The 56,291-nt window shown below is 51.1% G+C and carries 61 protein-coding genes (1 of these 61 only partly in view); 29 read left to right on the plus strand and 32 right to left on the minus strand.

The window, feature by feature from the left end:
- The 4 genes from NR177_RS14935 to NR177_RS14950 all read left to right on the plus strand — a co-directional run.
- Nucleotides 1-165 carry the end of an amino acid ABC transporter substrate-binding protein gene (locus tag NR177_RS14935; protein WP_063878755.1) on the plus strand. 732 nt of this gene lie to the left of the window's left edge, so the window shows 165 of its 897 coding nt (coding positions 733-897); its start codon lies off the left edge, out of view; its stop codon occupies nt 163-165.
- Between the two features lie 153 nt (nt 166-318).
- Nucleotides 319-1,059 carry an amino acid ABC transporter permease gene (locus tag NR177_RS14940; RefSeq protein ID WP_063878754.1) on the plus strand — a complete coding sequence of 247 codons (741 nt, stop codon included), beginning with the start codon at nt 319-321 and terminating at the stop codon, nt 1,057-1,059.
- On the plus strand, nt 1,059-1,736 hold the full coding sequence (gene gltK, locus NR177_RS14945; protein ID WP_172897840.1) for a glutamate/aspartate ABC transporter permease GltK: 678 nt from the start codon (nt 1,059-1,061) through the stop codon (nt 1,734-1,736). Before NR177_RS14940 ends, gltK begins: the two co-directional genes overlap by 1 nt.
- Nucleotides 1,737-2,462, plus strand: a complete 726-nt coding sequence (locus tag NR177_RS14950) for an amino acid ABC transporter ATP-binding protein (RefSeq protein ID WP_063878752.1) — start codon at nt 1,737-1,739, stop codon at nt 2,460-2,462.
- Between the two features lie 33 nt (nt 2,463-2,495).
- Here the strand turns inward: NR177_RS14950 and NR177_RS14955 are convergent, their stop codons facing one another.
- Nucleotides 2,496-2,978 carry a zinc ribbon-containing protein gene (locus NR177_RS14955; RefSeq protein WP_063878751.1) on the minus strand — a complete coding sequence of 161 codons (483 nt, stop codon included), beginning with the start codon at nt 2,976-2,978 and terminating at the stop codon, nt 2,496-2,498.
- Between the two features lie 223 nt (nt 2,979-3,201).
- On the opposite strand from NR177_RS14955, the gene leuS reads away from it, so the two are divergent.
- The 13 genes from leuS (at nt 3,202) to lipA (ending at nt 16,892) form a co-directional block, all read left to right on the plus strand.
- On the plus strand, nt 3,202-5,784 hold the full coding sequence (gene leuS, locus NR177_RS14960; protein WP_256853152.1) for a leucine--tRNA ligase: 2,583 nt from the start codon (nt 3,202-3,204) through the stop codon (nt 5,782-5,784).
- Nucleotides 5,785-5,798: 14 nt separating this feature from the next.
- On the plus strand, nt 5,799-6,398 hold the full coding sequence (gene lptE, locus NR177_RS14965; protein WP_256853153.1) for an LPS assembly lipoprotein LptE: 600 nt from the start codon (nt 5,799-5,801) through the stop codon (nt 6,396-6,398).
- Nucleotides 6,395-7,426, plus strand: coding sequence for a DNA polymerase III subunit delta (gene holA / locus NR177_RS14970; protein ID WP_063878748.1), 1,032 nt, complete (start codon nt 6,395-6,397; stop codon nt 7,424-7,426). Before lptE ends, holA begins: the two co-directional genes overlap by 4 nt.
- Nucleotides 7,419-8,060 carry a nicotinate-nucleotide adenylyltransferase gene (gene nadD / locus NR177_RS14975; RefSeq protein ID WP_063878747.1) on the plus strand — a complete coding sequence of 214 codons (642 nt, stop codon included), beginning with the start codon at nt 7,419-7,421 and terminating at the stop codon, nt 8,058-8,060. The genes holA and nadD overlap by 8 nt, the downstream gene beginning before the upstream one ends.
- A gap of 90 nt (nt 8,061-8,150) precedes the next feature.
- On the plus strand, nt 8,151-8,468 hold the full coding sequence (rsfS, locus tag NR177_RS14980) for a ribosome silencing factor (protein WP_063878746.1): 318 nt from the start codon (nt 8,151-8,153) through the stop codon (nt 8,466-8,468).
- A gap of 3 nt (nt 8,469-8,471) precedes the next feature.
- Nucleotides 8,472-8,942, plus strand: coding sequence for a 23S rRNA (pseudouridine(1915)-N(3))-methyltransferase RlmH (rlmH, locus tag NR177_RS14985; RefSeq protein WP_006118409.1), 471 nt, complete (start codon nt 8,472-8,474; stop codon nt 8,940-8,942).
- A 34-nt stretch (nt 8,943-8,976) separates the two neighbouring features.
- Nucleotides 8,977-10,881, plus strand: coding sequence for a peptidoglycan DD-transpeptidase MrdA (gene mrdA / locus NR177_RS14990; RefSeq protein WP_063878745.1), 1,905 nt, complete (start codon nt 8,977-8,979; stop codon nt 10,879-10,881).
- An 8-nt stretch (nt 10,882-10,889) separates the two neighbouring features.
- Nucleotides 10,890-12,002, plus strand: coding sequence for a peptidoglycan glycosyltransferase MrdB (gene mrdB, locus NR177_RS14995; RefSeq protein WP_063881129.1), 1,113 nt, complete (start codon nt 10,890-10,892; stop codon nt 12,000-12,002).
- A 10-nt stretch (nt 12,003-12,012) separates the two neighbouring features.
- Nucleotides 12,013-13,200, plus strand: coding sequence for an endolytic peptidoglycan transglycosylase RlpA (gene rlpA / locus NR177_RS15000; protein ID WP_256853154.1), 1,188 nt, complete (start codon nt 12,013-12,015; stop codon nt 13,198-13,200).
- A gap of 131 nt (nt 13,201-13,331) precedes the next feature.
- Nucleotides 13,332-14,543, plus strand: coding sequence for a D-alanyl-D-alanine carboxypeptidase DacA (gene dacA / locus NR177_RS15005; RefSeq protein WP_063878743.1), 1,212 nt, complete (start codon nt 13,332-13,334; stop codon nt 14,541-14,543).
- A gap of 100 nt (nt 14,544-14,643) precedes the next feature.
- A complete protein-coding gene (ybeD, locus tag NR177_RS15010; RefSeq protein ID WP_006118404.1) occupies nt 14,644-14,907 on the plus strand; it encodes a DUF493 family protein YbeD in 264 nt (87 codons plus the stop codon).
- Between the two features lie 191 nt (nt 14,908-15,098).
- Entirely contained in the window at nt 15,099-15,752 is a 654-nt protein-coding gene (gene lipB, locus NR177_RS15015) for a lipoyl(octanoyl) transferase LipB (RefSeq protein WP_218995641.1), read from the plus strand.
- A gap of 174 nt (nt 15,753-15,926) precedes the next feature.
- Nucleotides 15,927-16,892 (plus strand): lipoyl synthase, encoded by a 966-nt coding sequence (gene lipA, locus NR177_RS15020; RefSeq protein WP_063878741.1) that lies wholly within the window; start codon nt 15,927-15,929, stop codon nt 16,890-16,892.
- Between the two features lie 112 nt (nt 16,893-17,004).
- Here the strand turns inward: lipA and tatE are convergent, their stop codons facing one another.
- From tatE to pagP, 5 genes are all read right to left on the minus strand, one after another.
- Nucleotides 17,005-17,208 (minus strand): twin-arginine translocase subunit TatE, encoded by a 204-nt coding sequence (gene tatE, locus NR177_RS15025; RefSeq protein WP_063878740.1) that lies wholly within the window; start codon nt 17,206-17,208, stop codon nt 17,005-17,007.
- A 106-nt stretch (nt 17,209-17,314) separates the two neighbouring features.
- Nucleotides 17,315-18,145, minus strand: a complete 831-nt coding sequence (locus tag NR177_RS15030) for a deaminated glutathione amidase (RefSeq protein ID WP_256853155.1) — start codon at nt 18,143-18,145, stop codon at nt 17,315-17,317.
- Nucleotides 18,146-18,190: 45 nt separating this feature from the next.
- Nucleotides 18,191-18,622, minus strand: coding sequence for a GNAT family N-acetyltransferase (locus NR177_RS15035; protein ID WP_063878738.1), 432 nt, complete (start codon nt 18,620-18,622; stop codon nt 18,191-18,193).
- A 352-nt stretch (nt 18,623-18,974) separates the two neighbouring features.
- The gene (cspE, locus tag NR177_RS15040) at nt 18,975-19,184 is read right to left on the minus strand and encodes a transcription antiterminator/RNA stability regulator CspE (protein ID WP_006118399.1); all 210 of its coding nucleotides are present in this window, start codon (nt 19,182-19,184) and stop codon (nt 18,975-18,977) included.
- 150 nt (nt 19,185-19,334) lie between these two features.
- Nucleotides 19,335-19,907: a lipid IV(A) palmitoyltransferase PagP gene (pagP, locus tag NR177_RS15045; protein ID WP_338156913.1), complete on the minus strand. Its 573-nt coding sequence runs from the start codon at nt 19,905-19,907 to the stop codon at nt 19,335-19,337.
- Nucleotides 19,908-20,780: 873 nt separating this feature from the next.
- On the opposite strand from pagP, the gene NR177_RS15050 reads away from it, so the two are divergent.
- Nucleotides 20,781-21,026 carry a hypothetical protein gene (locus NR177_RS15050; RefSeq protein ID WP_063878736.1) on the plus strand — a complete coding sequence of 82 codons (246 nt, stop codon included), beginning with the start codon at nt 20,781-20,783 and terminating at the stop codon, nt 21,024-21,026.
- Between the two features lie 49 nt (nt 21,027-21,075).
- On the opposite strand, the gene gntT is transcribed toward NR177_RS15050, so the two are convergent.
- Nucleotides 21,076-22,392, minus strand: coding sequence for a gluconate transporter (gene gntT, locus NR177_RS15055; protein WP_063878735.1), 1,317 nt, complete (start codon nt 22,390-22,392; stop codon nt 21,076-21,078).
- A 290-nt stretch (nt 22,393-22,682) separates the two neighbouring features.
- On the opposite strand from gntT, the gene NR177_RS15060 reads away from it, so the two are divergent.
- Nucleotides 22,683-23,831 (plus strand): iron-containing alcohol dehydrogenase, encoded by a 1,149-nt coding sequence (locus NR177_RS15060; protein ID WP_063878734.1) that lies wholly within the window; start codon nt 22,683-22,685, stop codon nt 23,829-23,831.
- A gap of 66 nt (nt 23,832-23,897) precedes the next feature.
- Here the strand turns inward: NR177_RS15060 and NR177_RS15065 are convergent, their stop codons facing one another.
- The 4 genes from NR177_RS15065 to NR177_RS15080 form a co-directional block, all read right to left on the minus strand.
- A complete protein-coding gene (locus NR177_RS15065) occupies nt 23,898-24,728 on the minus strand; it encodes a Cof-type HAD-IIB family hydrolase (RefSeq protein WP_109717155.1) in 831 nt (276 codons plus the stop codon).
- A gap of 106 nt (nt 24,729-24,834) precedes the next feature.
- Nucleotides 24,835-25,293: an RcnB family protein gene (locus NR177_RS15070; RefSeq protein ID WP_109717154.1), complete on the minus strand. Its 459-nt coding sequence runs from the start codon at nt 25,291-25,293 to the stop codon at nt 24,835-24,837.
- 538 nt (nt 25,294-25,831) lie between these two features.
- A complete protein-coding gene (locus NR177_RS15075) occupies nt 25,832-26,926 on the minus strand; it encodes an ABC transporter substrate-binding protein (protein ID WP_096011916.1) in 1,095 nt (364 codons plus the stop codon).
- A 298-nt stretch (nt 26,927-27,224) separates the two neighbouring features.
- On the minus strand, nt 27,225-28,487 hold the full coding sequence (locus NR177_RS15080; RefSeq protein ID WP_256853156.1) for a phosphatase PAP2 family protein: 1,263 nt from the start codon (nt 28,485-28,487) through the stop codon (nt 27,225-27,227).
- A 395-nt stretch (nt 28,488-28,882) separates the two neighbouring features.
- Between NR177_RS15080 and NR177_RS15085 the strand changes: the two genes are divergently transcribed.
- Nucleotides 28,883-30,106, plus strand: a complete 1,224-nt coding sequence (locus NR177_RS15085) for an AI-2E family transporter (protein WP_096011918.1) — start codon at nt 28,883-28,885, stop codon at nt 30,104-30,106.
- A gap of 54 nt (nt 30,107-30,160) precedes the next feature.
- On the opposite strand, the gene NR177_RS15090 is transcribed toward NR177_RS15085, so the two are convergent.
- The 3 genes from NR177_RS15090 to NR177_RS15100 form a co-directional block, all read right to left on the minus strand.
- The gene (locus tag NR177_RS15090; protein ID WP_013024991.1) at nt 30,161-30,478 is read right to left on the minus strand and encodes a hypothetical protein; all 318 of its coding nucleotides are present in this window, start codon (nt 30,476-30,478) and stop codon (nt 30,161-30,163) included.
- 140 nt (nt 30,479-30,618) lie between these two features.
- Entirely contained in the window at nt 30,619-31,056 is a 438-nt protein-coding gene (locus NR177_RS15095; protein ID WP_109717151.1) for a DUF4186 domain-containing protein, read from the minus strand.
- 19 nt (nt 31,057-31,075) lie between these two features.
- The gene (locus tag NR177_RS15100) at nt 31,076-31,345 is read right to left on the minus strand and encodes a cupin domain-containing protein (protein ID WP_256853157.1); all 270 of its coding nucleotides are present in this window, start codon (nt 31,343-31,345) and stop codon (nt 31,076-31,078) included.
- A gap of 180 nt (nt 31,346-31,525) precedes the next feature.
- Here NR177_RS15100 and NR177_RS15105 point away from each other — a divergent pair, with 180 nt between their 5' ends.
- A complete protein-coding gene (locus tag NR177_RS15105) occupies nt 31,526-32,419 on the plus strand; it encodes a lipid kinase (protein WP_256853158.1) in 894 nt (297 codons plus the stop codon).
- On the opposite strand, the gene NR177_RS15110 is transcribed toward NR177_RS15105, so the two are convergent.
- From NR177_RS15110 to NR177_RS15135, 6 genes are all read right to left on the minus strand, one after another.
- A complete protein-coding gene (locus NR177_RS15110) occupies nt 32,416-33,141 on the minus strand; it encodes a YoaK family protein (RefSeq protein ID WP_256853159.1) in 726 nt (241 codons plus the stop codon). The genes NR177_RS15105 and NR177_RS15110 overlap by 4 nt on opposite strands.
- 154 nt (nt 33,142-33,295) lie before the next feature.
- Entirely contained in the window at nt 33,296-34,468 is a 1,173-nt protein-coding gene (locus NR177_RS15115) for a MalY/PatB family protein (protein WP_241567188.1), read from the minus strand.
- Nucleotides 34,458-35,918, minus strand: coding sequence for a Na+/H+ antiporter NhaC (gene nhaC / locus NR177_RS15120; RefSeq protein ID WP_096011923.1), 1,461 nt, complete (start codon nt 35,916-35,918; stop codon nt 34,458-34,460). The genes NR177_RS15115 and nhaC overlap by 11 nt, the downstream gene beginning before the upstream one ends.
- Nucleotides 35,919-36,049: 131 nt before the next feature.
- The gene (locus NR177_RS15125; RefSeq protein WP_256853160.1) at nt 36,050-37,057 is read right to left on the minus strand and encodes a substrate-binding domain-containing protein; all 1,008 of its coding nucleotides are present in this window, start codon (nt 37,055-37,057) and stop codon (nt 36,050-36,052) included.
- Nucleotides 37,058-37,197: 140 nt separating this feature from the next.
- Nucleotides 37,198-38,160: a sugar-binding transcriptional regulator gene (locus NR177_RS15130; protein WP_096011925.1), complete on the minus strand. Its 963-nt coding sequence runs from the start codon at nt 38,158-38,160 to the stop codon at nt 37,198-37,200.
- 35 nt (nt 38,161-38,195) lie between these two features.
- The gene (locus NR177_RS15135) at nt 38,196-38,990 is read right to left on the minus strand and encodes a triose-phosphate isomerase (RefSeq protein WP_256853161.1); all 795 of its coding nucleotides are present in this window, start codon (nt 38,988-38,990) and stop codon (nt 38,196-38,198) included.
- Between the two features lie 227 nt (nt 38,991-39,217).
- On the opposite strand from NR177_RS15135, the gene pdxA reads away from it, so the two are divergent.
- The 7 genes from pdxA (at nt 39,218) to NR177_RS15170 (ending at nt 45,674) form a co-directional block, all read left to right on the plus strand.
- Nucleotides 39,218-40,225, plus strand: a complete 1,008-nt coding sequence (gene pdxA, locus NR177_RS15140) for a 4-hydroxythreonine-4-phosphate dehydrogenase PdxA (RefSeq protein ID WP_096011927.1) — start codon at nt 39,218-39,220, stop codon at nt 40,223-40,225.
- 33 nt (nt 40,226-40,258) lie between these two features.
- Nucleotides 40,259-41,977, plus strand: a complete 1,719-nt coding sequence (locus NR177_RS15145) for a four-carbon acid sugar kinase family protein (RefSeq protein WP_256853162.1) — start codon at nt 40,259-40,261, stop codon at nt 41,975-41,977.
- A gap of 78 nt (nt 41,978-42,055) precedes the next feature.
- Nucleotides 42,056-43,072 carry a 2-keto-3-deoxygluconate permease gene (locus NR177_RS15150; RefSeq protein ID WP_256853163.1) on the plus strand — a complete coding sequence of 339 codons (1,017 nt, stop codon included), beginning with the start codon at nt 42,056-42,058 and terminating at the stop codon, nt 43,070-43,072.
- A 1-nt stretch (nt 43,073) separates the two neighbouring features.
- Nucleotides 43,074-43,433, plus strand: a complete 360-nt coding sequence (locus NR177_RS15155) for a PTS glucitol/sorbitol transporter subunit IIA (RefSeq protein ID WP_256853164.1) — start codon at nt 43,074-43,076, stop codon at nt 43,431-43,433.
- Between the two features lie 40 nt (nt 43,434-43,473).
- Nucleotides 43,474-43,932, plus strand: a complete 459-nt coding sequence (gene rpiB, locus NR177_RS15160) for a ribose 5-phosphate isomerase B (RefSeq protein ID WP_256853165.1) — start codon at nt 43,474-43,476, stop codon at nt 43,930-43,932.
- A gap of 21 nt (nt 43,933-43,953) precedes the next feature.
- Nucleotides 43,954-44,904: a transaldolase gene (gene tal / locus NR177_RS15165; protein WP_256853166.1), complete on the plus strand. Its 951-nt coding sequence runs from the start codon at nt 43,954-43,956 to the stop codon at nt 44,902-44,904.
- Between the two features lie 242 nt (nt 44,905-45,146).
- Nucleotides 45,147-45,674, plus strand: a complete 528-nt coding sequence (locus NR177_RS15170; protein WP_256853167.1) for a hypothetical protein — start codon at nt 45,147-45,149, stop codon at nt 45,672-45,674.
- A gap of 26 nt (nt 45,675-45,700) precedes the next feature.
- On the opposite strand, the gene NR177_RS15175 is transcribed toward NR177_RS15170, so the two are convergent.
- Complete coding sequence (locus NR177_RS15175; protein WP_256853168.1) at nt 45,701-46,855, minus strand: glycosyl hydrolase family 28 protein; 1,155 nt, start codon at nt 46,853-46,855, stop codon at nt 45,701-45,703.
- Nucleotides 46,856-47,128: 273 nt separating this feature from the next.
- On the opposite strand from NR177_RS15175, the gene NR177_RS15180 reads away from it, so the two are divergent.
- Complete coding sequence (locus NR177_RS15180) at nt 47,129-47,797, plus strand: class I SAM-dependent methyltransferase (protein WP_256853169.1); 669 nt, start codon at nt 47,129-47,131, stop codon at nt 47,795-47,797.
- A 73-nt stretch (nt 47,798-47,870) separates the two neighbouring features.
- Here NR177_RS15180 and NR177_RS15185 read toward each other — a convergent pair whose 3' ends face one another.
- The 11 genes from NR177_RS15185 to NR177_RS15235 all read right to left on the minus strand — a co-directional run bounded on the left by NR177_RS15185 (nt 47,871) and on the right by NR177_RS15235 (nt 56,252).
- On the minus strand, nt 47,871-48,518 hold the full coding sequence (locus NR177_RS15185; RefSeq protein WP_256853170.1) for a DUF2268 domain-containing putative Zn-dependent protease: 648 nt from the start codon (nt 48,516-48,518) through the stop codon (nt 47,871-47,873).
- Between the two features lie 194 nt (nt 48,519-48,712).
- Nucleotides 48,713-49,045 carry a DUF6694 family lipoprotein gene (locus tag NR177_RS15190; protein ID WP_256853171.1) on the minus strand — a complete coding sequence of 111 codons (333 nt, stop codon included), beginning with the start codon at nt 49,043-49,045 and terminating at the stop codon, nt 48,713-48,715.
- A gap of 517 nt (nt 49,046-49,562) precedes the next feature.
- Entirely contained in the window at nt 49,563-50,438 is an 876-nt protein-coding gene (locus tag NR177_RS15195; protein WP_241567200.1) for a hypothetical protein, read from the minus strand.
- A 369-nt stretch (nt 50,439-50,807) separates the two neighbouring features.
- Complete coding sequence (locus NR177_RS15200) at nt 50,808-51,380, minus strand: fimbrial protein (RefSeq protein ID WP_241567201.1); 573 nt, start codon at nt 51,378-51,380, stop codon at nt 50,808-50,810.
- A gap of 20 nt (nt 51,381-51,400) precedes the next feature.
- Nucleotides 51,401-51,910 carry a fimbrial protein gene (locus tag NR177_RS15205; RefSeq protein ID WP_145393784.1) on the minus strand — a complete coding sequence of 170 codons (510 nt, stop codon included), beginning with the start codon at nt 51,908-51,910 and terminating at the stop codon, nt 51,401-51,403.
- A gap of 18 nt (nt 51,911-51,928) precedes the next feature.
- Nucleotides 51,929-52,462, minus strand: a complete 534-nt coding sequence (locus NR177_RS15210; RefSeq protein ID WP_256853172.1) for a fimbrial protein — start codon at nt 52,460-52,462, stop codon at nt 51,929-51,931.
- A gap of 8 nt (nt 52,463-52,470) precedes the next feature.
- Nucleotides 52,471-53,268 carry a fimbria/pilus periplasmic chaperone gene (locus tag NR177_RS15215; RefSeq protein WP_145393782.1) on the minus strand — a complete coding sequence of 266 codons (798 nt, stop codon included), beginning with the start codon at nt 53,266-53,268 and terminating at the stop codon, nt 52,471-52,473.
- 384 nt (nt 53,269-53,652) lie between these two features.
- On the minus strand, nt 53,653-54,324 hold the full coding sequence (locus tag NR177_RS15220; RefSeq protein ID WP_256853173.1) for an EAL domain-containing protein: 672 nt from the start codon (nt 54,322-54,324) through the stop codon (nt 53,653-53,655).
- Between the two features lie 27 nt (nt 54,325-54,351).
- Complete coding sequence (locus NR177_RS15225) at nt 54,352-54,894, minus strand: fimbrial protein (RefSeq protein ID WP_145393780.1); 543 nt, start codon at nt 54,892-54,894, stop codon at nt 54,352-54,354.
- On the minus strand, nt 54,894-55,499 hold the full coding sequence (locus NR177_RS15230) for a fimbrial protein (RefSeq protein ID WP_241567204.1): 606 nt from the start codon (nt 55,497-55,499) through the stop codon (nt 54,894-54,896). The genes NR177_RS15225 and NR177_RS15230 overlap by 1 nt, the downstream gene beginning before the upstream one ends.
- A 15-nt stretch (nt 55,500-55,514) precedes the next feature.
- Complete coding sequence (locus NR177_RS15235) at nt 55,515-56,252, minus strand: molecular chaperone (RefSeq protein ID WP_241567319.1); 738 nt, start codon at nt 56,250-56,252, stop codon at nt 55,515-55,517.
- Nucleotides 56,253-56,291 lie beyond the last annotated feature (39 nt).

Here is a 56,291-nt window from a genome sequence, read left to right on the forward strand (position 1 = left end):
GTGGATGACACCATTGCGAAAGCCCAGACCTCAGGCCAGGCAGAAAAATGGTTTGATATCTGGTTTAAGCAGCCTATCCCGCCTAAAAACCTGAACATGAACTTTGAACTGTCTGATGACATGAAAACGCTGTTCAAAACGCCTAATGACAAGGCACTGAATTAACAACGATAACAAGGGCGGCATTGTCGCCCTCTCGATTGCTGAAACTGCGACGTGGACAGACAGCCTGCACGGGTCGTTCCCCCGAATCAGGCGAATTAAGTCGCTCATCAATCTTCAGGGTAGCTCTGCTACCCTTTTTTACCGGAGCTCGTTATGGGTATCGATTGGAACTGGGGCATATTTCTCGAACAGGCCCCGTTCGGTAATACCACCTATCTCGGCTGGTTGTGGTCCGGTTTTCAGGTGACGATAGCCGTCTCCTGCTGTGCCTGGATTATTGCTTTCTGTGTAGGTTCATTTTTTGGCATTCTGCGTACTGTTCCTAATCGCCTGTTATCCACGATAGGAACCTGCTATGTAGAACTGTTTCGTAATATCCCCCTTATCGTTCAGTTCTTCTTTTGGTATCTGGTTGCGCCAGAGCTGGTGGGACAGAATCTCGGTATGTGGTTCAAGTCAGAACTGGACCCTAACCTGCAGTTCTTTATCTCCTCAGTCATCTGTCTGGGCTTGTTCACCGCTGCACGCGTTTGCGAGCAGGTACGTGCCGCCATTCAGTCGCTGCCGCGCGGCCAAAAGAACGCCGGGCTGGCCATGGGGCTGACGCTGCCACAAACCTATCGCTACGTGCTGTTGCCCAATGCTTATCGGGTTATCGTGCCGCCGATGACGTCAGAGATGCTTAACCTGGTTAAAAACTCGGCGATTGCCTCGACGATCGGTCTGGTTGATATGGCGGCACAGGCAGGAAAACTGCTGGACTATTCCGCGCACGCCTATGAATCCTTCACCGCAATTACCCTGGCTTACGTGGCAATTAATCTGGTGATTATGTTGCTGATGGGCCTGGTTGAACGCAAAGTGCGTCTGCCTGGCAACGCGGGAGGCAAATGATGTACGCATTTGACTGGAGTTCTATTCCTCCCAGCCTGCCCTATCTGCTTAGTGGCCTGGTCATCACCTTCAAGATCACCCTAACCGCCGTTGTGTTTGGCATCCTCTGGGGCACGCTGCTGGCGGTAATGCGCCTGTCCACCTTCAAGCCCATCAGCTGGTTTGCCAGGCTGTATGTCAACCTGTTCCGCTCGGTGCCGCTTGTGATGGTGCTGCTGTGGTTCTATCTGGTTGTACCCAGCTTTTTACAGCAGGTGTTGGGGATTTCGCCCAAGACCGATATCCGTCTGATCTCAGCTATGGTGGCATTCTCCCTGTTCGAAGCCGCCTATTACTCTGAAATCATTCGTGCCGGGATTATCAGCATCGCACGGGGGCAGTCCAGCGCTGCGCTGGCGCTGGGAATGACGCAGTGGCAGTCGATGAGACTGATTATTTTACCCCAGGCGTTTCGCGCCATGGTCCCGCTGTTACTGACCCAGGGCATCGTGTTGTTCCAGGATACCTCGCTGGTTTATGTCCTGAGTCTGGCTGACTTCTTCCGCACCGCGTCCACTATTGGCGAACGTGACGGTACCCAAGTAGAAATGATTTTGTTTGCTGGTCTGGTCTACTTTGTGATCAGCCTGAGCGCATCACTGTTGGTCAGCTATCTAAAAAGAAAAAGGACGGTTTAAATGATTAACCTGAAAAACGTTTCCAAGTGGTATGGTCAATTTCAGGTGCTGACCGACTGCTCTACCGAGGTACAAAAAGGTGAAGTGGTGGTGGTATGCGGGCCGTCGGGTTCAGGCAAATCAACCCTGATTAAAACCGTCAATGGTCTGGAGCCGATCCAGCAAGGCAGCATTACGGTGAATGGCACCGAAGTGAACAATAAAAAAACCAACCTGGCGACGCTGCGCAGCAAAGTCGGCATGGTGTTTCAGCACTTCGAGCTGTTCCCTCACCTGAGCATTATCGACAACCTGGTACTGGCACAGGTAAAAGTGCTGAAGCGGGATAAGGCCGCTGCCCGCGATAAAGGTCTGAAGCTTCTGACCCGCGTGGGTTTGTCTGCTCATGCCGACAAGTTTCCCGGACAACTCTCGGGAGGTCAGCAACAGCGCGTGGCGATTGCCCGGGCGCTCTGCATGGACCCCATTGCCATGCTGTTTGATGAACCGACATCGGCGCTCGATCCTGAGATGATCAATGAAGTGCTGGACGTCATGGTGGAACTGGCGCAGGAAGGCATGACCATGATGGTCGTCACCCACGAAATGGGCTTTGCTCGTAAGGTGGCGAACCGGGTCATTTTTATGGACGAAGGCAAAATTATCGAAGACACCAAAAAAGAGGACTTCTTTAATAATCCGCAGTCTGAGCGGGCGAAGGATTTCCTGGCAAAAATTCTGCACTAAAAACCAGGCGGGCACCGTGCCCGCCTGTTTCTGTCAGGGCTCAAATGGCTGGCGATAAAACTGATCGTGATTGCATTCCGGACAGCGTGACAGGGTTTCCGCCGTATAAATCGCGCGAGTAAAGTGACATTTTTCGCACACCAGATTGCCCAGCCCCACCACCTCACCGCTTTGGTAAACGCCGTGATGTTGTAAATCCTGGAAGACTTCGCGCCACTCCAGCTGGCTTTTATCCGTGATGTCTGCCAGCTCTTTCCAGATACTTTCGCGGATCACGCGCATAAAGACCGAATCCGCCACCGGTTCTTCCGCTTCTGCATAGTTACGACCGAACTCGGCTAAATCGCGACGCACCGAGGCCAGTGCCCGATCAACTTCATCTGGTGTCAGATCTGAGTGCGCACGTAAATGACGACGCCGATCTTCCACCAATGTATCCAGATCGCGATCGCCGTGGCGAAGACGTTCGGTTAATACCGCCAACGAATCGTGATACTCCTGTGCCACTTTATTCATTTTATTCTCCTTTTTGCGCTCAGTACCTGTACTAAGTTTAGCTACTTTGTCACATTTGCCCGGTTCACTGGGTAAGGAATGGTAAAAGAGTGAAAACGCTGACGCTTTAGCGATAAATCGCCCCTGCATAAAGTGGGAAGTGTTGTTGATGTGCGGCCTTATGGGTATGCTATGCGGATCGTAAAGTCAGCAAAGTGTCATTTATTAAGGACCACAGGCAGCCATGCAAGAGCAATACCGCCCGGAAGAGATTGAATCCCGCGTTCAGCAGCAGTGGGATGAAGACGAAACGTTTAAAGTGACTGAGCAGGAAGGCAAAGAGAAATATTATTGTCTGTCCATGTTGCCCTATCCTTCTGGCCGCCTCCATATGGGCCACGTTCGTAACTACACCATCGGCGACGTCATCGCGCGTTATCAGCGCATGCTCGGCAAAAACGTGCTGCAGCCTATCGGCTGGGATGCATTCGGTCTGCCTGCGGAAGGCGCGGCGGTAAAAAATAATACCGCACCGGCGCCCTGGACTTATGACAATATCGCCTACATGAAAAACCAGCTTAAACTGCTGGGTTTTGGCTATGACTGGAGCCGCGAGCTCGCCACCTGCCAGCCAGAATATTACCGCTGGGAGCAGTGGTTCTTTACCAAACTCTATGAGAAAGGCCTGGTATACAAAAAAACCTCGGCGGTGAACTGGTGCCCCAATGACCAGACCGTTCTGGCTAACGAACAGGTTATCGATGGCTGCTGCTGGCGCTGTGACACCAAAGTTGAGCGCAAAGAGATTCCGCAGTGGTTTATCAAAATTACGGATTATGCTGAAGAGCTGCTGAACGATCTGGATACGCTGGAAGAGTGGCCTGAGCAGGTCAAAACCATGCAGCGTAACTGGATTGGCCGTTCTGAAGGGGTGGAAATCACCTTTGACGTAGCGGACAGCAACGAAAACGTCACGGTTTATACCACGCGTCCGGACACCTTCTATGGCGCAACCTACGTTGCCGTCGCGGCGGGCCATCCGCTGGCACTGCAGGCTTCCGCAAGCAACCCTGCCCTGGCTGATTTTATTGCCGAATGCCGCAACACCAAAGTGGCTGAAGCTGACATGGCCACCATGGAAAAGAAAGGGATGGCTACCGGGCTGTTTGCTGTGCATCCATTAACGGGTGAGCCTGTTCCTGTCTGGGTCGCTAACTTTGTGCTGATGGAGTACGGCACGGGTGCCGTCATGGCGGTGCCGGCCCATGACCAGCGTGACTGGGAGTTTGCCATTAAATACGATCTGCCGATCAAACCGGTTATCCTTAACCTGGACGGCAGCGAGCCAGATGTCAGCGCTGCCGCGATGACCGATAAAGGCGTGCTGTTTAACTCAGCCGAGTGCAGCGGTCTGGATCACAGCGCCGGGTTCAACGCCATTGCTGATGCGCTGGCCGCGAAAGGCGTTGGCGTGCGCAAAGTTAATTACCGCTTACGCGACTGGGGTGTTTCCCGTCAGCGTTACTGGGGCGCACCGATTCCTATGGTCACGCTGGAAGACGGCACCGTGATGCCAACGCCAGAAGATCAGCTTCCGGTCATCCTGCCTGAAGATGTGGTGATGGACGGCATTACCAGTCCGATTAAAGCCGATCCAGAGTGGGCAAAAACGACCGTAAACGGTCAGCCCGCACTGCGCGAAACGGATACCTTTGACACCTTTATGGAGTCTTCATGGTATTACGCGCGCTACACCTGCGCCGATTATAAAGACGGCATGCTGGACCCGGCGGCGGCGAACTACTGGCTGCCGGTGGATCAGTATGTGGGCGGTATCGAACACGCCATCATGCATCTGATGTATTTCCGTTTCTTCCACAAACTGCTGCGCGATGCCGGCCTGGTGAATTCGAATGAGCCCGCCAAACGTCTGCTGTGTCAGGGGATGGTGTTAGCGGATGCGTTCTATTACGTGGGTGTTAACGGTGAACGTAACTGGGTTTCTCCTGTTGATGTGACTGTCGATCGTGATGAGAAAGGCCGCATCGTGAAAGCAGTAGACACGCAGGGCCGTGACGTGATCTACGCGGGCATGAGCAAAATGTCGAAGTCGAAAAACAACGGCATTGACCCACAGCTGATGGTTGAGCGCTATGGCGCAGATACCGTACGTCTGTTCATGATGTTTGCTTCCCCGGCGGATATGACGCTGGAGTGGCAGGAATCCGGTGTTGAAGGCGCTAACCGCTTCCTGAAACGCGTCTGGAAACTGGCCTACGACCATTCGCAGAAAGGGGCTACCGTTGCCCTGGACGTTGCCAGTCTGAACGATGATCAGAAAGCCTTGCGTCGCGATCTGCACAAAACCATTGCCAAAGTTTCCGACGATATTGGCCGTCGTCAGACCTTCAACACCGCGATTGCGGCCGTGATGGAGCTGATGAATAAGCTGGCGCGTGCGCCGCAGGACAGCGAACAGGATCGTGCCCTGATGCAGGAAGCGTTACTGGCCGTGACGCGTTTACTGTATCCGTTCACACCACATGCCTGCTACGTACTGTGGCAAACGCTGGGTGGTGAAGGCACCATCGACAATGCGGAATGGCCGGTGGCCGATGACGCCGCGATGGTTGAAGATTCTCTGCTGGTCGTCGTTCAGGTTAACGGTAAAGTCCGTGGTAAAATTACCGTACCCGCCGAGGCAACCCAGGAACAGGTTCAGGCGCGTGCGGCTGAGGAACCATTAGTAGCGAAATACCTTGATGGTGTTAGCATTCGTAAAGTCATTTATGTACCGGGCAAACTGCTTAACCTGGTTGTGGGTTAAGTTCAGGAGGAACTGTGCGACATCCGATTATCAGGTTGTTTGTCATGCTGGCGGTGGTCATCACCGCTGGCTGTGGTTTTCATCCGCGCGGCACCACTCAGGTGCCAACCGAACTGAGAACGCTGGTTTTAGACAGTGGTGACCCTTACGGCCCTCTGGCGCGTACCGTACGTCAGCAGTTGCGTCTCAACAACGTGAATATTGTTGAAACTACGCAGAAAAACAGCATGACCGTGCCAACGCTACGTCTTGGCGGAGAAGGACAAAGCCGTAGTACCGCCTCCGTATTTATCAGCGGTACCACAGCTGAGTATCAATTGACGATGACGGTCTCTGCTCAGGTGCTGATCCCGAATAAAGGGATCTACCCTATCAGTGCAACCGTTTACCGCTCGTTCTTTGATAACCCTAACGCGGCACTGGCGAAAGACGCTGAGCAGGACATGATTATTCAGGAGATGCGCCAGCGCGCAGGCGAACAGTTGGTGCGTAAGCTGCTTACTGTTCATGCTGCGCAGATGGAATCTCAGCAAATGTCGTCCAAATCGACGGTTTCCAAACCGGTTCAACCTGCTGCGGAGGTTTCTTCTTCCGCCACGCCAATGCCGCAATGATCAGGATTTACCCGGAACAACTCAGCGCGCAGCTCCGTGAGGGGCTGCGCGCCTGTTATTTATTAACCGGTAATGAACCCTTGCTGTTGCAGGAAAGTGCAGATGCGATTCGTGCCAGCGCCGTGGCGCAGGGTTTTGAAGAGCATCTGAGTTTTACGCTCGATGCGCAAACGGACTGGGACAGCCTGTTTGTTAGCTGTCAGTCAATGAGCCTGTTTGCTCAACGCCAGACGCTGACGTTACAGTTTCCTGAAAATGGACCGAATGCGGCTATCGCGGAGCAACTCATCAAGCTGGCCCCGCTGCTCCACGCCGATATTCTACTGATTTGCCGAATGGCAAAACTCAGCAAAGCGCAGGAAAACAGCGCCTGGTTTAAAACGCTTTCGGCCCATGCCGTGCTGGTCCCCTGCCAGACGCCAGAACAGGCTCAGCTCCCTCGCTGGGTCGCCAGCCGTGCAAAAGCCCTTAAGCTCGACATCGATGATGCTGCCGTCCAGCTACTCTGCTACTGCTATGAAGGTAACCTGCTGGCGTTGTCCCAGGCGCTTGAACGACTGTCACTGCAGTGGCCCGATGGCAAACTAACGCTGCCACGCGTTGAAGCCGCCGTCAGCGATGCCGCTCACTTTACCCCTTATCACTGGGTTGATGCGCTGCTTGGCGGCAAAAGCCGACGCGCACTGCATATTCTGCAGCAGCTTGAAAGAGAAGAGAGCGAAGTCGCGATATTACTGCGCACCCTGCAGCGCGATTTGCTGACCCTGTTGCATCTGCAGCGCCATCAGTCACAACAGCCGCTGCGTACACTCATGGATCAGCAGCGTATCTGGCAGAATCGCCGCAACCTGTTTACCGAGGCACTGCAACGCCTGGATGCAGCGCGATTACAGCAGGCTATTCACTTGTTGATGCAAATCGAGATCACGCTGAAACAGGATTATGGTCAATCGGTCTGGCCACAGTTGCAGACGCTGTCAATGCTGATCGCGAATCGCGCGTTCCCTGCGAGCCTTGCCCATGTCTGACTTACATGCCCTGTTTGGCGGCACCTTCGATCCGGTTCATTTTGGTCATCTCCGCCCGGTAGAAAAACTGGCCGAACAGATTGGCCTGTCCCGGGTTACCCTGCTGCCCAATAATGTGCCACCGCACCGGCCACAGCCCGAAGCCAGCCCGCAACAGCGGGTTGAAATGCTTGAGTGCGCCATAAAAACGTTGCCACTTTTTGACATTGATACGCGAGAATTACAACGTGATACGCCTTCATGGACGGTGGACACCTTAGAAGCGCTGCGGGCCGAACGGGGCGAACAACCGCTGGGCTTTATTATCGGTCAGGACTCCCTGCTGTCGCTGAACAAATGGCACCGCTGGCAGGACCTGCTCAGCCTGTGCCATCTTTTAGTGTGTAAGCGGCCAGGCTATCCGACGGAAATGGCGTCGCCAGACATGCAGCGCTGGCTGGATCGCCACGTCATTCAGGACAGCCAACAGCTCAGGCAACGCCCGGCTGGGGCGATCTGGCTGGCAGAAACCCCGCTGTATGCCATCTCTGCCACCGAGATCAGGCAGCGTCGCCATCAACATCTCGCCTGTGACGATTTACTGCCTGCCTCCGTGATTACCTACATAGACCGCGCCGGCTTATATCGCGACTGATATGGGCGTGATATACTGCGCCGCTAAATTTTTCGGCTGTCTTCCGGGTTTCAGCCAGCCCGCTCTCATCCAGTTTTAAAGGGGAACCTTTTGCAAGGTAAAGCACTCCAAGAATTCGTTGTTGATAAGATTGATGATTTGAAAGGTCAGGACATCGTTACCCTCGACGTACAGGGTAAATCGAGCATCACTGATTTCATGATCATCTGTACCGGTACCTCCACCCGTCACGTGACCTCTATCGCAGAACACGTCGAGCAGGAATCCCGTGCTGCCGGTCTGATGCCACTGGGCGTGGAAGGCAAAACGGCCGCCGACTGGGTCGTTGTGGATCTCGGTGAAGTGATTGTGCACGTGATGCAGGAAGAGAGCCGTCAGTTGTATGAACTGGAAAAGCTCTGGGGTTAAGCGGTGAAATTGCAGCTTGTTGCCGTCGGTACCAAAATGCCTGACTGGGTTCAGACCGGTTTTATGGAATACCTGCGTCGTTTTCCCAAAGACATGCCGTTTGAATTAACGGAAGTGCCTGCGGGTAAACGAGGGAAAAATGCCGACATCAAACGCATTCTGGAAAAGGAAGGCGAAGCGATGCTGGCAGCGACAGGTAAAGGCAACCGCATAGTGACGCTGGATATTCCCGGACAGCCCTGGGAAACCCCGCAGTTGGCGCAACAGCTGGAGCGCTGGAAGCAGGATGGACGTGATGTCAGCCTGCTGATTGGCGGCCCTGAAGGATTAGCGCCAGCCTGTAAAGCGGCGGCGGAACAGAGTTGGTCTCTCTCGGCGTTAACGTTGCCTCATCCGCTGGTGCGCGTGCTGGTTGCAGAGAGCCTTTATCGTGCATGGAGCATTACGACAAATCATCCTTATCATCGTGAATAACCGATAAGCTCACTCCAGACATTACAAGTAGCGGATGAAATTACAAAGCAACGCCTTTCGCGATTACAGCGCCGAACAAAAAGTCTTTGTCCGCAGGGCTTTTATCGCTTTTGTCGGCATCTTACTGCTCTCCTCCGTGCTGGTGGTCAATCTCTATCATCTGCAGATTCTCCGTTTCGACGACTACAGTACCCGGTCAAATGAAAACCGTATAAAGCTGGTACCGGTTGCGCCCAGCCGCGGCATTATCTATGACCGTACCGGTACGCCACTGGCCCTGAACCGCACGATTTATCAGGCCGAACTGGTGCCGGAAAAGGTCGACGATCTCAAGCAAACGCTGCAAAATTTGCGCCCGGTGCTCGACCTCACCGATGACGATATTGAGGCGTTTGAAAAAGAGCGTAAGCGCTCACGTCGCTTTACCTCTATCCCGGTAAAAACCGGCCTTAATGAGGTGCAGGTTGCGCGCTTTGCCGTGAACCAGTACCGCTTCCCCGGCGTAGAAGTCAAAGGCTATCAGCGCCGCTACTATCCCTTTGGGCAAACCCTGACCCACGTTGTGGGCTATGTCTCGAAAATCAACGATCGGGATGTGGCGCGTCTGGATAAAGAAGGGAAATGGCCAAACTATGCGGCTACGCACGATATCGGTAAACTCGGTATCGAAGCCTATTACGAAGACCTGCTTCACGGTAAAACCGGTTATGAAGAGGTTGAGGTAAACAACCGTGGCCGGGTGATCCGTCAGTTGCACGAGCAATCCCCGCAGGCCGGGCGCGATATCTATCTGACCATTGATCTGAAACTACAGCAGTACATTGAAACGCTGTTAGCCGGTAGCCGTGCCGCCGTGGTAGTGAGCGATCCCCGCACCGGGGAAATTCTGGCGATGGTGTCAACGCCCAGCTACGATCCGAACCTGTTCGTTGACGGCATCTCCAGCAAAGACTATCGCGGATTGCTGGAAGATGAGAACCGTCCGCTGTATAACCGCGCCATCCAGGCCGCCTATCCGCCTGCCTCAACGGTTAAACCTTATGTCGCCGTGTCCGCGCTCAGCGCTGGCGTCATCAATCGAAATACCAGCCTGTTCGATCCCGGCTGGTGGCAACTGCCCGGCTCCGAGAAGCGCTATCGTGACTGGAAAAAATGGGGCCACGGTCGTCTGAACGTCACCCGGTCGCTCGAAGAGTCTGCGGATACGTTCTTTTATCAGGTTGCCTATGACATGGGCATCGATCGTCTGTCCGAATGGATGACCAAATTCGGCTATGGATCGCGTACGGGGATTGATTTACCGCAGGAAAGTGCGGGCAATATGCCGACGCGCGACTGGAAGATGCGCCGCTTTAAAAAGCCCTGGTATCAGGGCGATACCATTCCTGTCGGTATCGGTCAGGGCTACTGGACGGCAACACCGCTGCAGATGAATAAAGCGATGATGATTCTCATCAATGACGGGGTTATCAAAGTGCCGCATATGTTGCGCGCTACCCGCGAGGGCCGCACCCTGGTGCCTTACCGTCAGCCCCCTTCCCAACCGATTGGTGACATCCATTCAGGCTATTGGGAAATTGCCAAAGACGGCATGTATGGCGTTGCCAATCGCCCTAACGGTACGGCCCACAAAAGCTTTGCCGATGCGCCTTACAAAATTGCCGCCAAATCAGGTACGGCTCAGGTCTTTGGTCTGAAAGAGAACGAAACCTATAACGCGCATAAAATCGCAGAACGCCTGCGTGACCATAAGCTGATGACCGCATTTGCGCCATATGATAAACCGCGTGTTGCCGTGACGATGATTCTGGAAAACGGTGGGGCCGGACCGGCCGTGGGTACGGTAATGCGTCAGATACTGGATCACATAATGTTAGGTGACAATAATACTGTCCTGCCAGATGCGGCTCCTACACCGCCAGGCTATGAAGGTGAATAATCATGTCGATGAATGACAGCCCGCAGAAGCGGACAATCTGGATGCGCATGCACATTGATCCGCTCTTTATGCTGATTATCCTCGCGCTGCTGACCTTTAGCGCCATTGTTATCTGGAGTGCCAGCGGTCAGGACCCCGGCATGATGGAGCGTAAGCTGGGTCAGATCGCCATGGGATTGGTTATCATGCTGGTGCTGGCACAGGTTCCACCCCGGGTGTACGAAGGCTGGGCCCCCTATTTGTATATTGTCTGTGTCATCCTGCTCGTTGCCGTGGATGCCTTTGGGCAAATCAGTAAAGGCGCCCAGCGTTGGCTGGATTTGGGTTTTGTCCGCTTTCAGCCCTCTGAAATTGCCAAAATCGCAGTTCCCTTGATGGTGGCCCGCTTTATCAACCGCGACGTGTGCCCGCCAACGTTAAAAAACACCGCGATTGCGCTGGTGCTGATCTTTCTTCCTACCCTGTTAGTCGCGGCGCAGCCTGACCTTGGTACCTCTATTCTGGTGGCGGCATCGGGTTTGTTTGTGCTGTTCCTGTCCGGGATGAGCTGGAAACTGATTGGTATCGCCGTACTGCTGGTTGCAGCCTTTATTCCCATTCTGTGGTTCTTCCTGATGCATGATTATCAGCGCGACCGCGTGATGATGCTGCTCGATCCCGAGACCGATCCGCTTGGCGCGGGTTATCACATCATTCAGTCGAAAATTGCCATCGGCTCTGGCGGCTTGCGCGGTAAGGGCTGGTTGCATGGAACCCAGTCACAGCTTGAGTTCTTACCGGAACGCCATACCGACTTTATTTTTGCCGTGCTGGCCGAAGAACTGGGACTGGTAGGCGTACTGGTGCTGCTGGTGCTGTATCTGCTGTTAATTATGCGCGGACTGATTGTGGCTGCCCGTGCACAGACGACCTTTGGCCGCGTGATGGCCGGGGGGTTAATGTTGATTTTATTCGTCTATGTTTTCGTTAACATTGGCATGGTTAGTGGTATCTTACCGGTGGTTGGCGTTCCACTGCCGCTGGTCAGTTACGGCGGATCGGCGCTTATTGTACTTATGGCAGGATTTGGCATCGTCATGTCGATCCACACACACCGAAAAATGTTATCTAAAAGTGTTTAAGAGGTCGCAGATGCGTAAGGACTGGCTTGGCGTTGTATTGGCTTCATTGGTTTTAGCTGCATGTTCTACCCAGGAACCGCAACAACAAAGTGCGCCACCCCAGCCTGCCTATAACGGCCCGGTGGTTGAAATTCCTGGCGTTGAGCCTCGTTATGAGCCGGTCAATCCGTCGACCAATCAGGACTACAGCGTCAACGGTAAAAACTACCGCATCATTAAAAATCCGGCCAACTATAGCGAAGTGGGTCTGGCTACCTGGTACGGTGAAGAAGCGCAGGGTAATCGTACTGCGACGGGGGAAACCTTTGATCCCGATGCCCTGACCGCCGCCCACCCGACGCTTCCTCTGCCAAGCTATGTGCGCGTCACTAACCTGGCAAACGGACGTCAGATTGTCGTGCGCGTTAACGATCGCGGCCCTTATACGCCGGGGCGCATTATCGATCTGTCTCGTGCCGCGGGTGACCGCCTGAACATCTCCAATAATTCCCGCGTGCGCGTTGATTACATCAGCGTCGCGCCAGACGGCACGCTCTCCGGTCCCGGTACCATCGGCACCGTGGTCGCCAAACAGAGCTATGCCCTGCCTTCGCGTCCCGATTTGAACGGCCCGGTCATGAGCAGCCCACCCGTGATGAACGGTGGTGGTAGCCAGCCGATGATGAACGGTAGCAGCCAGCCAGTGATGAGCGGTGGCAGTCAGCAGCAGACAGCGCCGACGACTGAACCCGATGCGCAGGATGTCTCGCCGGTGAGCAATGCCACTCTGCAAAGTCATGATGCCATGGGCGCACCAGTGCAGAGCGGCGGTTTTCTGGGTGCCCCGCAGCCGTTAGCGAGCGGCGTGCTGGAAGGTAGCGAGCCTGCCGCCAGCGCACCTGCTGCTGCGGCTCCGGCAGCCGCAGCACCGATTGCGGCCAGTGCCGCGACCTCTCACCCGGCACCCGCGACTCAGGGCGGATCATCGCTTTCAGGCTATGTGGTTCAGGTCAGTGCCATCAATGATGCTGCACGTGCCCGGCAGTTGCTCGCCAGTCTGCGCCAGCGCTTCGGTGTCCCCGGTGCAGTGGAAAATGCAGGCAATGTCTACCGCGTACAACTTGGTGGTTATAAAACCCGTGCTGAAGCCGTTGCTTTACAGCAACGCCTGAGCAGTGAAGGCCAGAGCGCGGCCTTCGTGACCACAGCAGGCCGTTAACCGACAGAGATGCTCTGATTGGTAACGTCTGCTAACAACCCAGTCATTAAGTCGGATACCTGTAAATCAGGCATTTGTTATGATGAGTGACTTTTTTAAACCCTAAACCCATGGATGTTGTCGTCCCACACATGAACACGCTGAAACCTTCTCGTTTGTTAAAACGCCTGACAGTGGGATCACTGATCGCTTTCTCTCTCAGCCATGTTGCTATCGCTGATGATGTTAATCTCAAGACCATGATTCCGGGCGTACCGGACATTGATGCCGAAGCCTACGTTCTCATCGACTACAACTCGGGAAAAGTGCTGGCAGAGAAAAACGCGGATGCCCGTCGCGACCCAGCAAGCCTGACGAAGATGATGACCAGCTACGTTATCGGTCAGGCAGTGAAAGCCGGAAAGATCCATCAGGACGACATCGTTACTGTGGGTCAGGATGCGTGGGCAACCGGCAATCCGGTGTTCAAGGGTTCATCGTTAATGTTCCTGAAACCAGGCGACCGCGTACCGGTTTCTCAGCTCACCCGTGGCATCGTATTGCAGTCTGGTAACGATGCCTGCGTAGCGATGGCGGACTATGTCGCCGGCAGCCAGGATGCTTTTGTTGGCCTGATGAACAACTACGTCAAAGCGCTGGGTCTGCAAAACACCCATTTCCAGACGGTTCATGGTCTGGATGCGGAAGGACAGTACAGCTCGGCACGTGACATGGCGCTGATCGGCCAGGCGCTGATCCGTGATGTGCCGGAAGAGTACGCGGTTTATAAAGAGAAAGAGTTTACCTTTAACAATATCCGTCAGATGAACCGTAACGGTCTGCTGTGGGATACCAGTTTGACGGTCGATGGCATCAAAACCGGCCATACCGCGGCAGCAGGTTATAACCTGGTCGCCTCGGCGACAGAAGGCCAGATGCGTCTGATCTCAGCCGTGATGGGCGGACATACCTATAAAGGCCGCGAAACCGAAAGTAAAAAGCTGCTGACCTGGGGCTTCCGCTTCTTTGAAACCGTCGCGCCGCTGAAAGCCGGAAAAGAGTTTGCTTCTGAACCGGTATGGTTTGGTAACAGCGATCGCGTACAGTTGGGCGTCGAGAAAGATGCTTACCTGACGATTCCGCGCGGCCGCATGAAAGATCTGAAAGCCAGCTATGTGCTGACCAATACTGAACTGCATGCACCGCTGAAGAAAAATCAGGTGGTAGGCAGTATCAATTTCCAGCTGGATGGCAAAACGATCGATCAGCGTCCTCTGGTGGTGTTGAACGAAGTTTCTGAAGGCGGTTTCTTCAGCCGTATCGTTGACTACATCAAACTGATGTTCCATCACTGGTTCGGTTAAGGGCGCAGGGCGGTTGAAAAACCGCCACCTTGCCCCCATTACAGGTTAATATGATGCTCCCGCTTCGGCGGGAGCCTGTTTTTTATGTACCGGAGTGATTATGAAAACCAAACTGAATGAACTGCTCGAATTCCCTACCCCGTTTACCTACAAAGTGATGGGGCTGGCACAGCCGGAGCTGGTTGATTTGGTGCTTGAGGTAGTGCAACGCCATGCACCCGGCGATTACAGCCCAGAAGTGAAACCCAGCAGCAAAGGTAACTATCACTCGGTCAATGTCACGATCAACGCCACCCATATCGAACAGGTTGAAACCCTGTATGAAGAACTGGGCAAAATCGAAATCGTGCGGATGGTGCTGTAACCTCCTCAAAAAAGGGTAAACGGGTCAGGCTGCGGGTAACGCACTGACCCATTTTTATTGGCTGGCGATATGCCAGCACCGATCCCACCTTAAACCTCTCTGCGCCACGATAACCGCCTCATCGCGAAGGCGTTTAACTTCAGCGCCGCCAGCGTTATACTCAGCCTCTCGCCTTTTAACGGATACTCGTTTTGTCAGCTGACACGCTTCTTATTCGCCAGTTTGGTTTATGTGACTGGCAATCGACCTCAGACGCCATGCACCACTATACCGACCAGCGCAACGCCGAAAGCCGGGATGAAGTCTGGCTGGTTGAACATTACCCGGTATTTACTCAGGGCCAGGCAGGAAAAGCCGAGCACCTGCTGATGCCCGGCGATATTCCGGTGGTACAGAGCGACAGAGGCGGCCAGGTGACCTACCACGGCCCCGGACAACAGGTTATGTACGTACTGATTGATGTTAAACGCCGCAAAACCGGTGTGCGTCAGTTGGTTACCGCCTTAGAGGAAACCGTGATTGCCGTGCTGGCGCGCTTTGGCGTGGCTGCCCGAGCCCGTCCCGATGCGCCTGGCGTCTATGTGGGTGACGAGAAAATCTGCTCGCTGGGACTGCGTATTCGTAAGGGCTGTTCTTTTCACGGACTGGCGTTAAACGTGGCGATGGACTTGTCACCTTTTTTACGTATCAATCCTTGTGGCTATGCCGGAATGAACATGACGCAGTTGCAACACTTTCGACCTGAGGTCACGCTCGCCGATGTCCAGCCGTTGCTGGCGGAGACGTTTGCCCAGCAGTTGGGTTATCAACAGGTCGAATGGCACCCGGTTAAGACCTCGGACTGAGTTAACTGTGAATGCGTATTTACAAATATGTAACTTATCGGCTCTGTCTTTGGCTGCTTCCTGGTCGATGAGATGATATAATTTTTGCACTTTTTTCAAATAAAGTTGAAAGCCGCCTTCTCGGGTTGAGTGAGACAGCTTTCAAATCGCAATCCGACCGGAACCTGCTGATTTATGAGTAAACCAATTCAGATGGAACGCGGCGTCAAATATCGTGACGCAGACAAAATGGCGCTGATCCCGGTGAAAACCGTGGCCGTCGACCGGCAAGAGATTTTACGCAAGCCGGAGTGGATGAAAATCAAACTGCCTGCGGACTCCAGTCGTATTCAGGGCATAAAAGCGGCAATGCGTAAAAACGGACTCCACTCCGTTTGTGAAGAAGCCTCCTGCCCTAACCTTGCCGAATGTTTTAACCACGGTACGGCAACCTTTATGATCCTGGGCGCAATCTGTACCCGTCGCTGCCCGTTCTGCGATGTTGCACACGGTCGTCCTAACGCGCCTGATGCGAACGAGCCGGGTAAACTCGCCCAGACCATCGCCGATATGGCCCTGCGCTATGTCGTTATCACCTCGGTGGATCGTGACGATCTGCGTGATGGCGGCGCGCAGCATTTTGCCGACTGTATCACCGCCATCCGGGAAAAAAGCCCCAGCATTAAAATTGAAACCCTGGTGCCTGACTTCCGTGGTCGTATGGATCGTGCGCTTGAGATTCTGACTGCAACTCCGCCGGATGTGTTTAACCACAACCTTGAAAACGTGCCGCGCGTGTATCGCCAGGTGCGCCCGGGCGCAAACTATGAATGGTCGCTGAAACTGCTGGAGCGCTTTAAAGAAGCCCATCCAGAGGTGCCGACGAAATCCGGTTTGATGGTAGGTCTGGGTGAAACCAACGCTGAAATCGTTGAGGTGATGCGCGACCTGCGTCGTCACGGTGTGACGATGTTAACGCTGGGTCAGTATCTGCAGCCCAGCCGTCACCATCTGCCCGTTCAGCGCTATGTCAGTCCAGCGGAATTTGATGAGATGAAAGAAGAGGCGATGGCGATGGGCTTTACCCATGCGGCCTGTGGTCCTTTTGTCCGCTCGTCTTACCACGCCGATATGCAGGCAAAAGGCCTGGAAGTCAAATAGCGTTCGCTCAACCGCCGTCATTAAAAAACAAAAAAACCAGATTGTCCGCAATCTGGTTTTTTTTACTGCGGTCAGAAATAAAAATTAACACTTTTCTAAAACTGACTTGGCATTAGTCTTTGTGAGAAACGCGTTCTGCAGGTGTTTCTTCCGCTGTGGTGCGTGCTGCACTGGAATCTTCGTCTTTCATGGCCTTTTTAAAGCCTTTGATTGCAGAACCCAGATCGCCACCCAGAGAACGTAATTTATTGGTGCCGAAAAGCAGTACGATAAGCGCACCGATAATCAGCAGCTTGGCAATACTGATACCTTCCATATTTAACCTTTATAATCTGGCGAATAACGGTAACCCCTATTTAGGCGCAGTTTAGCCCTAAGCTCAAGCGTAATCTGTAACAGAGTAAGATCGCGGTTGCCCTCCTTCAGGTCCCAGGCCCCGTCCTGCCGAATAACACCTGGCGCGACGCATCCAGTTCAGGCCGACTAAACCGGCGGTTATCCAGCACCGGTAACATTGCGCGTGCCGTAGCGATTCTTTGCGGGTCAAGCTCGGCGAAGATCAGTGCGTGAGACTCGGCCGCACGGCTTATTGGCACACCCAGTGGATCAACCACCATGCTGTTGCCAATATTACGCGTCCCGCACTCTCCGACGGCGACCACATAACAGGTATTTTCCAGCGCACGCGTGCGGGTAAGTAAATCCCAGTGCATCTCTTTTAACGGCCCTTTGACCCAGGCTGAAGGTAAGACCAGCACGTCGGCACCATCCAGCACAAGCCGCCGTGCCAGCTCAGGAAAACGCACATCGTAACAGGTCATCAGCCCTACTTTCATGCCCGCCACTTCCACCAGAGGTGGAACCTGTTCACCCGCTTCAACTCGCGTTGATTCCTGTATGGCAAAGGCATCATAGAGATGCAGTTTGCGATACTCTGCCACGAGCTTCCCGTCGCGAATCACCACCAGCACGTTAAAGACTTTATGGTTATTACCTGGTACATGCATTCCCAGGACCGTCGTCAGTCTGGTGCCCTTACTGGCGACCAGCAATTGCGACAGGAATGGTCCATCCAGCGGCTGTGCGGCTTCCAGAATTAAATCGGGGTTTGTGATGTCACTGGCCAGCACCGCCTCAGGCAGGACTAACAGGTCGGCATCAGCACGGCTGGCCTGATCCATCATGCTCAGGCAGGTTGTGGCGTTTTCCTGCCATTCACGCTTAACTGCAAATTGCCCTAGCGCGACTTTCATTATCCCTTCTCCAGCGACGCCGTGCCCAATGGTGAGCCTGTCATCTTACAGAGGCTGTAATGCTTTCACATGATAGCGTGGCGATTCAACATAACCTTCACGGCCATAAAACTGGTTTGCTTTGAGGCGCGAGGCATGACAGTGCACTTCCATGCGATCACAGCCGTGCTGAGCCGCCAGCGCTTCTGCGTGCTGCAGCAGTTTCTGTCCGACGCCTTTGCTACGCTCACCTTCGGCAATGCACACGTAGCTGATGCGAGCAAAATCGCCCGCCAGCGCCAGCTGAGGAATAAAATGAAGAGAGATAAACCCCAGCACCTGATTGCCGTGCTCTGCAACCAGCAGCTTCTCATTCGGATCGGTCATCAGTTGAGCAAGACGTTGCTCAATAAAATGCTCTGTACCGCCATAACCAAGTTCACTTAACAACGCGCTCAACACGAAGCTGTCCTTCGCCTGAGCTGGACGAATATTCATCCTGTCACCTCTTTATCTGCGATGCGGAGAGTCAGTTATAACCCGAGACGCCGTAAAATGCTGCTCCTGCGAGTTGTTATGATTATGTTACGGGGATTATCTGTGACTCGCTCCGCAGTTTGCCAGTCGTTGTAGTGCTGCAGAATGGGCCTGAGTTCGATGTAGCAGTAGAACCAGGTGCGGCCCGGGTTAACGCGAGAACGTGATGATGCGAGGGAAAGTGCGGTGGGATAAGAGCGAAGCCATTGTGTAAGTGTTCCGCATAAAGCCGGGCTGAAAACCAACGGTGTGGTTGCGTGCAGCCATAAAAAAACCCGCCAGAAGGCGGGTTTTTAGAATTCTGACTGTTAACTTACAGACTGATAACGTTAGCAGCAGATGGGCCTTTTGCGCCGTCAGTGATTTCAAACTCTACACGCTGACCTTCAGCCAGAGTTTTGAAGCCATTGCTCTGGATCGCAGAGAAATGTACGAATACATCTTTGCTGCCATCTTCAGGAGTAATGAAACCGAATCCTTTAGATTCATTAAACCACTTAACGTTACCTTTAATCTTAGACATCTATATTACCTTTACATGAAAAATGGACACTAAACTGTGTCGCCATCTAGTACAGCAATTGCTGAGGGTTTTGTCCAGCCTGAATTGATGAAAAAGTGATAAATATCGCTATTATTTTCCCTTTAGTGACTTATTCAGGGGTTCTGAGGCTTAAAACTGCCAGCGCAGCCAGGCAAAATACACGTTACCGTTGTTGTAAGTGCCTGGAATATAAGTCATTTGAAAATTAACCGGCCCATAACCTACTGATGCTAACGGCAATAATGCCGGCACAGGATAGTATCCCCAGTTATTCCTCGCCGTGATGCCAGCGGTAAAGCCCAAACCATAGTGAAAATTCTGATCCGACAGTGGCCGCCAGGTTGCTTCCCAGCCATAGCCGCCAAAGGGTTCCCACTTGTTAAAGGAATCTTTAAACGCCATCAGGTAAAGGCCGTGCCAGTTACCTTTCTCATCGTAACGTGAAACCCCACCACCCGCTCCCCAGGGACGTTCGTTATATCTGTGGATATGCTCATCATCATACGTCCAGCGGTTATGCCAGGTGATGGCGGGCACATAAACATCAATGGAGTCAGGCTGTTGCCAGGTTTGCTGGACATTATCAGTGAAAGTGTCCCAGCCCGATTTTATCTGCTGGGTGAGCATGGCCGCCTGGAGAGAAAATGAAAAAAATAACGCCAGTAAGGGCGCTGATAAGCGTGCGATAAAAGACCTGTTCACTTCGGTATTACCTTTATTGTATTGGCTAAATCCAGCGTTCCATACTGAAAACAACAACGTAAAAACCCGCCTGCAGCAGAGAGAGCGAAACCCTTCTGGAGTCTGTTCGGCATGTCGTTATGCTTAACGAGCTAAAGCGTGAGGGATTTTAAAACAGGGAAGATGAACCAGAGCCAAACAACCAGCACTTGCCATATTCTCGCTAAATGAGGTGATTATCCTGCCTTTATTAAACGCCACCAGTTGCGCGCTGTGCCCGCTAAAAAACAAAAAACGGGCGCAATCGGCGCACGAATAAACGCCGTTTAATCACTCGATTAATAAAGAAATAATTAATAGTTTGGGATGTAAATTATTGCATCAGGGACAAACCTGCCTAGACCAGCGTGACGGGCAAAGACGCCAGAGAGATAGCGATGAAGGTAGAACTTACAGGCTTACAGGCTTACAGGCTTACAGGGAAGAGGATAAATAGCGCGGCTTGATGCGACAAAGGTGGTCAGAAAGGATTTGGGCACCGTTGAGGTGCCCATAGAATCAGAAAATCAGTTTAAATACCCCTGTCAGGGTCAGTAGTCCCACGATAAAAATAATGGCGATAATCCACAGAATTATTTTCATTTCCTCTCCCTTACCTAAAAAAACATTCCCATAACAGTATAGGCAAGATTTGAGGCTGTGCTTTTTGCTTATTGCGATCTCATCCATCGAAGCAACATTCAGCTTTAATAGTTATTTTCTGTGAGAAGCATCGCATAGCAGGTTTTTACCTGCCTTGCCGCTTCGTTTTGCGGATTAATCCTGGCTAAAATTTATGCGGACAGGACAACTCGTCGGTTTTGACACTAAAAATGCAAAGCAGGGAGAGACCTTATGAGTAGCATAAATACCAGTATGGGCCGCTATAGCCTCAAGGCAAAATACAGCGGTGATCAAATCAAAGGTTTTTTCGCCATCAATGATGAAGGCGGCACGCAACTTACCCGACAGGAGTTTGCGGTGCACTATCTTGACGATGTCGTTAATAACGTGATTTATCCGGTGACCGGCGGTAACCGTGAAATTGCCCGCGCATTGCGAGAACAGATGGTAAAAGCGGGATTTGAAGATTCAGATTAACAGTACGGGCCGCCGGTCCTGCGCGGCCCTACTGCTTTATGCAGGCACCTTACACCACGTAGGAAAGCAGTAAGCATCCCACCAAACCACATACCGAAATAATGGTTTCCAGTGCCGACCATGACCGAATAGTTTCGCCAATCGTCAGGTTAAAATACTCTTTAAACAACCAGAAACCGGGGTCATTAACGTGTGAAAAAATCACGCTGCCAGAACCCACAGCGATCACCATTAACTCCGGGCTCGCCCCGCTGGTTGCAATTAACGGAGCCACAATCCCCCCTGCGGTAATCGCCGCCACGGTTGCAGAACCCAGGGCAATGCGCAGCACGGCAGCAATAGACCAGGCCATAAACAGCGGCGACAGATTGGTGGCATGCATCATATTGGCAATGTATTTATCCACGCCGCTGTCCACCAGAACCTGCTTGAAGGCACCGCCGCCACCGATAATCAGCAGCATCATCGCGATAATTTTGATGGAGTCGCTTAGCGTATCCATCACCTGTTCCATGCTGCGTCCACGGTTCAGACCAAAAGTGAAAATCGCAATCAGCACGGCAATCAGCGTCGCCATAATGGGATCGCCAAAGAACTCGGCATAAGGCAACAACGCATGGCCTTTGGGCAGCACCATTTCGGCTACCGCACGCAGCGCCATCAGGACGACGGGAACAAGGGATGTCCAGACGCTGACGCCAAAGCTGGGCATTTCCGCTTCGCTAAACGTTTTGGGGTTATAAAGCCCTTCTGGAATAGGTTTATCAATCCCTTTCAGGAAACGTGCATAAACTGGCCCGGCGAGAATCACCGTTGGGATGCCCAGTAAGGTTCCAAACAGCAGTGTTTTGCCCATATCGGCATTAAACAGTGTGGCAATCGCCGTGGGGCCGGGATGAGGCGGGAGAAAACCATGGGTCACGGACAATGCCGCCGCCATAGGGACGCCGACAAACAGCAGCGGTACGCGTGCCGATGCGGCAACGCTGAAGACCAGCGGCAGCATCAAGACAAAGCCCACTTCATAGAACAGAGCAAAACCCACAATAAATCCGGTCAGCACCAGTGCCCATTGGATGTGCCTTGTGCCGAACTTGTCGATCAGCGTGGTCGCGATACGTTGCGCGCCACCGCAGTCGGCCAGTAATTTACCGAGCATTGCGCCAAAACCCATAATCAGCGCCAGGCCGCCCAGCGTCCCACCGACGCCATTTTTAATCGAAAGAATCACTTTGTTGACCGGCATGCCCTGCATGACGCCAACTGCCAGGGCGACTAAAATCAGCGCGATAAAGCCATTGAGTTTAAAGCGAATCATCAGCAGTAACAGTAATGCCACGCCAATCGCCACATAGAGTAATGGCATAATTTTTCTCCACCTGATGCCCTGAATAGTTTCAGTGCCGCTTTGTTATCGTGGTCCCTGAGGACATGTAAAACCGGGGTTCTGCAAGAGTCGTAACATTTTGACAACCCCTGTTACCGATAACATGTTAAGGGTAACATCCTGGTTAAAGCATCACCCCACCGTGGATGAATTTGCGTTTTGCGAAGGCGATCAACTTTTCCTCCCTGCGGAATAACAAAGTTTCGCGGGGCCGATCGCCGGCTTTTGGTTACACTCAGATTTTAGCGAAGATATAAAAGGATGCGCTGGTGAGTGAGAATCTGAGTGAGCTGTACAGCAATCAACAAACCTTTTTTGGCCGGGGAAGCCTCAATAAGCTGATTCCCCTGCTGGCTGCCCAACCCCAGGCTACCCTGCTCTTTTGCGGTCGTTCATTTTTACAGGGCGAAGCTTACGCCCGGCTCAAATCCACGCTCAACGATCATATTGTCGGTTATGAGATTGTGAATAACGAAGCCTCACCCGGCGATATTGATGCCTGGGTCGCGCGCTGGCGTGGTCATGTTGACAGAGTCGTGGCGGTGGGCGGCGGCAGCGTTCTGGATGCCGCTAAGGCTTTTAGCGCCATGATTCAGCATCCGTTACCGACAGCACGCTATCTGGAAAAGGTCGGAGATACGGCGGTCAGTGCCATCACATTGCCCCTGATTGCGGTCCCTACCACGGCGGGCACCGGCAGTGAAGTTACGCAAAACGCCGTTGTTACGGATCAGCGGGATATTCAGATCAAAGCGTCGCTGCGTCATCCGGTATTTGTGCCACAGGTCGCCATCCTCGATCCCGACTTGCTGAAAGGCGCCCCCGATAAGGTGCTGGCTACCTGCGGAATCGACGCATTTACCCACCTGTTCGAAGCCTATCTGTCCAACAAGGGCAACCTCTTCACCCGCCAGTTAGCCCTCACCGGATTGCGTCAGTTCATTCAGGGCTGGCCTGCGCAAAACCAGCAAGATGAGGCTGGCGATCGCGCGCGTGAAGCGATGATGATGGCGTCCTGGCTGGGCGGGATCAGCCTGAGCAGCGCGGGGCTGGGCGTCATTCACGGGATTGCGGGCGAACTGGGCGCGATTAAGCCCTTCCACCACGGTGAAGTATGCGGAAGACTGCTCTTTACGTTTCTGGATCATCTGGCAGACAGTCAGCACCCGCAACAGTGTCAGTTGATGGCCGACATGCATCAACAGCTTTTTGACGCGCACACCGATTCTCCGGCGCACTACCTGAAAGCCTGGCTACAGCGCTCAGCCATTACGGCTTTCTGGCAGGACGGTCCAGCGCTCAGCCCGTCTGACATCGACTGGGTTCTGGCCCGGGCTAACAGTAAAAACAGCCTGGTGAGTTACAGCAAAGATGAAATGCGCGACATGATGGTTCGTGCCTGGCCGGTTAGCGCATAGTCCTTGTGCAGGCTTATCCACCGCCCGCATAGTTGACTCTCGGCATTTGTAGCCTGGTGCCCGTCACTATGCCGGCGTAAAGGGCGGTTCGCCTGCCAGCATCTGCTCAATGACCTGTAACACACCTTCATCATTGTTGGCAGGTGCCCGGAAACGCGCGGTCTCTTTTACCCGCTGCGGGGCATTGCTCATAGCGAAACTGAAGCCGGACTGCTCCAGCATCTCCAGATCGTTGCCGCCGTCACCGAATGCCAGTACCCGATCGTGAGAAATGCCCCAGCGCTGCGCCAGCAGGTTCAGGCCGTTTGCTTTGTGCTGACCGGGAACGATTAAATCTACCGAACCGTGACCGCTGGAAGTGGCCGCCGCCGCGCCTTGATGCAGGCGCTGAATATCTGCCATCAGGGGTTCCACATAATCGTCTGACAGATTAAGCGCAAACTTAAGTATCTTGTCCCCGGCAACCTCATCAAGAGAACGAATGGGTCGGAGGCGATGGCAATAATGTCGCATCTTGACCAGCCACTTCTCATCCATTCCTTCAAAATAATAGGCGCTGTCACGCCCGCAAAGCAGATAGCGCAGGTCGGGATAGTGACCATTCTTTAACGTATCCAGCACCGCATCTATGTCATCACGCGTAAACGCGCCACAGAACAGCTCCTCATCACGATCGATAATTAATGCGCCGTTTTCTGCCACAAAGGCGATCTCGCTGGCGATTTCAGGAAAAAACGATCGGAGTTGGTGATACTGGTTACCACTGGCAACGACAAACTTGATATTTCGCTGAGTGAGCTGGTGGTAACAGGCGAGGAAACGCGAGCGGTTGTACTGTTTTTTGTCATCCAGAAATGTGCCATCCATATCAACAGCCACCATCTTAACCGTGGTCATCAGAACTCCTTAGCCGGTGAACGTTCAAAATTTACTGTCAGAATAGCCTGGTAACGGGCAACAGGGTGCACAAAAAAAAGGGATGGCCGATGCCATCCCTGTGTCTCTACTGAAAGGCGTTATTCAGTATCAGTGAGGTAATAATGCCGGTTGCGGCGGCAATCAGCACATAGTTACCGTCAATGTCGGCCCAGTGCTGGCCTGGAGGCGGTTCTCTCAGGCCGCGCTCACGCCAGTCGTCAATACGGTAATCCTCGCCACAATATTCCCGTGGAGCCGGGCCGCCACGGCGGAACTCATGACCACGCCAGGCAAAACGATCCGGGTGATAATCACGGCGCACATCGGGCGGTGGCGGTGGCGGTCCGCCAGGGCCTGGCCGACGGCCGGGAGGCCCATCGCGATCGAGGCCGGGCGGGCCGTCGCCGTCGGGACCGCGACCATGGTGATGCCACGGCCCGTCGGGTCCACCTGGGCCACCTGGCCCTTGTGCCAGAGCGGAACTGCTGTACATCGTGCTGTATGCTAAAAGGGCGATAATCAAACCAGATTTTATTTTTTTCATGGTACTGCCTCCAGTGGTAACGGCGCTTACGCACCGTTGCCACTACTATTGTCGCGGCAGCAAAAAATAAGAATCACCAAAACTCTTAAAAGTCAGCGCCAGTAAACCAGCGCGGTCTGGTCTTCATCCTTTCGGCAGGCATACAGTAAACCGCGTGAAACAGAGATACAGTACAGATGACATAACAGACTGCGGGTATTAAGGAAATCAGGGCAGGCGTGACATAAAAACCAATAAAAAATAAAGCCCCGATCCGCAGATCGGGAAGTCGTCTTTAAAACCAGTTAACTGGAAAATACCCCTTAATATGCATCAGGGAAAAGCAAAGCAGACAACACCACATCACCAGTGTCGCGATGAAATAATAACGCTGCGTTAGTGACAGTTCGATGAAAAATGGCACGCTTATTTTTAACAAGGCGCTTTATCGTTAAGAAAAATAACCCAGTGCAGATGACTGACAGACAAGCTAAAGCGGTTAATACCGTGGTCTGCGCCATCAAGGTCAGGCGTCATTCGCGCCTGACCTTGATGAGAATTACGGGTAACTCAACAGCACAGGCGCGTCCGGTAATTTTGTAAACTGCCGGATGATCTGATGGTAATCCGCAACCGGATCGAGCTGACTAAACTGTTTTGGGTAGAGGTCTTTGGCCAGAATCTCCATCCCGATAATGTTGTAAGGATGGTTATAAAAGTGGTGATAAATACCGTACGTGCGTCCCTGTTTGACCGGCTCTATTTGCGACAAGCCGGTGCGCTTTAATAAAGTCGTAAAGGTTGCCGCCACGTCTTTCCTGTCCGCCCCGTAACCAAATGGCAGCACATTGCTGTTTGGACGTTTTGAGCCGGTCATGATGTAAACATCCGGTTTCATGGCGATGATTTTTTCCAGGGAAACAAAGCCAGCGTTACCCGGCAGCAACGCTGATCCGATATTTTTGCCGCCTACCGCTTCAACCAGTCCACCCCAACCGCTGTGGCTATGGGTAAAGCAGCAACTGTCGCTGTTACCGGCTATCGGCTCAATAAAAACGGTGGGTTTGGTTTTTACCTGGTCAATGCCCTTCTGCAGGTTCTGCCAGTGCTGCTGATAAAAATCGGTGTAAGCCTTCGCCTCGGCTTCACGGTTCAGCACTTTACCCAGCAGGGTAATCCCGGGCACGGTGTTTTCTTTAGGATGCAGTTCGTAGTCAACAAACACGACCGGGATATTCAGGCTTTTGAGCGTGGTCAGAACACCAGACTGCATAAGAGCAGGTTTAGCACGTAACTGCGCAATCATCATGTCCGGCTTCTTAGCCAGCACGCTTTCAAGATTTACCTGCCCCTGGTCGTTGAACCCCATATCCACAATGTTTTCAGCCTGTGGCCAGGTTTTCTTCAGAAGCGCCCAGGTTTGCGTGTCCTGTTTTTTGGGCAGGTTGTTCCATGCCACAACACGTTTAAAAGGATCGTTACGGTCCAGCAGCGCCAGTGCCATGATATCTCGCCCATCCTGTAAAATGATGTGCTGAGGCTCTTTCTGCAGCGTAATAGTCTGCCCATCCACATCCGTGACGGTCAGAGGATAGGTGGTCGCCGAGCAAACCGCTGACGCCAGCAACGTTGCTGCAAAAATACCGAATTTCATGTTTGTTAACCCTGTTAAGAAATAAGAATTATTCTCGTTAACTTTAACATGCTAATTCGTAACAAATATAAACCTTTGTTTAATGAATACGTCTGAGCCCTCGCCTCAGCTTGAGGCCGCCTCGGCTAAAGACAGGACGGCGCGCCGGAAGCCTCGACGATCAGGCCTTGAGGAGCGAATAGAAAATAGCAGAAATGGCAATCAGGCCCGCGACCATCACAATTCTGGTGCCTGGCATGATGCCAACCCAGGCGACGCTGTCAGCGAGACGGGCGAGATGTCCCGCCCGTTTTTTTTATCAGTGTGACTTAGCCTGTGCATAGGCCGCGTCCAGATCCAGTCGCTGCCAGAACGCCTGGTCCGCCCCCGGTCCACCCAGTGGATAACCGGCGGATAATGCACTTTTCACCATCAGCTCACGTCGCTGCTTTACTGACAGCTGCGGCAAGGCCGTTTCCAGCAATACTTCTGCGCCATCCGGCACCGTGAATCTGGCTTTGTTGTCTGCCAGCTTCGGCAGGTTATAGCTCATCGTGAAGCGATAAAACGGCTTCATGCTGCCTGTGCCGTAGGGATCATCACGACCGGCGGGTTTTGCGCACGCCGCTAAGGTTGTTCCACACTCTTTTTCCAGCGCGCTGCGCAGTTGCTGGCGGGCATCATTGAATAACGCGCGATAAGCGGCATCGTTCAGATAATGTGCAACGTTATATTGTGCCACCATGCGTGAACCCATTACATCGAGCGGATAGTGCACACCCAGAACCAGTCGCGAATAGCCGTAGCGTGCGCCGCGCTGGAGTAAGGCTTCAAACCGCTCCGGGACCATCTCGGCTAACAACAACGCATCGGTATAACCCGTATTGGTGTGTCCGCTGGGGAACGAACCGCCATCGGCCGTATAGGGATGATTGTCTTTGATCACCGTATCATCCGGCACCAGATGAATCGTATTGCCTGTGTGCAGGAAAGGACGCGGATAGTTAAAGTGTTTTTTCGCCGCACCGGTGCTGACTTCACTGGCTTTGATCAGGGCCGCCGCCTTGTTAATCTCGCCTTTATCATAGGCCGCCAGAAAGGCTTTACCTAAACGAGGTCCCAATGCGTCGGCAAGAAAATAGAGGTAGCTGATTCCTTCTGCGTCTGCCAGCGCCTGATGGCGTTCGCCCTGGGTTGCATTGAGGTTAATTGATGTGACCGTGGCCCGATTGGCCTCCAGAACCTTATCCGGCAGCGTGCTGAATACTGACAACAGCGCAATGCCCGCCTTCTGCAACGCATCACTCTGGAAATCATAACCACTGGCTTTTAGCCACTGATAGTCGGCAATGCTGTCACTCTGCTTAGCCTGCTTAAGCTGATCGCGACTGAGCGCTGGCGCGCCCTTTTGTATCGCCGCCCGCTCTGCGGTCAGCGCCTGTAATTCAAGTGCGTTAAATGCCGGACTGGACGATCCCTGTGACGTTTGATTCGCCAGTGCACTGGCCTCGGACAACGTCATTGCCTGTGCCTGTTGAGCCACCAGCAGTGCTACCGCAATCAGGGTGAATTTCATTTTCATTATTATTCCTTTGGTCTCTGATTATCTCTGATCTTGCCGGATTTCACGCTAGCATTGCCGTATGACAGTTTTATTTCAGCCGTTCCGCCAGGGGTTTACTCTGGGTTTACTTTATTCCCCAAATAAACCGCCGATCGTTGGCGGCAAAAACGGCCGAACCCGCTACGCTAAGGTAGGACGGGCAGATGTTATCAACAGATAACAAGGTATTACCTGACTGTGGTATTAAAGGGCCTACTTATGGCATCGGGCGCTTTGCCGCAGAAATGCCGTCTGGCGATGATTAAAAACAGAATTGATCGTTGATTACCGATGCAACATTCATACACTCTCGGGTTGCGAATGCCCGCATCGGCATGCGTGCTTATCAAGGGATGTTTACATGAGGTTATCCAATGCGCTTTAAAGGACTTACTGTCGGGTTTTTCCTTCTGATTTTGGCAATGACTACCGTTGCCTTTTTCGAGGTACTATCGCCCTACTTCTCTGCCATTTTGTGGGCAGCGGTGCTGGCTGTGATTTTCCATCCGCTTAAAACGTTTTTGCGTGGCAAGCTGGGCGATCGTAACGGTATTGCCGCGCTGCTGACGCTGTTTTGCATCTGCCTCATCGTCTTTACCCCGTTAGCGATCATCGCCTCATCGATGGTGGTGGAGGTGAACACGGTTTATCACAAACTGCAGACCAACTCCGCCCAGTTTCCTGTCGTCTTCGCCGATCTGTTACAGCATTTACCGGGCTGGGCCAAACACTACCTGGCTGAAAATAACCTGGACAATGCCACGCAGATTCAGCAAAAGCTGTCGGCATTTGCCCTTAAAGGTGGTCAGTACCTGGCGGGCAGCGCGTTTATCATCGGTAAAGGCACGTTCAGCTTTACCGTTGGCTTCGGTATCATGCTTTACCTGCTGTTCTTCCTGCTGAAGGATGGTTCCTATCTGGTGCATCTGATTCTGGAAGCGCTACCGCTGTCCACCTACGTTAAACATCATCTGTTTATGAAGTTTGCCGCCGTATCGCGTGCAACCGTCAAAGGCACGGTAGTCGTTGGCGTGGTACAGGGGATTCTGGGCGGTCTGGCCTTCTGGTTTACCGGCATTGACGGCAGTCTGCTGTGGGGTGCATTGATGGGCTTCCTGTCACTGGTTCCTGCCGTTGGTTCCGCCATCATCTGGGTGCCGGCCACGATCTTCTTCTTCGCCACCGGTGCACTGTGGAAAGGCTTGTTCCTCGTCGGCTTCTTTGTGGTGATTGTCGGTCTGGTGGATAACATCCTGCGCCCGTTGCTGGTGGGCAAAGACACCAAAATGCCCGACTACATGATTTTGATTACGACGCTGGGCGGCATGGAAATCTATGGGATCAATGGCTTTGTGATTGGTCCGGTGATTGCCGCCCTGTTTATTGCCTGCTGGAATTTGCTGTCCGGACGCGATAACCGTGAAAACATCGAAGAGATCGATGAAGAGTTTATCGAAGAAGGGAAAAAACAGTCTGATACCGCACAACAGGACGCGGCAGATGCAGAAACCGCGAAGGCTGAGTCATCAAGTGCTAAAACGGAAGCCGCAAAGGCCAGGTCATCAGAGCCGAAAACGCTGCCGGCCCAGCCAGAATAAAAACAGGTCATAAAAAAAACCCACCAACGGTGGGTTTTTTCATAGTAAAGCGGCTTAGTTAGTCGCTTTATTTTTCAGGTCTTCAGCACCCTGCTTGGTTTTATCCCAGCCTTTCTCGGTGCCTTCTTTCGTTTTGTGCCAGCCTTTCTGGGTGCTTTCAGAGATTTTGCTGGAGGTCGAGTTACTCTTACCTTCCGCAGCGTGCTCAGATTTCAGCTTCAGCTCTTCGCCTTTGTGCTCGGTCTGATGCAGTTTTTCTTTCGCGGTATCTGCGCCTTTATGCGCTTCAGCGACAGTTTCATCCGTTGTGGTAGCAGCGAAAACTGGCGAGGCCAGTAAAACAGCAGACAGTGCAATAATTGCTTTCTTCATCGTAATTCCCTCTTGTGTGAAATTTGTCGTCTTACGTGATTATCCTGGCACAGGAGACCAAAGAACGATTTAAGAATAGACCTGAAATGAAATATGGCTAACCTGACTGGTTAAAAGTCCATCAGCCACATAATCTTTTTCTACCACAAATCCAGTTGCGGGCTGTCCGGCAAACACGATGTTGTGTTTGCCCTGGTTTTGCGCGCACGCGGTGCCGGAGCAGGTTGCGTCATTGCCCTGTGTATCCAGTGCATGATCACCGCCACCACATAAGCCTGTTGTTTATCGTCCAGCGCCTGATGCTGGGCAATACCGTGCCATTTCGCCAGACAGCCACGGCAGCAGGTCGCCGTGGCATGCTGAGCGATAAAAACCGGATGCCCGCGCATCGGCGTTTGCTTGCCGTCGTTCTGGGGAGCCATGGCAGAGAGCCGTTGCTGAACAAACGCAGCCGCATGCGCCGCAACATCGGCTTCGCCCTTTGTCAGGCAGTAATCATATTCATTCCGCCCCAGACGGAAGCGCTGACGGAAAGGGGATTGGGCTAATCGCTGAAAAAGCGCGTCGAAAGTTTTCATCACAGGCTCATCGACCGGATCAGCTTTTTCTGCCTGACAGATAGCGAACGCCCCGATCACCAAACGTCTCGCGGTGCGGCTGCCCTGCCTGCAGATGAAAGATATCGCCTTCCCGATAGGTGGCAGCCTGATTTTCTGTGTACAGGGTGATATCACCACTCAGGATCAGTGCCATTGCCTCAAACGGGTGCTCATGGTGATCCAGTTCGCTGTTTGCCCCCCGCTCTACCATCACCGGCTCTGCAAAGCCTTTTTCTGCCAACAGGCTTCTAAATTGTTGTTCTGTCATCGTTGCTCCCATGAGTCGTGCCGTTTCTGGCAGTGTAGACAACCTCGACCCAGTTTGTCAGGTTCCCCCTGCAGTCCTGCACTTACGTAAAGTAGCGCAAGCAAGGTTGTAACGGATAATCCCGCATGTTTACTTTCTGGTTACTTCATCATTATTACTTCATCAAAAAATGGACGAAGCATGTCGCAAAGGGTAAAGACAGCGTTACTTTTGATCAACCAACGCTCACGTAAAGGTCGTATTGATGCCACGCGCGCCACGCAGTTGCTGCAGCAATCCGGTTTTACCCTGCTGCAACCCGATCCTGACGACAGCCGCAGCTACACCGAGCTTATCATCGCGTATGCCCATCGTGTTGAGCTGGTGATCGTCGGCGGGGGCGACGGCACATTAAATGCCGCAGCTTCAGGCCTGTTGCAAACCGGTTTACCTCTGGGCATTTTACCCCTGGGCACCGCCAACGATTTTGCCCGTACGCTCGGGATTCCGCCTCAACTGGAGCAGGCTGTCAGCATCATTAGCCAGGGACATACCCGTTTTGTTGACCTGGGCGAGGTAAACGATCACCTGTTCCTGAACGTATCCAGCATTGGTTTCTCGGCGGAGCTGGCGCGCAATCTCACCGCCCAGGCCAAAAAGCGTTGGGGCGTTCTGGGCTATGCCTTTGCCGCACTGCGTATTCTGCGGCAAAGCCGGCCCTTTAGGGCGACCTTACATCATGAGGGAGAGGCTATCGCGATCAAAACCGTGCAGGTTTCAGTTGGCAACGGCCGTTTCTATGGCGGCGGCATGACCGTTGAGCAAAGCGCGGCACCGGATGACGGGCTACTGGATGTTTACAGCCTTGAACTGAAAAGAAGCTGGCATTTGCTGGCGCTGTTCCCCGCTCTGCGTCGCGGGACACATGGCCGCTGGCGTAACGTTCGCGCCTTTAGCACCACGGCACTGACGCTGCATACACGCCGTCCGCACTCTATTAATGCCGATGGCGAGATTATTGGGCAAACGCCTGCCCACTTTCGCCTTATCAATAATGCGCTTAAGGTGCTGGCTCCCGAACACCGGCATCCTTAACGGGCCACATCAGCAGGCTGAGGCTTGAGCATGGCGGCCAGCGCCAGGCCCATCAGCCCCAGACCGATCAGCACCAGAAAATAGTAGTTCAGCGCATGCCAGAGCCAGATGCCCGCCACACCGCCCGCCAGAAAAGCAAGAATGGTATAGGTATGCAGACGCAGGCGCTCCAGATAGAGCGGCGCATCTTTGGGGGATTCTTTGCGCCGTAGCACATCGAACAGCATGGCGAGTTCGATACCGATATCTGTGGAGGTGCCGGATACGTGCGTAGTTCTGACGCGCGCATTGGAGATGCGCGTGACGACCGCATTTTGAAGCCCCATTAAAAAACTCAGGCTCAGGATAAGCAGGACGCCTGACGCGGCAATGGGGAAGCGGGCTTCAGTCACGCCCAGCGCCACCAACGCAATGCCCTCTATCAGGATATTCACCGCGTAAATCGTGCGAATTTTGCGTCTGCGCCCGGCATTGATAATCATTGTGGAAACGAGCGCCCCCACAATGAACATACAAAGGATAAACAGGAAAAAGAGGCCGCTGTGGAGGTTTGCCTTCGCCAGAAAATCGGACAGCGAAGAGACATTGCCGGTCATATTGGCGGAAAAGAATCCCACAATTTCAAATGCTGCGGTGTTTAACGCGCCCGCCACGGCGGCAAGGGTGCAGGCGAGACGGCTGTCAGCGATATACGTCCGTTCGGTTTCCGTGCTGATTAGCATAATGCCCACTCTGCAAGACAATCCACTTTGGTTCGCCGATTTTACGCCAGTCGCCGGTGGTCGGGAAGAAACGGCAGGACAATTTTTTTAGGCGGTCTGGGTGAGGCGAGGTTGAGGCCAGCGGATTAATGATGACCACTGGCCTGACGGGATGTCAAAGCCGGATTTTCTTTAATCCTTCCAGCGCCAGCCGCAGATAATCTCGTGGACAGCCGAGATTTAACCGGATGAATCCCTTACCTTGCGGCCCAAACTGGTAGCCCATGGAGGGGGCAATCCTTGCGGTATGCATCATTACCGCTCTAAGCTGCTGGTCATCCAGTCCTGCCCCATTGCAGTCAATCCACAGCAGATAGGTTGATTCAGCGGGCATAACCCTTGCCCAGGGCAGATGCTCTGCCACCTGTTCGGCAAACCACGCGCGATTTGCGGCAATACAGATAAGCAATTGATTAAGCCAGTCAGCACCTGACTGCCAGGCCGCCGTTGAGGCGCACAATGCCAGGGCATTAAACACGTCAAGGCCATGGGCGTTGAGACGCGCAGCAAACCTGTCACGTATCTGCGCATCGGGAATGACAAAGTTTGAGAGCCGTAACGAGGAAAGGCCAAACGTTTTACTGGCAGAAGTGGCCGAGATAACCCGGCTATGCCAGCGAGCGCCAAGATGTAAAACTGAGGTAAATTGGTGGCCCGGTAACACCAGATCCGCCCAGATTTCATCTGATAATAATATAACGTTGTAAGCCTCACACAGCGTCAGCAACTGGCATAACTCTGCTTTGCGCCAGCAGCGTCCCGTAGGATTATGCGGATTACACAGAATCATTAAAGGTGGCCGATGCTGTTTAAACAGCGACTCAAGGTGCTCGAAATCCATGAGGTATTCTGATTCTCCCGTCTTGATTAACGGGTTATTCAGTAACTGACGATGATTCAGACTAATAATTTTCTCGAACGAGCCATAAAAGGGCCCCTGAACCACCACACCATCTTGTTCATTGCTGAGCATCTGTACCAGTAGAGATAATCCAGGCACCACGCCTTCCGTAGTGCATATCCATTCCTGCTTCAGATGAAGATGGTGTCGGGTTGCGTACCAGTTAAGCATTGCGTCAAAGTAAGTCTGATCACGGTCGCTGTATCCAAACACACCATGCTGGCAACGTTGCACCAGCGCATTAATGACCTGCGGCGGAGCAGCAAAATCCATATCTGAAACCCACATAGGAAGCATTTCTTCAGCGTCTTCACCAAGATGTTTTGCGGCAAAGTCCCACTTCACTGAACCTGTATTTCGCCGGTTTATTATTTGGTTAAATGGCATCACTATTCTCCTTTTTTGCCTCAGTATCGCCAGTTGATGGACCAGCCAGCCTGGCAATACCTATCCCAGTAAAACCATAAAACAGCGCGAAAAAGAGAGCGGAATAACACTGAACAGCCCAAGGCAGTAGCTCTAACGTACTTACCCCGAGGGTGGTCGCCATGTAAACGCCGGCAGATGTCCAGGGCAGCAAAGGCTCTATTACGGTGCCAGCATCCTCGATGGTTCTGGACAGGTTTTTAGTATCCAACGCCATTTTACGGTAGGCATCTTTGAACAGTTCAGCGGGTACCAGTAAAGCCAATTTTCCATCACTCGTGGCCCCGGTAACCAAAATGGTGGTGGCAATGGTGGCTGCAATTAAATGACCAACAGAATGAATCACCGTCAACAAACGTGTAATGATGACCGTTAACGCCCCCGTTAATGTCAGCGCCCCGGCAAAGGAGAAGGCGCAAAAGACCAGCAGAATAGTAGACATCATCGACAACATCCCCCCACGCTCAAGTAATCGGGGAACATCAGCAACGATAAGCGAATGGTCAGTTGAAAACATGTTCATCGCAAAGCCCCCCATGAACGCATCCAGTCCCTGTTTGAGACTAAATCCCTGGAATATCACCCCGAGAACAACGGCCAGCAAACAGGCGCTCAGCATTAAAGGGATAACTGGCATCTTGCGAATTGCCCCCCATAAAACCACTATCGGAGGAATGATTAACAACAAATTGAAACTATAATAGTTCTCCAACGTATTAATAATATCCGCCACCCGCTGCGGGGTAGCGATTTCACTCGTTATGCCACTGTGTCCAGCGATCAGGTAAACAATGGCAGCGAGAATAAAGGCAGGGATCGTCGTCCAGAGCAAATGCTGAATATGCTCAAATAAAGTCGTTTCCGCTACGATGGCGGCAAAATTAGTTGAATCAGATAGCGGAGAGATTTTATCGCCAAAATAGGCACCTGAAACCACCGCGCCAGCAGCAGCGCCCAAAGACACATCCAGGCCAGCGGCTACCCCCATAAGTGCCACTCCTACCGTTCCGGCTGAGCCCCATGAAGTTCCGGTGCAGACCGACACCACGCTGGTCAGAAAAAATGCGGCAATAAGGATGTATTGCGGGCTAATAAGTTTCAGCCCCCAATAAACCATATAAGGAATCGTACCGCTAAACATCCAGGTCCCTATTAATCCACCTACACAGATTAAAATCAGAATAACCGGCATCGCCTTAGCCAGCTTATCAACGACAGAGTTGATAATGTCTTCCCATCCGTAACCTTGCCATAAGGCTATAGCAGCAGTGATTGCAGCAGAAAAAAGAAGTAAAGGTTCAATCCTTAATCCCATGACGCCATAACCAATAATCAGTAATGTGAGCATCGACACTATTGGAATTAAAGCCAGGCCAAAGGTTAGCGTCTTCCTGGGTTGCGTTACGTTCATATTAACTCTCCAGATAAGAAAGGAGACTTTAGATTAAAGACGTTAAGCCGAAATAAACGTGATGGCGGCAAGCACCCCATGTAAGCGCTTACATGAGATTAAAAGTCGAGATGTAAATCACATATTTAGGCTTAATTCAGGGATAAGTCACAAACAGACTGACGGCGCACCAGCCTGGCGGTAAAGGCATTCATGACCGGCTTGACCGTCAGTTGTTGGCTATAACGAATAGCCAGTAATGCTGCACGGCGGGCCATTGATTCAATCGGATAATGCATCGTGGTCAGCGCCGGATATAAGTATCGGGCAAGTGCCACATCGTCAAACCCCATCACCGACATCTGACCCGGCAATAACCAGCCTTCCTGATGCAATATCCGCAAAATACCGGCAGCCATAACATCATTGAAGGTAAATACAGCAGTGAACGGGACGTGGCTATTTAACAAATGATATCCGGCCTGCTCTCCCCCTTTCTCTGTAAAAGGCGCGCTGATGATCCACTCTTTTTCAGGTGTGATGCCTTGCCTGTTCATGGCATCAATATAGCCATTAAGCCTTTCCTGCCGATCCGTAATAGGAATATCACTGGTCACGCACGCGATAAAGCGATGTCCTTTGTCAAGAAGATACTGAGTCGCGGTTAGCGCAGCCTGGTAGTTTTCAAGCCAGACACAACGATGCGAAAATGCGGCGATATAACGATTAAGTATTATTAATGCGGGAAAGTGCGCGCTATAGCGAATCAACTCTGCGTCGCTTAGCTGGCTGGCATGCACCACCATCGCTTCACAACCCTGGTTGATTAAAAAATCCAGACCGGCTTTTTCTTTTCTGGCATCGTGTCCGCCACTGCAAACTAATAGTTTGTAATCATGCTTGCGCGCAACAGCTTCAACACCTTTAGCAAGATGAGCAAAGAAGGGATCTGCCAGATTTCCCGTTAATAACCCCAGCATTTTGCCACTGCGTCTGGCCAGTGCCAGTGCCGCTGCATTGCGTCGATAGTTGAGTTCACGCATGGCTTTTTCCACACGTTCACGCGTCACAGGTTCAACCCAGGCCGTCTGATTTATAACCCGGGATACCGTAGCGGTAGAAACACCGGCCAGCCGGGCAACATCATTGATTGTCGGCATTGCGCTTTCCAAATGTTGTCCTGAATACATCCAGTCTGAAACCGATGCCGCTATCCGTTAAGACAGCACTGTGTGTATCCCAAGGCAGAGGAGAATTGGAATCGCTGCCAGGCTGCCTCAGACAGCAGGCTGGCAGTCAACTACACCGTTTTCAGCATGTTTATAACCGATCGCGCATTAGATGCGCTGGTTGCCAGCACATCAATAACCCCAGTACGCAATGCACCCAGTATGGCGGTTGCTTTGGTACTCTCTGAGGCGATAGCGATTACGCAGGGAATAGCACGTAATTGTTCAAGACTCAGGCCAATAACCCGATCATTCATTACTGTATCAACCGGTTTGCCCTGGATATTGAAGAAACTGTAACCGGCAAGATCGCCCACTACACCTTGCTGCTGGCGCGCACTGGCAATTTCCTGCGGAGAAAACCAGCCCAACTGCACCATAAAACTGTTTTCATTCATATCGCCCAAACCAATCAAAGCGACATCAGCTTTACTTGCCTGCTCCAGCGTGGCTTTAATCAGTCGGTTCTGCATAAATGCTGTCCGCAGCGCAGGGGTTTCTACATAAGCAGGTGCATACAGCGTTTCACTGAACCCATTGAATTTTCTCGCCAGATTTCGGCTGATGTGGTCAGCATCAATCAGCTGATTGTCACGTTTGGTGCCGCCAATGCCACAAATAAAACGGCAGTGGCGTTCAGGAAAGATGCCTACATGATTAGCCACAGCGGCGACATTGCGGCCCTGCCCAACCGTTACAGTCATATCATTTTTTAGCACGCCCGCCAGATAATTACTCACCAGCGCGGCGACCTGCTGACGTTGTTCATCTTCGTCATGATGATCGAGCGCAACCAGCGCCCGTTTTATCGCAAAATGTGAGATAAGTTGCTGTTCTATCTGGGAACTAAATACCGGATGATACTTCACATTAATCTCAACAATTCCTTCCAGGCGGGCTTTTTTAAGCAAGCGACCCACTTTTACCCTGGAGATGCCAAACCGGCGGGCGATCTCTTCCTGTGTTAGTTCCTGATCGTAATAAGCAACGGCTATTTCGGTCAGCATTGCATAGTCTGAGTCTTGTTCAGTCATCACGGGCTATTTCCATATCTTATTTGTTTGTAATACTACTTTGACTTCACAATAAATTCCTGTACTACACGCTGAACAATGCTGCAATATCCACCCGCTTCCCAAGCCGCGCGACCAATAAAAAGCCCGTCTATTTCCGGCTGCTGCAAAAGCGCCACCGAATTTTCCAGATTAACACTACCACCGTATAACAGGGGAACACGTTGCCCGACGTCATAACCAAAAGACTCACACAATGTGAGTCGTAATATCTCATGTATTTCACCTGCCTGCTGTGGCGTTGCAGGTGTGCCATGCTCGCCTATCGCCCATACCGGTTCATAGGCTATCAACGTCCTTAGCGCCTGCTGTGGGGTAAGATTGTGTAGCGCAATTTTCATCTGGCGTACTACTGTTTCACGTGAAACCTGCCAACGCTTTTCATCTGCAGAATCGCCAATACAGATAAGCGGCCTTAATCCATGTTGCAAGGCGCGCTGTACCTTAAGATTAATAGTCCCATCCGTTTCATTAAAGGCAGCCCGGCGTTCAGAATGTCCCAGTTCCACCATATCAGCCCCCGCCTCAGTGAGCATCGCAGCCGATATTTCTCCAGTCCATGCACCCTCTTCCGCTTCGTGCATGTTCTGCGCACCTGTCAGGCAGGGCAGTTTATGGTGCTGCATAAAATCACTTACTGCATGCAGGACGGTAAATGGCGGAATAACAAAGGGTTGGAGTGAGGGATGCATGATCTCAGAGAGCTGCGCCGCAAGGGTTTCACACCACAATCTGGCCTGCGATAGCGACTTGTTCATTTTCCAGCTGGTTCCTAACCAAACAGGCTTCATCGATATTCTCCATAGGGTTGAAGGTTAAATGTCTTCTCCCCACAAGACTGTTCTTTTTCTCATCAACTGATCATATGTTAGATCACAAATTTTGATTAAATAATTTCACCATCTCTTTAATGTGACAAAAATCACTAATAACCACCTTTCCATCGGGTAAGTTTCTGTTCATATGTTTATTACGTGTTCATTTGAACAAACCGATGATTCACTATGAGAGGTAACTAATGTCGCATGAGAAAAAACCCGTTGTCGCTATTACGCTTGGTGATCCTGCCGGAATTGGCCCGGAAATAACTGTCGCCACCATGATGGACAAAGGCGTCTACGAGGAGTGCAAACCGTTTTTGATTGGTTCCGTACCGATTATCACCCGCGCAATGAAAATAATGGGGTGCGACTTCGCCATTCATCCCATCTCCAGCCCGGATGATGCACTGTTCCGCTGGGGAACGTTGGATGTACTTGAAACAGGTGACTACGATTGCGACAGCATTGAGTGGGGTAAGGTACAGCAACTGGCTGGCCAGATGTCACTGGACTACGTCATGAAATCGATAGATCTGGGCATGGCGGGCAAAATAGATGTGGTGTCAACAGCACCGATTCACAAAGAAGCCATCAAGCTGGCCGGATGCAAATTACCCGGACACACCGAGATTTATCAGGTTGAAACCCGGTCGGATTATGGCCTGACCATGTTTCACGTCCAGAATCTGCGGGTCTTTTTTGTCAGCCGTCATATGCCGCTGAAAGAAGCCTGTGATTATGCCAATAAAGAACGCGTTCTGGCCTGTGTGCAACAAATCCATCATGAATTCACGGCACTCAATATTCAACACCCGCGCATCGCGGTCGCAGCACTTAATCCCCATGCTTCTGATAATGGGTTGTTTGGTCATGAAGAAGCGGACAACTTAATCCCGGCGGTACAGGCGGCGCAGGCAATCGGCATTAATGCCATCGGGCCTGTACCCGCAGATTCCGTATTCCATCTGGGTAAGCAAGGCCGTTACGACGCCATTCTCTCGCTGTATCACGATCAGGGACATATCGCCTGTAAGACGCTCGACTTTGAACGTTCAATCACTATTACCTTTGGCCTGCCTTTCATGCGCAGTTCTGTGGACCACGGAACTGCTTTTGATATTGCCGGCACCGGTAAAGCAGGCACCGTCAGCATGATTGAGTCCACTTTAGTTTCCGCGCGTTATTGGAAAATGAAAAATCAATAAACGCGGAGGCAGGCAGAGAATGAGGACAGAGAAATGGAAAAACATCTGTTAATCGGTAAAGGCAGTAAAGGCTGGGGTGGCCCGCTAACGATTCCATCAGGCCAGAATAAAAAAATTGCTTATATCACCGGAGGCATGTGTCCCCCGGTAGTCGAGCGACTGTGCGAACTAACCGGTTGGCCTGCCGTTGACGTGTTTAAGCATGGTGAACCACCCGAGGATGAGATCGGTGTCATGGTTATAGACTGTGGCGGGACCTTACGTTGCGGGCTTTATCCAAAACGCGGTATTCCCACGATTAATTTACATCCTACCGGTAAAAGCGGACCGCTGGCTGAGTTTATCCATGAGGAGATCTATGTCTCTGGCGTAACCCCAGCCTGCATCGAAATGGTCTGGCCACAGGGTGAAGGTGGCAAGCTAGGGATCGTCGCCGACGATCTTACCGGCGCGACAACGGTGGGCGTGCTGCTGGCACGCAGTGGATTAAAAACCGCTGCGTTTTTTGACACCGACTCCTTTGCACGAAATGAAGTCGACTACCCTGCCATGGTGGTCAGCAGCGACAGTCGTCCTCTACCCAAAGCCGAAGCACAGTTGCAGGTCAGTGCGGCGGTGAAGCAACTGCAGGCTCGAGGTGCGCACTACTTTACTAAACGCATCGATACCACGCTACGTGGCGGCATTGGCTTTGAAATTGACGCCATGCTGGAGCAACTTCCCGATGAAACGGTGGCAATTGTCGTGCCAGCTATGCCGCAATCACGACGTATTCTGGTTGGCGGATATTCCGTTATTGATTCAGTCGCTCTGTCCTGCACCGATGTCGCCCGCGACGTTCGTACACCGGTGACCGAATCCTGGGTTCCAGGTCTGTTAGCCGCACAAACGCATCACCAGGTAGGGCATATCGCCCTGGCGTCGGTCATGAAAGGTGTTAATCAGATTCAACAGGATTTACGTGACCAGCAACAACGTGGACTACGAGTTATCGTAGTAGACGCAATTACGCTGGAAGATGTTGATGCAATTGCCGCAGCGGTGGTCTTGCTGAACTGGAATGTGCTGGCCGTCGATCCGGGCCCCTTTACTGAGCGACTCGCCCGGCATCGCCGTCTGATGCATGAAACATCTGCTAATGAGCAGAATACTTTAGCCGTCGATCAACAGCGCGGATCGGTGCTGATCGTCGCCGGAAGTGCAACCCCCGTAACGAAAAAGCAGCTTGAGCACCTGATCGATAACGACAAGCGGGTTTGCCATATTCCTGTGGATGCGGAGCTGTTAGTGGACCGTGAAAATGCTGCAGACATTGAGGTGAATCGCGTGGTGCAATATGCCTGCAGGTGCATGGCAGAACAACGCAATGCACTGTTTGTCTTCGAATCAGCATTAACCGGACGGTTACTGGACCTGAAACAGGAAGAACAGCGCTTTGGCCTGTCACATGGTCAGGCAGCACAAAATATTAACCATGGTTTAGGTTCTATTGTCCGGGAAGTCCTTAATCAGGCACCTGAGACAATTAAAGGTATATATATGACCGGGGGCGATACGATGGTGAACGTCCTGAAAGAATTAGGGGCTACCGGTATCGAAATGATTGACTACGTTATTCCACAAACCGACATGGTGCGGATTATCGGCGGTGATTATGCTGGACTGACGTGTGTTGGAAAAGGTGGACTCACCGGCCCAGAAAATATCATCAGCACCATTGTAGAACGTATTTATAAAGAAGCCAGCAGATAAAATAACACGATGTAATTATTGTCAGAGTGGTATTACCTCGTTAATAAATCCAACGCTACTCAACTGTGCGAGTCACTTATGAATATTAATATCCTGGATAAAATGAATAAAGTGCCGGGTGGATTAATTATTATCCCCTTGATTTCTGCCATTCTTATTAATACCTTTTCACCTGACGCATTAAATATTGGCGGCCCGACCACTGCGCTATTTAAAGTTGGTTCCAGCGCCATGATGGGTATTTTTCTGTTAATTTGCGGCACCTCCATTAATATTAAGCAGGCAGGCCTGCCACTATACAAAGGCAGCGTACTGCTGTTTTTGAAGTGTCTGGCTGGTGCGCTGGCAGTCTGGGCAGCCGGTACGCTGTTTGGGCCAGAAGGATTCCTGGGTATCTCTACTTTAGCGCTTATCGCCTGCTTAACCAGCTCCAACAGCTCACTGTATATCGCTTTGTGCAGCAACTATGGTGATCCCAGCGATGCCGGTGCTATTTCGGTGTTTTGTATCAAAGACGGCCCGTTTGTTACCATGATGGTACTGGGCGTGAGTGGGCTGGCAAATATCCCGTTTTCCGCCCTGCTTTCCATGCTGATACCGCTGTTAATCGGTATGCTGTGGGGGAATATCGACGAGCGTTTTAAGCAACTCTGCGCCTCGGCGCAGCCGTTGGTGATCATTATTATGTCTTTTGCTATCGGGGCTAACTCCAGTCTGAATACCGTGTTCACTGCTGGTTTGTCGGGTATTCTTCTGGGGATGATTTCGGCGCTGACCGCACTTATCTTCTATTTTCTTTATAACTTGTTCCTGAAAAAGAAAACCGCCTTGGGTGCAGCGCTGGGAACAACTGCTGCTAGCTCGGCACTCACGCCGGCAATGGTTGCTCAGGCCGATCCCTCCCTGCTTGTTTATGTCGACGCTGCAACCGCTCAATTGGCAACGGCGAGCATCATTACCATGATTACCGCGCCGGTTCTGGTCGCTTTTTTTGATAAGCGCTTAAAAAAACGCTATCCGGAAACGGTTCTGGCTCAGGGCCCGGACAGTAAAAATGCCCCGCTGCCGGTGAGCGAAACCGAGGGGACAAAATAACATGCAGCCTTTTTGTTCGTTACATATTACGGCAGTGGGTGATTTTGTCGCGGAGTCTTTGCAGGAAAACAAACTCATCCTGTTTTCAAATACCGTACCCGCTGAGCTTGCCCGTTATTGCGCTATTCATGAAGCAACAGAATGCCAGAAAGAACTTGCACCTGGCCAGATAATTAAAATTAGCGATACAGCTTATGTTATTACCGCGGTAGGAGACATCGCCACACACAATTTTAAGCTACTGGGCCATATTACATTGAGTTTTGACAGTGCAGATTTAGCTGAACTTTCCGGTACCGTACATTTACGTGGCACGACACCGGCTGTAATAAACGCTGGCGACAACGTCATTTTTTATTAATTCACAAATTAAAACACTTAACAGATAAAGGGTTCACATCATGAAAAAAATTGCTATTGGCGCAGACGATGCTGCTTTTGAATTTCGGGATGCCATTGTGGATTACTTAAATGAACGAGGAATAAAGGTGGTGGATTACAGTAGCGATCAACATGGCGACTGCACGCTTTATCCTGATGTCGCTCATGCTGTCGCTATAGCGGTGCGTCAGGGGGAATTCGAACGCGGCATTTTAATTTGCGGTACGGGCATTGGCATGAGCATCGTAGCAAACAAAGTGCCTGGTATTCGGGCCGCCCAGTGCCACGATACCTTTTCTGCCGAACGAGCGAGGAAGAGCAATAACGCCCAAATTATCACGTTGGGTTCGCGGGTCATTGGTGCCGAGCTGGGTAAAAAAATCATTCAAGCCTGGCTCGCCGCAGAATATGAAGGCGGTAGCTCCGCGCCAAAGGTAGAACGAATCGACTACTACGAACACCAGCATGTTCAGGACTGAATACACGACAAGGAACAAATTATGAATCAGCTAGATGCCCTGAAAGCCCTTACCGTCGTCGTCGCTGACACCGGTGATATTGAGTCTATAAAAAAATTCGCACCACAGGATGCCACGACGAATCCCTCACTGATATTGAAAGCGGCCCAATTGCCACAGTATCAGCCATTAATAGCAGATGCGATTGGCAAGGCTCGCCGCCAGGGTGGGAGCGCCGAAACTCAATTGATTAATGCCTGCGATCAGGTTGCGGTGGACATTGGCACTGAAGTGCTACGTTACGTACCAGGACGTATTTCCACTGAAGTGGATGCGCGATTTGCGTGGGACCGTGGTATGTGCGTATCCAAAGCGCGCAAGCTGATTCAGATGTATGAGAAGAACGGTATTAAGCCCGAACGCATACTGATTAAGCTGGCCGCGACCTGGGAAGGGATTCGTGCAGCCGAGGAACTTGAGCAGAGCGGGATTAACTGCAACCTAACGCTACTGTTTTCTTTTGCCCAGGCACGAGCTTGCGCAGAAGCTGGCGTGTACTTAATTTCCCCTTTTGTGGGGCGCATTTACGACTGGTTTCAGAAATATCAGCCCCAGACGAATTACCTGCCTGAGAACGATCCTGGCGTTAAATCTGTGCAGCAGATTTATCAATATTATAAAACGCACGGCTACCAGACTGTGGTCATGGGGGCCAGCTTCCGTCGCCTCGAACAGGTCCTGGCCCTGGCCGGATGCGACCGACTCACCATTTCTCCCGCACTATTGGACGAACTGACTGCCAGTCAGCAGCCACTCATCCGTCAACTGCATCCTGGCTGCGTCACTGAAACCCGCCCTAGCCCAATGACGCAGGCTGAGTTTCTCTGGCAGCATCACCAAGACGCCATGGCAGTAGAAAAACTGGCCGAAGGTATCCGGCTGTTCGCCAGGGATCAAATCACACTCGAACAGCAGATTAAGCTCATGCTCTGACATGATATATCAGGAAGTCACGCTGTTGACCGATGGCGTCTTCCTGATTTTACCCCCGGCGGTATTTATCGTGCCTATAAGATTAACCGCGACAAAATACATCGTCCTGCAGGTAAATTCCGCCGATAACCGCACCTTGCTTCTTTTCCTGTAACAGATCAAAACCACTAACCGTTAACGCATTCAGGCTGTGCCATCTGATAATTATTTTTATTGAGATACAGGACCTTATGAAACACATTATGACTGCGTTACTAACACTAATGGTGACAGGCTTGATTTCAGGCAGTGCTCTCGCCAAAGGCGCACCTTTGTTGGGTAATCTGCCTGCCAGTGGACATCAGCTTTGCGGCAAGAGCATCCAACTGCAACTGGCAAAAGACACCGATGGCAGGATGTTGCTGGGATTAAAAAACAAACAAAACAATAATTTGGATTTATTTATATCCAACGTGGCGTTTAACGTTCCGAATAGTTATGCCAGATTTGTTCCCGTCAGGTTTGATCAACTATCGAAAAACATGATTGAAACCCACGACAGTGAACTGGATGTTATCTGGGGCGCGGCCTATGACGATAAAAACGTGCTGCGCTATAAACTTGCGCTGGGCAATTACACCTACAGCTGTTCAGCTATCGAAGCCTGGCCAAACGACAAAGCAAACCATCTGTATGGCGAACCGGCAGACAGCGATCAGTCTGCCTCGGAGAACGTAATGACGGCTGAAAAAAACGCTAAACCCGCAAAAATCGTCAAGCCGAAGGGCTAACCCCCTCGTCCCATCACCGCTACGTTTTACGGGCACCCGCTCTGGCTGGTGCCCGTAAATACGCCGTGGATAACGGCATGTTGCTGCTCTACCTGGGCGCGTGCGCCAATCAAGACATCTTTTAACGCGATGACCAGCGGCAAGGCGTCACTGTAGCCCAGCAAGGTGATTTTTCCGTTGCCCGCACGAATATGCTCAAACGTGATGTCCTGATAGGTTGGTATGAGTGAACCACTAACATGGGGATCGTAATGCGTATCCATGACTATCGGGTTTTCAACGTTATCCATGCAGACGTTTTGATAATGAACGGCACTTACTCGTCCGCCGCGTGAGCGATCGCTTTTAATCCGCAGACCATTGGTTGTGCCGGTTAGCGTCAGTCCATCCACCCGCACTTCACTGACGCCACGGTTGATCTCGCTGCCAATTGACATGCCGTGCCCGGCACCGAAATGGTTGTTCAGTACCGAAATATGCGCAGCCGGCGCATTGCCAGCCTTAATCGCCACGTTGTCGTCGCCCGTGCTGATATCGCTGTTAATCAGGGAAACATCCGTCGACCCCATGGGATCTACGCCATCGGTATTGCGCGCCGTGGCGGGCGTAGCGATCGTAATGCCCCACAAAGTAACGCCCTGACTGTTATTGATCACCACGTGAAAGTTAGGCGCATTCTTCAAGGTGATTTGATAAAGCGTGATATCGCTGCTGTCATCGATTTGAATCAGGCGAGGCGCATTTTGTTTATCCTCACTGTTTTTGGCGCTGGCTGCCAGTTGCCACCAGGTCTGAGATTGCCCCGTCATCAGGGTGCCGCCCTGACCGTCAATGATACCCTGGCCGTAAATACCGCTGTCTCTGGCATGCTTCAGGGTAATAAAGGGCATGCATCCATTCCCCTGACGATCCAGTGCGCCACAGGTTTGGTGCCCGTTATCGTATAAATGTGGATCGGCAATCGCTTTTAGCACCGCGCCTTTGCCTATCGCCAGACTCACGCCCGAGGGCACCTGCAACGGTCCACTAAAGAACACACTGGCCTGGCTGGAAGGCTGTAACATCACCATGCTACCTTTTGGGCAGGTATCCAGCGCCTGCTGAATCAGCTGTGCCACATTGACATCAGAGCCAGCACTTAGCCGCTGGCAGACGGGCGGCAGGCGCGGCTGAGTCACCACGCGCCGGTCTCCTGACTGTGCCTGGCTGGCCGCACTTATCAGTAATAAAATGCCGACGAGCGGCCGAATACGTCTTATCCAGTAAGCAGCAGTGAGCAGAATCATAATAGCGAGTGAGTGAACAGACAGGCAGTAACAGTACTCAGGGCGATTCACCTGGGTAAAGCACTTTAGCGTCAGGCGCTTGAGAAGTGGTCAAAATGTTAAATTCATTCGCCCAGGCAGGCTGAGTCAAAACAGCCATAAGATAATGACAGGAGGCGTTGCGTTAGTGTGGAAAGCTATGACGATATCTATCAGCACCTCAAAAATGGAGGCTATGAAGCCTGGACAGGAAGTGGCTTCACGCGGGCTCGGCAGCAGCTAAACGAGGTGCTTCATCAGCTTGAAGAAACGCCATGCCTTCCCGGCAGTGGAACCCTGCTTGAGCTTGGCTGTGGTAATGGTGCCATGGCCTCCCACTATTTTGCCAGCAAATCGTTTGTCGTTTACGGGGTCGATATCTCAGACGTCGCCATCCGCTGGGCCCGAGAACGTTTCAGTCAAGCGGGTCTGGTCGGTCATTTTGACCGGGGCGATGTATGTGATCTTTCCCGGTATCAAGATGCTCAGTTTGATGTGATATTTGATGGCAGCTGCTTTCATTGCCTGACGGGAACACAGCGTAGTGATTGCCTTAAAGCCGTGCGCCGTATATTAACCCGTGATGGGACTTTAATTATCAGCAGCATGTGTGGTTTGCCCAAACACCTGGGTGATCATATCTGTTATGACCGCGTCCAGCATCTGTTACTGAAAGACGGCACGCCCTGGCGCACCTTGAAACCGCTGGAAGCGTTGACCGCGGAAATAGCAGCCGCTGGTTTTAACGTTAGCTGTTTCTCAGTTAATCAGAATACGTGGTGGGATCACGCAACGCTTGTTTGCCGCAAGACATCGTAATGACGGTAACCAGTAGAAGAAGGTTTGCGTTATTTATCCATACGGGAATATTTATCGTTTTTATGCAAAGCGGCTAATCGATTACTGTTGGTAAAAACGCCAATACATCGTCGGCCTCAACATTAATCCTTTCATCCAGACTTCGGCTACCGGCTTGTAACCACGCATCAACCAGGTGCCAGCCCAGACTGTATCCCAGCCATTGGGGGTGATCGCCCTGCCCGAAAAACCATTCAGCATGGTTGTATGACTGTGATCTGAGAAGCTCATCAGAGAGCGGCAGATTTTTTAATCTTTCCTTGCCAACGGCGCACTCCCATATTTCTGGCGGCGATCCAAAAGTCATGCTGGCAAAGTGCCCGGCAAGCCCCTCGCTAACCAGCGCTTCACCCAGACTAAAACCATATCCCGTGCCCGCCATACGCAGGCAATGGTGCGTCTCATGCGCGAACTGCCGAGCCAGGTCATAACGCGCCAGGCTGCTCTGCAAATTTGGGCTGTCAGTATCAAGATAGAATGACATCAGATGCGGTCCCCAGGCTCTGCCTGAAAAGCCCATTTCCTTAATTACCTCGAACATCGTTCTTTGCACCAGAACGTCGATATCGGGCAGCGTAAGCTGGGTAGCTATGCGCGATATCGCAAGATCGATATTCGCTTCTATCCCTTCGCGACAGGAAGCAAGGCTTCCCGATGCATTCAACCAGTGCAACGTCACCATTAAAATCCCCCCTGCAGCGTAACTCGCGTACCTGTGGCACTGCGCCAGTAAAGAACAAGCCCCCACCGTTTCGTTATGGCTGGCATGAATTAATGGCATAAAAAAAGAGGCCTGTAAAACAGGCCTCTTTCATGCAGCAACCGTTAAATCAGACCTCACGCAACGGGCTGGTCTGAGATAAAAACGCGCTCAACTTAGTTGGCCGTGCGTTCTTTTTTGATCTTATCTGCATACTCAATGACTTCTTCACCGGTCTTGCCAGCCAGCGCGCCTTTAATCTTTTTATCAATCAGGGCACGTCCGCCTTCGTCACCGCTGCCCGCCTGCATCAGCTCTTTCATGCTGACCTGGCTGAAGGCGACAACCTGAATCGCATCGTTAAACGCGGCGCGTTTATCTTCCGCGAGTGAGTCTCGAACTTTTTGAAGCGATGTCTTAAAAGCCTCTTCTGAAGAACCATCGATCTTAGGCTCTCCACATCCAGTGAGGGCGAATGCTAATAAAATGACTGCGATTGCCTTTTTCATATCATCTTTATCCTAAGAAAATTCTTATTAATGATAAGTTTTAGTGATGTTTTTTGAAAGAACTTTTAAGGTTGGATAGTAAACGACTCAGTGCTCAAATTGTGGACAGTAGAAATCTGCGAGGAACTCGTTCGTTAAGTGGGGGCATTCGTACATAACTTATTAATGCCCTGTTGAGTAAGAAAGCGTCATAAAGTTTCATGCAGACCCTCTATTAATCTTTTGGTTCTAATGTCATTAAGCCACGTCAAGCGCGTGCAGATTGTCAATACTCCAGCCGTGGGGCAGAAATTGGTATCTGTGTTGGTACGATGATCCAACTTAAAGTGTCATGTTTATGTATGGAAAACCGCGGGTTTTGAGCATTCGTTTCACTCCACCCGCATGCGCAAATATCATCATGTGGCTTTGTCGGCCGCTCTACCACTCTTCCGACAGATGTTTCATGCGAGTGGCTTGCAGGTAGACTTTAAGGATTGCGTTATAGCCGGGTCCCGCGGGCACACACGCCATCCGGTCAAGGATACGAAACGACCATTATCCCGCTGCCAGCGAAGGCCCCCGTTTTCGCTGGTGTACCACGCAGCGTTGCGCGTAGAGTGACTGTGTTATCCCCTGTTACTGCATTATTCAGGGTTTCCCCTGCTTCGATTCCGTCTGTCATTATGTTGGCGGTCATGCCGTTGTCTAATGAAATATTGGGCCCGCCAAGCACATTCAGTTTGTATTTCGTAGAGGTGGTGCATTGTACGTGAACAGGTTTTTCCAGTGTTGCTCCATTCGCTTCGCCTGCACTCAGAGCCCCATAGTTGAAATCAATGGTTTCAGAGATCAAGTCGCACCGCCCGGTCGTCGGTGGCGCTTTTGCGCAGGTCTCATAGGTGTCCAATCCCCATGTGCTCTGATACATCGAGCGAAACAATGTGGCCCGGGGCGCGGTCCACACTCTGTTAGTCACGCACAGCACTCCGCCGTCAGCAGTCCTTGTCCACGGCTTGGTTCCATTTTGGTTATCCAAAGTCACGTTTGTCCAGTTTTGCATGAACTCGATAAAGGGTTGGTCTCGACTGGTAGCATGGTAGTCCCGCCATCCAGACATCGCCATAGCGTACTTGTCGTTAGAGTTAAAGAGCGTTTCCCCCGTGATCAACTGTGCCGTCACGGGTAATCCCGTTAGTATCTCCAGTGCTTTCTCAACAGTGGTGTCGTTCGCGATCCGGTCGTCGTGCACGTAGGCTGTAGCTACCTGGAAGCGATAAACGTGCTGCTTGCTTATTAGGTTGGTGTGGTCAAATATCACTGAGGTGACAATAGGAAATGGATACGTTATGGCCATAACTCTGGTCGTAGTGATGATAAGCAGCACGGCTGCCATTAGGGTTTTGTTTTTCACTTCCTACTCCTGTTTTGACGACGTTTACATCGCGGTTCCCTTTCGTCGGTCGTCCAGCAACGTTCACCGGCGCGGTCAGGGTACAATGCGTCATCTGTTGGGGACGGGGGACAATCCCCTTTCACCTACTTCATCAGATTTAGGCAGTAACCTATCTATTTGGCTGCCTTCAGCAAACTGCCGGCCCAGATTGTCCACCGCGTACGGTATGCACAGGCGAGAGTTGATATACGCCGCCTTCTGCCAGGTGCCTGATTAAGGGGAGCAGTGTTTTGGCACGATACCGCAGCTACCAGATATCGGCATTGACGGGCGCCTGTCTGCGCTGATTGCATAGCCAGCGCCATGCCTCTTGCCAGAGGGTGGCCATCATTCATAGGCTACCCGCAGAGTGGCATGAGCCGTAAATGCCCCTTCATTGAGCGTCTCACCTTCTTTCTGAACCAGAACCGCTTCAAGAGCAGGCAATGTCGTTCCGTTTACCTTGACGGGCGAATCCAGCTCGAACGGTTTTCCATTGGCATACAGTTTCACCCCTAGTGCCTCGCGCTCTGACGTGACGACCGTGGCATTATCGGTATCGAAGCTGGCTGGATTACCGCTGACAGATATCATGAGTTGCCATGCCGAATGGCTGCTGTCCTGTTCACAATGCAAACTTATCGGTATAGGCTGGCGATAAACGCCAGAAGCCACTTTTTTTACGCCAACTTTGTCACCAAAATTAACCTTAATCGTGCCTTCAGCACTCAGATTACAAGGTGGCGGTTCAATTAGTGTCCCTCTGAATTCAAGATTTTCAGCATCCGAGGCAAAACCGTTTCCCGTAGCAATGCATGAAGAAAGTAAAAAAATTTTCACTATTTCCTTAACGCCGCATTTTTTTGCGTTGTATTGTTCAGCGAGAAGTTGACTGCTGCATTTTTCTTTTAACGTTACCACCGAGAAAATCCTGTTTATATTTACTGATAATCAATAACCAGAGAAGCCGTCACATGAAACTCTCCTCCAGTAAGTTTGACGTCATCCTGCTTCTGTGGAACAGCGTAAAAAGTGGGGATAGTCGGAGCGTTAAAATTTATCCATTCCCCTGGAGAATAGCGGACATTGTCATGATAAATTGCAATACCTAACCCAGCTTTTGGTGTGGCTAATACCTCCCCATTAAAGCCCGTGACAGAGGTATTACCGCTAATTCTTATCCTTTGTTTAGAACTGATGGCTGAAGAACAATCAAGCGTAAACTCTATTTTTTTTCGATATTGGTCGCCATCAATATGCGTCGTCATTAACTCATCACCAAAATCAACCACTACGCTGCTACCGTCATTAATGACGCAAGGTGGTGACTCCAGTAACACGCCTGAAAAAATAACCGATGTGGGTGATGCGTGAGTCGGTACGATAAAAAGGATCAGTAGAGGGAAAAAGATAAAAAAATCAAAAAACCATGATGAATACGTTGTTTTCATTTTTCCAAGTCTCTGATTCTATTTCATATCGACAACAATAGTTGCTGCACTTAAAAAAAGACCTGATTTAATTTTTACGCCCTCTTTTTTTATAGGGACTGCATAAAAATCAAGACCTCCCCCCATCCCCATGGCTGTACCATCAGACAGGGTCACATAGTTAACTTCCTCTCCAAAGCTTAATTCTTTCGTATCACGATAGAGTTTTAACATTAAACCATCATGATCCGTGCAGAGATATTTATCGCAACCTGTACCTACACCATTTGCTTTAAATGTTAAGGACTGAATCGTTCCTGGTGTTGCTTCTGAACAATCCAGGTTAATGGGAATAACTGTTTTTTTATAAATACTTCCGTCAATCTGATCAATAAAGACGTCATCACCAAAATTAACCTGTATTGTATTTCCATGATTAATAGTGCACAAATTTCCTTCAACGATCGTCCCTGAAATGTTTAAGGTCGTCGTATCTCCTTCATTCACGGCACTAACCGGCAAACTGCTGGTTATAAAAAACAAAAATAAAAAATGAGTCAACAATTTCTTCATATAACACCTCACTCAAAAGATTTTTTTTTCGGTTCAGCACTTTGTGAGGTGGCTTTATCATCAGGAACGGATACCTTACACACTTTACAAGCAGAGCCGCTGCAGGTAAACGACAACACACGTTGACTACCATAGTCATTCACAAACATCAGTACAGGCGCCGAACCCAGTTTAGCCGCCGAAACGGGTAGCTTAATGTTTTCCTTCGGCGAAACCATAACAGGCTCAAACCCCGCAATACCTTTTGCATCTGGTGATGTTCGTCCCTCGACAAAGGTAAAGTGATAGGGCGTTGGATTAGTCAGGATATAGCTATCCCCCTGTCTGTTGAGCGTCAGCGTTTCTGTTCCTTTAACCACATCCGCCATACGATCAACCTTAATGGCTTTTGGCCGATAAAACACTTTCATTCTGGTTTGCATAGCAAGTATTAACGTATTCGCCTTATCTGACTTTGGCGGAATTTCACGCAAATTAAAATAGAATACGCTTTCCCGATCTTTTGGCAGCGTCTTGATATCCGGTAAACCCTGAATTCTGACCAGCGTTTTCGCGCCGGCTTCGACCCTCTGAACCGGCGGAAGCACCATCATCAAACCAGTAATTTTCTTCTCATTACTGTCTTCAATCCATCCCTGCGCCAGGTAGGGATCTTTTGTATTTCTGTTGGTCACGTTGACGCTGATTGATTTTTCATCTTCATTAAAAATCAAACGTGAACGATCTACCGTCAAGGCTGCCTGAGCAGTATGTAAACAGCCTGACATAGCAGAGAGAACTATAGTAATTAACAATGCATTTTTCATACTTGCCCCTAACTGATAATCCAGATTTTTAACTTTAAACTCCCTGCTAAAATGTATCCGCTGCTGCGTCTGAAGCTTCCCCAGTCAATTTAGAGAATTTGTCATAAAGTTAAGACAGGCGTTATTTTACCGACAAAGCAGGCAATATTTTTATACCCAGGCTAAAGAGAAACTCTACGACAACAAATCTTTTAATTAGCATCTGCGTAGTGAAATCCGCTCATTTAAAACAGATGAAAAAGCGTTATCAGATGATCATGTCGTTTCGGTGGCTTCCGCACAAAAATATCTTGTCGAAAAAAAGATGTTAACCACCTGATTATCAATGTTTTTATGTTATGGCATCATGGAACACCTGATTTTTTAGGCGTGCTGAGCCATTAGCTAAACAACTGTCGTCAGAATTACCCGCTCGGGCCACAGATATCCCTGCCCCAGGGTCGCGCCACTGGCACGTGCATAGCGAAAATCGCTCTCTGTCTCAATTCCCTCGACCAGGATGCGCTTCGTAAACTGTTTCGCTTCATCAACCAATGGCTTCATTGATAAAGCCTTTTTTTTCAACCTGCGTATTTCCCGGTAGTCTGTTTTAATACCGTCGAACGTTATTACTGGGTTATTGAGCCACCTGCCCATTCCGGCTGTGTAATCATCCAACCAGATGTCATAGCCGTGGCTTTTACACCTGTTCATGGCTTTTATGACACTACGCTTTTGAAGGAAATCCACTTTTTCCAGTAAAAAGGCATCCTGAACTTCAATATTTATATTTTTCTCGCCCGTTGCCTCTCTCTGCACGAAAAAATCCAACTCACACTTGTTTAAGAAAATCCTTAATGGCAAATTAACAAAGAGCGTTTCATTTATCCCGACTCCATGAATAATTTCCAGCTGCCTCATTAACAAAGTGACATAGTCCTTCTCTGGCAACGCGTTAAAAAAACGTTCAACATTGTCATCGGATGTTATTTTTGACAGCACCTCGTACCCTGTCACCGTATTATCTTTCAGCCGTACGATAGGTTGCAATCGAATGCCGTTTATCTTTCTTAACATTAGAGCATACTTTAAGTTTAGTGAATGCTAGGGATATTCAAGTAAAAAATTAACCGTTGAATAAAAATCACCAGGGATAACGTCATCATCTGATGTGTGTATAATACTGGCCTGCCACTGAAGCTCTGTATCACCCTTATTCAATTCTTGTTTTTCTTGCTGCTTGCCCGGTTTAACAATGTCCCCTTCACCATCCACAATTTTAAGGGCAATGTCTTTAGACAGACCATTAACGGCGAAATAATCAGCATTTTCACTATTTTTATTGCCGTTGAACGTCACCATAACCTGCGAACCTAACTCCAGATCGCATTCGCGAAGCCAAACAGAAAATCGCTTTGGTGCTGATTCCGCATGGTCAATAAAGGTTTTTGCCGCGATCGCACCAAACTCTATCGTCATATCTTCTGAATCTGAGTCGATCTGACAAGGTTCAGCAATTAATGTACCGCTGAATTCAACATCGGTATCGGCTCTCACGGATAAGCACAAAAAAGGCAACATTAATAAGCCTATTACAACTGAAATGATTACCTGCGCGCGCGTTGAATATGGAATTGCATGTTTCATCAGTCATACTCCATACCAACCCGGATAACAGCAGTCCATTCACCGGCTGAAACGGGTTGGTCATTGCGACGCAGTTGTGCCTTGAAGATCAAATCGTTACGTCCCTGCCCCAAAGCAATCGGATGCTCCGATACCGAGGGCATAAGTTGTTCACCATTGGCGTCTTCAATGCGCAACGAATAACCTGATGTGGTGCCTTTGAGACGAAAAAAGCGTGGATCAGAGGGTTCTTCGTCCCCCATGATTGTCATACTGGCGACGCTTTGATCCGCGAGCCATAGATTACGGCGCATATCCTGTTTATCATTCAACTGATGTACACCTCCCGGGCAGTCATCCATGACGATATGTATCGCTACCGGAACGGTAACATCATCCGTTTTTTCTAATTCTTTTTGCGATATCGCGCCTAAATCCAGCTCCTGCTCAAGTGAGTCATCAGACAAAACGCACGGTGAACTTACCAGCATGCCATTTGCCACGATAGCGCCATTTAAACCATCTACATCCCAGTTATCGCTCTCTTTACCGGTAGTACCTGAAGCAATGGCGTTGACAGACATAATCGTGGCAAATAACAGCACGATATGACTAAAGACGTTCATACATCCATCCTGAGTTTAAGCCTGTTTTGCTTTGGCCTGACAGATATCCCCGTGACAGCTATAAGGCACCACAGGCTTGCCGCCAAAATCATTAATCGTAATCACATGCGGCTCAGAGAAAATGGCCGAGCGCACCATTTCACTGGATTTGGGAGCAATCATGACGGGTTTAAAATCTTTTGCCACCGCCTGACCCGGTTTACCGGTAATACCAAGCACCGTCATGTAATAAGGTGATGGATTAACGATTTTATATCCGCCGCTCATTTTGTGCAGTACAAGCTGGTCATCGTGCTGACTAAAACGTTCAGCCACGATGGCTGCCGGGCGGTAAAAAAGTTTAATTTTAGTTTGCAGCGCCAGCTGTAACACATTCGGATGGTCGCTTTTTGGCGGCACTTCTCTTACGCTAAAATAAAATAAGCTTTCACGGTCTTTTGGCAGATTGTTTACCGTAGGCAACGACGTGATACGAATAACACTTTTTTGTGAAGGCTCCAGCCTTTGCATCGGCGGCGTAACCATCAAATAATCTGTGAGTTTTTTTCCCTGCGCATCTTCAAGCCATGCCTGCGCGAGATAAGGTTTCTTCGTACTGTCATTAGTAATATTGACTATCAGATTTTTTTCAGTACCGTTGAATACCGCCCGTGTCCGGTCCAGTGAAACGGCAGAAATAGCCTGATGACAAAAACTAAAACATATCGCCCCTGTTACCAGCAGCGTTGATATAAATCGCTTATTAATGTTCATGAATTTCTTATCCAAATAATACTCGTTAGCAAAGTTCAT

The sequence above is a fragment of the Pantoea sp. Fr+CA_20 genome (genome assembly GCF_024520835.1).
In the GTDB taxonomy this organism is placed as follows: domain Bacteria; phylum Pseudomonadota; class Gammaproteobacteria; order Enterobacterales; family Enterobacteriaceae; genus Pantoea; species Pantoea allii.

What these genes read in the sequence shown, in the direction of transcription:
- gntT (WP_063878735.1), bottom strand. Translation starts at nt 22,392, where the DNA reads ATGCCATTACTCTATGTGGCGATTGGCGTGGCATTACTGTTACTGCTG.
- rpiB (WP_256853165.1), top strand. Translation starts at nt 43,474, where the DNA reads ATGAAAAAAATTGCTATTGGCGCAGACGATGCTGCTTTTGAATTTCGG.
- NR177_RS15155 (WP_256853164.1), top strand. Translation starts at nt 43,074, where the DNA reads ATGCAGCCTTTTTGTTCGTTACATATTACGGCAGTGGGTGATTTTGTC.
- NR177_RS15220 (WP_256853173.1), bottom strand. Translation starts at nt 54,324, where the DNA reads ATGTTAAGAAAGATAAACGGCATTCGATTGCAACCTATCGTACGGCTG.
- mrdB (WP_063881129.1), top strand. Translation starts at nt 10,890, where the DNA reads ATGAATGACAGCCCGCAGAAGCGGACAATCTGGATGCGCATGCACATT.
- NR177_RS14950 (WP_063878752.1), top strand. Translation starts at nt 1,737, where the DNA reads ATGATTAACCTGAAAAACGTTTCCAAGTGGTATGGTCAATTTCAGGTG.
- NR177_RS15230 (WP_241567204.1), bottom strand. Translation starts at nt 55,499, where the DNA reads ATGAACGTCTTTAGTCATATCGTGCTGTTATTTGCCACGATTATGTCT.
- NR177_RS15070 (WP_109717154.1), bottom strand. Translation starts at nt 25,293, where the DNA reads ATGAAAAAAATAAAATCTGGTTTGATTATCGCCCTTTTAGCATACAGC.
- pdxA (WP_096011927.1), top strand. Translation starts at nt 39,218, where the DNA reads ATGTCGCATGAGAAAAAACCCGTTGTCGCTATTACGCTTGGTGATCCT.
- NR177_RS15075 (WP_096011916.1), bottom strand. Translation starts at nt 26,926, where the DNA reads ATGAAATTCGGTATTTTTGCAGCAACGTTGCTGGCGTCAGCGGTTTGC.
- holA (WP_063878748.1), top strand. Translation starts at nt 6,395, where the DNA reads ATGATCAGGATTTACCCGGAACAACTCAGCGCGCAGCTCCGTGAGGGG.
- NR177_RS15100 (WP_256853157.1), bottom strand. Translation starts at nt 31,345, where the DNA reads ATGACAGAACAACAATTTAGAAGCCTGTTGGCAGAAAAAGGCTTTGCA.
- leuS (WP_256853152.1), top strand. Translation starts at nt 3,202, where the DNA reads ATGCAAGAGCAATACCGCCCGGAAGAGATTGAATCCCGCGTTCAGCAG.
- NR177_RS15130 (WP_096011925.1), bottom strand. Translation starts at nt 38,160, where the DNA reads ATGACTGAACAAGACTCAGACTATGCAATGCTGACCGAAATAGCCGTT.
- dacA (WP_063878743.1), top strand. Translation starts at nt 13,332, where the DNA reads ATGAACACGCTGAAACCTTCTCGTTTGTTAAAACGCCTGACAGTGGGA.
- NR177_RS15105 (WP_256853158.1), top strand. Translation starts at nt 31,526, where the DNA reads ATGTCGCAAAGGGTAAAGACAGCGTTACTTTTGATCAACCAACGCTCA.
- ybeD (WP_006118404.1), top strand. Translation starts at nt 14,644, where the DNA reads ATGAAAACCAAACTGAATGAACTGCTCGAATTCCCTACCCCGTTTACC.
- NR177_RS15135 (WP_256853161.1), bottom strand. Translation starts at nt 38,990, where the DNA reads ATGAAGCCTGTTTGGTTAGGAACCAGCTGGAAAATGAACAAGTCGCTA.
- NR177_RS15150 (WP_256853163.1), top strand. Translation starts at nt 42,056, where the DNA reads ATGAATATTAATATCCTGGATAAAATGAATAAAGTGCCGGGTGGATTA.
- NR177_RS14940 (WP_063878754.1), top strand. Translation starts at nt 319, where the DNA reads ATGGGTATCGATTGGAACTGGGGCATATTTCTCGAACAGGCCCCGTTC.
- tatE (WP_063878740.1), bottom strand. Translation starts at nt 17,208, where the DNA reads ATGGAAGGTATCAGTATTGCCAAGCTGCTGATTATCGGTGCGCTTATC.
- NR177_RS15145 (WP_256853162.1), top strand. Translation starts at nt 40,259, where the DNA reads ATGGAAAAACATCTGTTAATCGGTAAAGGCAGTAAAGGCTGGGGTGGC.
- lipA (WP_063878741.1), top strand. Translation starts at nt 15,927, where the DNA reads ATGAGTAAACCAATTCAGATGGAACGCGGCGTCAAATATCGTGACGCA.
- NR177_RS15170 (WP_256853167.1), top strand. Translation starts at nt 45,147, where the DNA reads ATGACTGCGTTACTAACACTAATGGTGACAGGCTTGATTTCAGGCAGT.
- NR177_RS15185 (WP_256853170.1), bottom strand. Translation starts at nt 48,518, where the DNA reads ATGGTGACGTTGCACTGGTTGAATGCATCGGGAAGCCTTGCTTCCTGT.
- NR177_RS15030 (WP_256853155.1), bottom strand. Translation starts at nt 18,145, where the DNA reads ATGAAAGTCGCGCTAGGGCAATTTGCAGTTAAGCGTGAATGGCAGGAA.
- tal (WP_256853166.1), top strand. Translation starts at nt 43,954, where the DNA reads ATGAATCAGCTAGATGCCCTGAAAGCCCTTACCGTCGTCGTCGCTGAC.
- gltK (WP_172897840.1), top strand. Translation starts at nt 1,059, where the DNA reads ATGTACGCATTTGACTGGAGTTCTATTCCTCCCAGCCTGCCCTATCTG.
- NR177_RS15205 (WP_145393784.1), bottom strand. Translation starts at nt 51,910, where the DNA reads ATGAAAACAACGTATTCATCATGGTTTTTTGATTTTTTTATCTTTTTC.
- NR177_RS15035 (WP_063878738.1), bottom strand. Translation starts at nt 18,622, where the DNA reads ATGAATATTCGTCCAGCTCAGGCGAAGGACAGCTTCGTGTTGAGCGCG.
- mrdA (WP_063878745.1), top strand. Translation starts at nt 8,977, where the DNA reads ATGAAATTACAAAGCAACGCCTTTCGCGATTACAGCGCCGAACAAAAA.
- NR177_RS15125 (WP_256853160.1), bottom strand. Translation starts at nt 37,057, where the DNA reads ATGCCGACAATCAATGATGTTGCCCGGCTGGCCGGTGTTTCTACCGCT.
- NR177_RS15095 (WP_109717151.1), bottom strand. Translation starts at nt 31,056, where the DNA reads ATGAAAACTTTCGACGCGCTTTTTCAGCGATTAGCCCAATCCCCTTTC.
- NR177_RS15085 (WP_096011918.1), top strand. Translation starts at nt 28,883, where the DNA reads ATGCGCTTTAAAGGACTTACTGTCGGGTTTTTCCTTCTGATTTTGGCA.
- NR177_RS15065 (WP_109717155.1), bottom strand. Translation starts at nt 24,728, where the DNA reads ATGACCACGGTTAAGATGGTGGCTGTTGATATGGATGGCACATTTCTG.
- NR177_RS15210 (WP_256853172.1), bottom strand. Translation starts at nt 52,462, where the DNA reads ATGAAGAAATTGTTGACTCATTTTTTATTTTTGTTTTTTATAACCAGC.
- NR177_RS15050 (WP_063878736.1), top strand. Translation starts at nt 20,781, where the DNA reads ATGAGTAGCATAAATACCAGTATGGGCCGCTATAGCCTCAAGGCAAAA.
- cspE (WP_006118399.1), bottom strand. Translation starts at nt 19,184, where the DNA reads ATGTCTAAGATTAAAGGTAACGTTAAGTGGTTTAATGAATCTAAAGGA.
- nadD (WP_063878747.1), top strand. Translation starts at nt 7,419, where the DNA reads ATGTCTGACTTACATGCCCTGTTTGGCGGCACCTTCGATCCGGTTCAT.
- rlpA (WP_256853154.1), top strand. Translation starts at nt 12,013, where the DNA reads ATGCGTAAGGACTGGCTTGGCGTTGTATTGGCTTCATTGGTTTTAGCT.
- NR177_RS15090 (WP_013024991.1), bottom strand. Translation starts at nt 30,478, where the DNA reads ATGAAGAAAGCAATTATTGCACTGTCTGCTGTTTTACTGGCCTCGCCA.
- NR177_RS15115 (WP_241567188.1), bottom strand. Translation starts at nt 34,468, where the DNA reads ATGCCATTTAACCAAATAATAAACCGGCGAAATACAGGTTCAGTGAAG.
- NR177_RS15235 (WP_241567319.1), bottom strand. Translation starts at nt 56,252, where the DNA reads ATGAACATTAATAAGCGATTTATATCAACGCTGCTGGTAACAGGGGCG.
- nhaC (WP_096011923.1), bottom strand. Translation starts at nt 35,918, where the DNA reads ATGAACGTAACGCAACCCAGGAAGACGCTAACCTTTGGCCTGGCTTTA.
- NR177_RS15225 (WP_145393780.1), bottom strand. Translation starts at nt 54,894, where the DNA reads ATGAAACATGCAATTCCATATTCAACGCGCGCGCAGGTAATCATTTCA.
- NR177_RS15215 (WP_145393782.1), bottom strand. Translation starts at nt 53,268, where the DNA reads ATGAAAAATGCATTGTTAATTACTATAGTTCTCTCTGCTATGTCAGGC.
- NR177_RS15190 (WP_256853171.1), bottom strand. Translation starts at nt 49,045, where the DNA reads ATGAAAAAGGCAATCGCAGTCATTTTATTAGCATTCGCCCTCACTGGA.
- NR177_RS14955 (WP_063878751.1), bottom strand. Translation starts at nt 2,978, where the DNA reads ATGAATAAAGTGGCACAGGAGTATCACGATTCGTTGGCGGTATTAACC.
- NR177_RS15080 (WP_256853156.1), bottom strand. Translation starts at nt 28,487, where the DNA reads ATGAAAATGAAATTCACCCTGATTGCGGTAGCACTGCTGGTGGCTCAA.
- NR177_RS15110 (WP_256853159.1), bottom strand. Translation starts at nt 33,141, where the DNA reads ATGCTAATCAGCACGGAAACCGAACGGACGTATATCGCTGACAGCCGT.